The organism is Caballeronia sp. NCF2, from assembly GCF_023631205.1.
Lineage (GTDB): Bacteria > Pseudomonadota > Gammaproteobacteria > Burkholderiales > Burkholderiaceae > Caballeronia > Caballeronia zhejiangensis.
The window spans coordinates 1-57,671 of record NZ_JALQDN010000070.1 but is presented as its reverse complement, the minus strand read 5'-3'; the positions used below and the strand labels follow the sequence as shown (position 1 = coordinate 57,671).

Genomic DNA, 57,671 nt, shown 5'->3' with positions numbered 1-57,671 from the left:
CGCCCGTATGGAAGGTCCACGCGACACGCAGATCCTTCACGTTATCGCGCGTGATCTGATCGAGCGCCACGAAGCGGCTGCCGCCGGCCGTGTTGCCGTAGTTGCTCCAGTCCTTCTGCGCGTGCTCCTTCGCGACGGGCACGAGCGGCGTTTCATTGCCATCGGATGCGACGGTCGGATGCGGCTCGAACATCTGCACGAAGGTAACGAGCATGCAAAGCGCGATGACGCCAGCGAACGCATACGCGCGCTTCGACGCGGGCTTGCCCGTCTCATGCGTGCGCAACGATGGCCATGTAAGCAGCGCGAGCATCATGAAGCCGGCCGGCAGCATCAGCCGCGACACGAGCGGCCAGAAATCGAAACCGCCGTCGATGGGCGCCCACACGAGCGTGCCGATAAATACCGCGCCGAAGGCGAGCACAGCCGACGACTTCGCCCGCATGAACTGCACCGCGGATACGGCGATAACCGCTCCCGCGATCACGAAATACGCGCTGCCGTGCAGAAGCGCGAGCTTTGCGCCGCCGACGACGAAAATCAGACCAGTGGCCAGCAGCGCGAGGCCCAGCACAACACACCCTGCTCTCAGCGCGGCTGAAAGACGGGCTTTACTCGTAGACATCGAAATCTTCTCCAGGAGTCTGCCATGCGATCCGCTTCGGCGACGACAGGAATGCCGCGGCCGTATCGCACCGCGGAATGAAAGCGTTCCGTGAAGTCGATACCGCGACACGCGAGAAGCGGCGACGCATGCACGCGTGCGCCGATGTGCGCGGCTGGATCGCATGTCCCGCGCGATCAGTCAGACCGGCCGGGGCATTAGCGTAAACCCGTGCATTCTAACCAGATAGTTAAATTTCTGCATAGTTCGCACGAATGCAGCACGGCGCAGGCTCACACGTCGTGCTCGGTCGCGAACGCTTGTCCTTCTTGTTCGAGCCACGCGCGAAACAGCACGATCAGATCGTGCCCCGCTTTCTCATCGGCGACATACGTGCAATAGCTTCGCGACGGCAAACGCGGCCCGTCGAATGGCGCGACGAGACGGCCTGACGCGAGATCGTCGGCGACGAGCGCGGTCGGGCCCATTGCGATGCCCATGCCATCGACAGCGGCCTGCAAGGTCAGATAGAAGTGATCGAAGGTGAGCACCGCCGCTGGCGTGAGCGCTGCGATGCCCGCCTGCGCGAGCCAATCCGGCCAGACGCGCGGCAAGCTCGACGTGTGCAGCAGCGTGTGCCGCCGCAAGTCTTCAGGCGTCTGCAAAGGAAGACGCTTGGACAGCGTGGGGCTGCACACCGGCAGACGTTCCTCTTCGAGAAAGCGCCGCATCACGTAACCGTAAAACGTGTCGGGGCCGCCGCGAATCACGATGTCGTATGTGTCCTTCAGGCTTTCTACCGGTTCGTTCGATGTCTCTATCCTGACTTCCACATCGGGATGACGCGCGCGAAATTGTTCGAGCCTCGGCACGAGCCAGCGCAACGTGAAGGTAGCGGGCGCATTCACGGTGAGCGTGCGCGACACGGCCTCGGACAAGCCATAGCGCGCCGTGGCCTGCGAGAGCCGATCGAAGAGCGGACCGATTTGCGCGAGATAAACGCGCGCCGCCGGGGTCAACACCACACGCCGGTTATGACGCTCGAACAGGGGTGCGCCGAGCCACGCTTCGAGCAAACGCACTTGCTGGCTGATCGCCCCGTGCGTGACATGCAGCTCGGCTGCGGCTTCCTTGAAGCTACCGAGTCGCCCAGCGGCTTCGAAAGCGCGCAACGCATTGAGTGAAGGCAATGCCGGTCTCATTCGCAAGAGCTTTTCTAAAGCGACGATGCAATTTATATGGTTTGTGGGCGGCTCACAAGATAGTTATTCTAGTAACTATCCGTCATATAACCGACATAAGAAAGCATGTTCACCTACACCGGCGGTGTCGTTCTCTTGGCAGCCGTGCTCCATGCAAGCTGGAACGCGATGCTCCATGGCAACCGCGACCGGTTCCTCTCGATGACGTGGATGAGCATCGCGATCGGCGCCGTGTCCGCGATCGTCGTCTTCTATCTGCCGATGCCCGCGAAAGCCGCGTGGCCCTACATCGTCGCGTCGGGGCTCGTGCATATCGTCTACAACGTGAGCCTCGTGCGCTCGTATCGGCGCGGCGATCTCGCGCAGGCTTATCCGATCGCGCGCGGATCGTCGCCGATGCTCGTCACGCTCGGCGCGGCCATCTTCGCGCACGAGGCGATCGGCCCGCTGCATGCGCTCGGGATCGTGCTGATCTCGGGCGGCATCATCGCGCTTGCATTGCAGGGCGGCCGCGTATCGCGCGCGGGCGTGCTCGCCGCGTTGACGACGGGCGTGACCATCGCGATCTACACGGTGATCGACGGCATCGGCGTGCGTCTGTCCGATGGCGAAGCGCTCACCTACACCGCGTGGATGTTCATGTTCTATTGGTTCATGCCGATGATTTTCGTCGCGAAACGCGGGCCCGCGGCGCTATGGACGCCCGTGAAGCGAGCGCCGATGGCCGTGGGTTCGTCGCTCGCGGGCGGCCTCGTGTCGATCGCGGCTTACGGCATCGTGATCTGGGCGATGCAATCCGGCGCGATGGGCACGGTCTCCGCGTTGCGCGAAACGAGCGTCGTGTTCGCGGCGCTCATCGGGCGCGTGTTCCTTCAGGAAGCCGTCAGCGCGAGGCGCTGGCTCGCCTGCGTGGTGGTCGCGGTCGGGGCGGTTTGCCTGGGGCTCTGACCGCTCTGCGTCATTTCGTCCGTAAGGCACATCTCGCGAACTGAGGGAAAAGCCGGCCTTTGATCGGCGAATCGGGATTGCGGAAGGTTCGATAAATTGCTCATCGTGGCATTGGGCCCGATGGCGAATACCGAATCGAGAAGAACCTTGCAACCCGTACACGAATGGCACACGGCGCCTCTGCCCGCCGACGAAGCGAAGCGGCTCCAGTTGCTGCACAGTCTCGACCTGCTCGACACGCCACAGGAAGAAGTGTTCGACCGCGTAACGCGCGTCGTCGCCGAGCTGTTGCAGGTGCCGATCGCGCTGGTATCGCTCGTCGATGAACATCGGCAATGGTTCAAGTCGCGTGTCGGACTCGATGTATGCGAAACCGCGCGCGACGTGTCGTTCTGCGCGCACGCGCTTCACTCCGAACGTCTGCTGCTCGTCGAGGACGCTCACGCGGATGCGCGCTTCGCCGGCAATCCGCTCGTCAGGGGCGCGCCACACATCCGCTTCTATGCGGGCGTGCCGTTGCGCTCGTCCAGAGGTCTCGTGCTCGGCACGCTTTGCGCGATCGACACGAAGCCGCGCAAACTCACGGCAAGCACGCAGGCCGCGCTGTGCGATCTCGCGGCGACCGTCGAGCGCGAGATCGTGCAGCGCGAAGCCGCGCGCGAAACGCGTGAGATTCAGGAAGCCGACCGCCGCAAGCTGCGCCTGTCCGAGACGCGCTTTCATACGATCTTCGAACAGACGCCGACGGGCAAGGCTATCGTCGATCTGGAGGGCCGCTTCGTCGAAGTGAATCCGAAGCTGTGCGAAATCACCGGTTATAGCGCCGATGAACTCGTCACGATGACCTTTCAGCAGATCACCGACGAAGCGGATCTGTCGGCCGATCTGCAACTCGTCGCGGAACTGCTCGACGGCACGAGCAAGACGTATACGCTGGAAAAACGATATCGCCGCCGTAACGGCGAGCCGGTTTGGGTCGAGCTTTCCGTCGCGTTGATTCGCGACGAACGCGGCGAGCCGCTGCATTTCGTGAGCGTCGCGCACGACATCTCGAGCCGCAAATACAGCGAACAGGTGTTGCGCGATTATCGGCAGGAACTGGAACGCCGCGTGCTCGAACGCACGCGCGAGCTCACCAGCAATCGCGCCGCGCTGCAGACGATCACGGACAATCTGCCCGTTCTCATCGCACACGTCGATGCTGACCTGCGCTATCGCTTCAACAATCAGGTGTATCGCGAGGTGTTCGGCGTCGAGCCTTCGGCGTTGCGTGGCAAGACTGTGCGCGACACGATCGGCGCGTCGACCTTCGAGCGCTGTCTGCCTTACTTTCGCCGCGTGCTCGCCGGCGAACGCGTGACGCACGAGGACATCGTCTATGAAGGCGCGCCGAGCCGCGTCTGGAACGCGACGTATATTCCCGAGTTTCAGCGCGAGGAAATTGCCGGTTTCTACATCATGTCGCAGGACATCACCGAGACCAAGCGGCGCGAAAATCAGATGCGCTCCGAAGTCATGCTCGACGCGCTCACGGGCCTGCCGAACCGGCGCGCGCTCGCCGAGCAACTCGCGCTTTCCGTCGATGCCGCCCGCGATGACGCCGTGCCTTTCGCGCTCTTCTTCATGGACCTTGACGGCTTCAAGAGCATCAACGATCAGCACGGTCACGACGTCGGCGACGCGCTGTTGATACAGGTGGCCGCGCGCCTGAAAAAGACGACGCGCGCGGGCGATCTCGTCTGCCGCCTCGCCGGCGATGAATTCGTGCTGCTGGCGCGCGGGATTTCGTCATCGAGTGCATGCAGCCGCATCGCGCAGGACATTTGCCGCGCGATCGGACGGCCGTTCGAACTCGGCCGCGTCGAAGCGCATCTCGGCACGAGCGTCGGCATCGCGATGTGCGCGGGCGGCTTCGACACGTCCGCCGAAGCGATGCTCGGCGACGCGGATCGCGCGATGTACGAAGCGAAGCGCAAGGGACGCAACGGCTTTCGCTTCGCATCCGTCGCGGCGGACGTCGCGCCGACGATCAACAACTATCTCGATGCCGACCGCCGCAGCGCCGTGCATCACTGACTTCCACGATATGCAATGAAGGTCCGTTTCACGAAAACGCGCGCTGCATGGCAGCATGCCGCGAGTTGCATATCGGAGAATGGGCTTTCTCATCATGGGAACCCGTAACTAGAGCATTGATTTACTTCGATAAATATTTGCTTCGCGGCCTCACGCCTCGTCGCTGGCCGCGTCCCTTTCTTCGCTAACCTCTTATACAAGAGGCGCACGTTCGCCAATGCGAACCGCCCGGTGCTTTCCAATCAAGCTGGAGAAACGCGATGCAGAATGTCTATGTCGAACCGATGCCGAAGGGCCAGTGGGGACCGATCGACGGTTACGCGCTCGAATTCCCTGACGGTACGAGAATGACGCAGCAGAGTTATCGTTCGGAGCGGCTCGCCGTCGATGAGATCAAGCTGCGCGGCTATGCGCCGATGGTCGCGAAGGTACGCGTAACCGATAAGACCGTCGACGAACACTGGGAAGCCGTCGAATAAGATCGTCAGCGCGCTTCGCGTCCCGCGCGAAGCGCTTCCCTTTCCTTTCCGATCCGCGCGGGTTTTCAGTTCTTCTTCTTGCTCGGACGCCAGCTATCGTCGGCGGTCATCGCGGGCTTCACCGCCGGAGCGATGGCCGCGACCTTCTGAAATTCCTTCGTGTCGGTTTTCGCTCGTGCGGCGGGCGCAGCAGGCGGCGCCGCGCGCGTCTGACGCTGCTTCGGCTCGGTCCTGGATACGCGGCCTTTCGCTGCTTCAGCGCACGCGCGCTCGGACTTGCGCGAACATGCAGAAGCCGACTTCGATACGGGTTTCGCTTTCGATGTCTTGACCGATTGCTTCGCGCCGTGCGTCGACGGTTTTTTTGCGATCGAGCGTTCGGGAATCACGCTCTGCCGCGTGCTGTCCTTGCTCGATGCCGTGACAGGAATCAGTGGCGACGCAGCTTCCGCTGACGGACGCGCGGCGGAGCGCAGCGGGCCGTCCACGATTCTGTCCGCCGAATCGATATTGATGGCGGCGATCGGCGCGGCCTTCGTCTCGATCGGACGGACCGTGCCTGCGACGGCCACAGGCAGCGTTCCCGCGCGCGGTGTCGATCCGTGCTGCTCGAAGTAAGCACGCGCGAGAAAACACGCACCGAGCACGACGGCGGCCATGACGACCGTTGCGAGTATCGAATGCGATGGACGCCCCGTCGCAAGCACGGCAGCGCCATTGGCGATGGAGGCAGGCGCAGGCGCGGGTAAACGCGCTTCGTATGTTCTCGAACGCGCCGGCCATCGCACGCGGGCCACTTCGCCCTGTGGCGCAAACTGGCGCGTCACGCCTCGCGCCGCCTCGACTGCCCGCAGAGCTGTCTCCGCGCCCCTCGTCAGCACGGCCCCGTGGCGGTCGGCGCCGCAAAACGGGCACACGCTTTCTTCTACTGATGAAAGGGTTTCACATCGGGGGCAGATGACGAAATAAAGCGAGCCATCGCCTCGCTGTTCCATTGTCACACTCCATCCGAATCAGTTCGGAAGGCCGATCGACAATCAGCGATCGTCCGGTCGCAAGTAATACATACGAATTACCGTAGCACACCGGGCATTGTTTCGGAAGCACAAACAACCCCTTTTGAACAGGGTCATTTGTCAGTCGAATAGCGGCTTTCGCTCCGCTACGTCTAATCAATGACTAATCAGCACTCGGAACTTTACTAATGATTAATCATGCGCGTGGCAAATGCGGCGCCGTCTGTGCGATCTGGTCGAGTTCATCGCGCACCGCATCGACGACACACGCATCACGCAGAGAAACATCTGCCGCATGAATCGCTTCGAGACGCCGCCGCACGGCGCCGTACTGCGCACCCGCACGGCGATGCAATTCCGCACGCTCGCTATAGCGCAAAAACGTCTGCAACGAGGCGAGCACGGCGGCGCTCAGACTCGTCATCCCGATCAGGACGTGCACATCCGGCGACACCGCCGTCGCTACGAGCGATAAAAACGCGGACGTGCCCGTCGCCGCCGTGATGCCGATGACCGCAAGCCCGAGCCGTCTGCCGCAGCGCGTCAGCCGGTCGGCCATCGTGTAATGACGAATCTGCGACTCGCGCGCGCGCCGGATCCACGCCAGCACGAGCGTCGACATGTCTCGGGGCGGTTGATATGAGGTTTCGGTCATGTTCTAAGCACTCTACGAACAGACTTCATCCTCCCGGCTAATCAGGACATTTACCGTCCCGATGGCGCTTGAATCATCTTCCAGCCATTGCCCGCGGGATCGCGAAAACCGGCATCGACGCTGCCGTAGCGATCGACCGGTTCCTGCGTGAACTCCACGCCGCTCGCCTTCAGCCGCTCGTAAGTCGCGCGGCAGTCCGCGACGGACAGCACGAGCGGCGGCATCGCGCCCTTTGCGACCATCGCGCGCAGCGTTTGCGCGGTCGCATCGTCGTGGATCGGCGCGCCCGGCGCGAACAGGCCGAGCTGAAACGACGGCTGATCCGAATGCTGCACCGTGAGCCATCGATACGTGCCGTTGCGCACGTCGGTATGAACCCGAAAACCGAGCTTGTCGACGTAAAACGCAAGCGCTTCGTCCTGATCGTCGACATAGATGCCCACCACGCCGATGCCCTGATTCATGTGACCTCCTTCGTTGAAGATGGCCGCACTGTACCTTTCGCACCGCGCCGCCGCTTCTCCAAAACTGCGATCGTGAGATCGGGTCGTTGCGCGGCCTTCAGCACGCACGCGGGCACGCGATCGAGCGCGTCGACGCCGGCGCGCGCTTGCACGCGCATCGCGCTCGGACTGTGGCCAGTGATATCGCGAAAGATGCGGCCGAACGTTCCGAGACTTTCCCAGCCGGTGACGAAGGCAATATCCGTGATGGCGAGCTCGGTGTCGCGCAACAGCGTGACGGCCTGCTCGATGCGCCGCGTCAGCAGATAGCGATGCGGCGGAACGCCGAACGCGCGCTTGAACGATCGCGCGAAATGCGCTTCGGAGACCCCGCTGACTTCGGCCAGACGGCTGACCGGCCAGTCCTCGTGCGAACACGCGTCCATGCGATCTTTGACGCGCAACAGACGCCGCAACAATGCCGGATCTTGCAACGCATCGGCGGTGGCGGGTTTGCGAGTCGGCATGGCGTTCGGGGTGCGGAAAACGAGCGGCTAGTGTAGCCCGGCGCGCACAAAGAAAAACGTCGTGCAGAGGCTATCCGCACGACGCAAAAGTCGCTCATTCCCTGAGAAGAAAGAGCTAGAGGAGATGGAAAGTATCTTAGCCCGCGTCCCCGATGCGCGATGTGCCGGAAAGCGGCCGTTTTGCGGCCCAATTCGCGCAATCGGTCTTGCATCACAACAACGGCAGCGTGAGACGGATGTGTTCCGCGAACGCCGATGTCAACATCGAAGGACGCTCGCGCGCGAACTTCAGCGATATGCCGACGCCCGGCAAGGCCGGCAGCCCGGCATCCGCGTTCAGCACGCACAGATCGGCGGGCACGGCGGTCTGCGTGATGACCGCGAACGCCTGCCCCGAGCGCACCAGCGCCGTGAGCCCCGCGAGACTGCTGCTCGCGTACGCGATGCGATACGCCCTGCCCGCGCGCTGCAAGGCTTCGCATGCGGCGATGTGATCGAGCGTGTCCGGATCGGAGAGCGCGAGCGGCAACGGATCGTAATGCGCGGAATCCATCCCCGGACAGCCGATCCAGACCAGTTGCTGGCGCCGGATGACCTCGCCGCCGGGTTTGTCTTCGGGAAGCGAGAGCATCGCGAGATCGAGTGCGCGCTTTTTCAGTTGCTCGGCGAGCCGGGGCGTCGGCCCGCACACGACTTCCACCAGCGCGTGCGGATGCTGACTCGAAAATTGCCGCAGCAGGCTCGGCAAGAACACGGCGGCGTAATCGTCCGGACAGCCGAAGCGGATGCTGCCCGACAAGCCTTTTCCGCACAGATCGGCCATCGCCTCGTCGTGCAGACGCAGGATGCGCTGTGCGTGAACCAGCAGGCGCTCGCCGGGATTCGTCAGCACGACGCCGCGTCCGGTGCGCTGAAAAAGCGGCTGATCGACGATATCCTCGAGCCGCTTCATCTGCTGGCTCAGCGCCGATTGCGTCCGTCCGATGCGCTCGGCCGCGCGACTCAGCGCGCGCACTTCCGCGATGACGGCAAACGAGCGCAACAACTCGATTTCCAGTGACAGGCTCAAGGTATTAGCGCCTCTTCTATCTCGCATTAGAACGATTTGATTCTATAAAACCTGAGCGTTGTCTACACTGCAGATTGTTTCCTATCCCGCCAGGAGAAGCACGGTGTCCCTGAACAACGACGCAACTTTCTGGCGCAACGCCAGACAGCACCTCATCCGCTACGGCGGCACGTTCGAGCCGATGATCATCGAGCGCGCGCAAGGCAGCTTCGTCTACGATGCCGATGGCCGCGCCATCCTCGATTTCACCTCCGGACAAATGAGCGCCGTGCTTGGCCACAGCCATCCCGAGATCGTGTCGGTGATCGGCGAATATGCGGGCAAGCTGGATCATCTCTTTAGCGGGATGCTGTCGCGTCCCGTCGTCGATCTCGCGACGCGTCTCGCCGATATCACGCCCGCCGGTCTCGATCGCGCGCTCTTGCTGAGCACCGGCGCCGAATCGAACGAGGCCGCGATCCGCATGGCGAAGCTCGTCACCGGAAAATACGAAGTCGTCGGCTTTGCGCAGTCGTGGCACGGCATGACGGGTCACGCGGCGTCCGCAACGTACAGCGCGGGGCGCAAGGGCGTCGGTCCCGCGGCGGTCGGGTCATTCGCGATTCCCGCGCCGTTCCCATATCGCGCGCGCTTCGAGCACAACGGCCGATACGACTGGCTCGCGGAACTCGACTACGCATTCGATCTCATCGACCGGCAGTCGAGCGGCAATCTCGCCGCGTTCATCGCGGAACCGATTCTGAGCTCTGGCGGCATCATCGAACTGCCGGAAGGCTACATGGCGGCGCTAAAGCGCAAGTGCGAAGAGCGCGGCATGCTGCTGATTCTCGACGAAGCGCAAACCGGCATCGGCCGGACGGGCACCATGTTCGCGTGCCAGCGCGACGGCGTCACGCCCGACATCCTCACGCTATCGAAGACGCTCGGCGCGGGCTTGCCGCTCGCGGCCGTCGTCACATCGGCGGAAATCGAAGAGAAGGCGCATGCGCTCGGCTATCTGTTCTACACGACGCACGTATCCGATCCGCTGCCCGCCGCCGTCGGCCTGCGCGTGCTGGATGTGGTCGAACGCGATGGCCTCGTCGCGCGCGCGAACGTGATGAGCGCGCGCCTGCAACGCGGCCTGCTCGATTTGATGGAGCGCTTCGACTGCATCGGCGACGTGCGCGGCCGCGGCTTGCTGCTCGGCGTGGAGATCGTCAAGGATCGCCGCACGAAGGAACCCGCCGATGGTCTCGGCGCGAAGATCACGCGCGAATGCATGAATCTCGGCCTGAGCATGAACATCGTGCAATTGCCGGGCATGGGGGGCGTGTTCCGCATCGCGCCGCCGCTGACCGTGAGCGAGGAAGAGATCGACCTCGGGCTCAATCTGCTCGGCAAGGCTATCGAGCGTTCGTTGTAGGCATCGTCAGCGCAGGCCGGCGCGCAGATCGCGCACGCCGCGTCCCAAGCGCTGACGTAAAAGCGTTCGCAAAGTCGCGCCGTCTTCGTAGCCGACTTCGGCGGCGATCGCTCCGAGATCGAGTCCGCTGCCGTGCAGAAGCGATTGCGCGCGTTCGACGCGCAAGTCCTGAAAGTACGCCAGCGGCGATTTGCCGAGCACTTCCTGGCATCGGCGCTGAAGCGAGCGCGTGCTCGTCGCCAGCGCGTTCGCCGCGTGCTGCAGCGAAAATCCTTCCTTCAGATGGTCGCGCGCCCAGCGCTCGAAACGCTGGATCAGCGGATCTGCCTGCGCGAGTTGGTTCGGGATGATGTACGGCGCCTGCGACGTGCGGATATCGGCGAGCAGAAAGCGCGACACGAGCGCGGCCAGCTCGGGGCTCGACTTGCGCACGAGCCACAGCGCGAGATCGAGATGCCCCATCGCGGCGCCGGCCGTCACGCCGATATCGGTCGGCACGAGCACCCGCGATTCGTCGAGCAGAACATGCGGATAGCGTTGCCTGAAAAGCGGCGCGAGCGACCACGTCGATGTCGCCTGCCGATGATCGAGCAATCCTGCTTCCGCGAGCAGAAACGTCCCGATGCAGGACGCCCCGATCGATACGCCTTGCGCGCGCCACTTCTGCAATTGCCGCACGGCGTCCTTGACGTCGGCGCGTTCCAGTGCGGGCAGCAGCAGTTCCGGCGTCGTCGCGGCGAGCGCCGGAACGATAACCCAGTCCGGCGTCAAATCGGGCGTGACGGGTTCCACCGGAATCGCGAAGCCGTGACCCGAACGCACGCGCTTGCGCACGCCAACAGTGGATACATCGAAGCGCGGGGATCCGCCCATCGTGCGCGCGGCCAACCCGTTCGCGGCTCTGAGCGTGTCGAGCGTCACGGCGAGGCCGGTATCGAAGAGACCATCGAGAGCGAGTATCGCGATGTGCATGGCGCAAATGACCCAGAAGTTGTCATTTGCGACGATACCGATCTTTCGTCCAGGCGGCTACGTTAAACGAGGAACAAAAAAAATGCGTCGTGCCGACCAGCCTCGGCACGACGCCTTTTGCTTGAGAGCCGTCAACGTCGCATGAGGCCCATTACCAGCGTCACGAGGAAAATCACGAGGAATATGAAGAACAGGATCTTCGCGATGCCCGCCGCGCCCGCCGCGATACCGCCGAATCCGAGCGCGGCAGCGATGATCGCGATGATGAAAAAGACCAACGCGTAATACAACATGATGTTATCTCCCTCTCGTCCGAGTACGCCGCGCGCCCCATGTGCGCGGAGTTCTCTAGCGTAAGCAAGCAGTATTCCTTACCGGATGGAGCATCGTTTTCTGCCGTGCTATCCTTGGCCTCGTCCTGCATACGCCATCAAACCCGCATCGCGCTGCGAGCGCGGATCACGCGTTTTTTACATTGCCGTCAAGAAGACCCGTTACCTGCCGTTAATCAAAAAAAAGGGGACGTGTATTTGAAACGGCGTGTCGAACGCTCGTTCGCGCGCTGCTTCGCGTTATCGAATGGTCATGCATTACGGGCACCATTCCAGCGAAGCAATCCCTGCAAACAGGGCCATGCTCGCATGGTTGACGATCTGCGGTTCAAGGTCGATCGCTTCGCCATCTTGAGCATCAAGACATGCGCGCGGGCATCCCACCACCGAAGCACGATAAGAGACACACGTTCGGATGCCATTCCTCCGACGATTGCTTTAGGGCGCCGCGCGTGCGGGCCCATTGGACAGAATTGATGAAACCGGCAAGGAATTCGCTGCGGTCACGCGTTGGCCGATATATCGCTTATGGTGTGATCGCGGCCGCGCTCGTGACGGGCGCGGGCTTTCTGCATTGGCGCCATGAAGTGCGGGCCGCGCAATCGCAGACGGCGGCGCTGACGGGCGTCGCCAGTCAGATGCGCCATGACGCATCGCCGTGGACGCATCGCGAGAAAGACGCATCGGAAATGCTGACCGATATTCGCGCGAAGAATGTCGCGACGATCGGCGTGAGTCCCGACGCGATTCTCGTCTCCACGACGAAGGGCGAGAAGTATTACGTGGCCGATCATAACGGCGCGTTCTCCAACGCATTGCTGCTCGGCGATATGAAGCCCGACGCGGCCTCGCCGTATCAACTCGTATGGCTGCCCGACGCCAACGTGCGCACGGGCATTGCGCGCTGGAGCGAGATGTTCGACCGTTCGCGCGACGCGCTGAGTCTCTTGCTGCCGCTCCTGATGATCGGCGGCCTTCTCTGGTTCATGCGCCGCGAAATGCGCGGCGGCGCGCAATTGCTCGGCGAATCGCCGACGCTGCGTTTCGATGACGTCATCGGCGCGGGCGAAGCGAAAGCCGCGCTCAACGACGTGCGCGCGTGGCTCACCGAGCCCGCGCAATTCACCGGCATGGGCGTGCGCGCGCCGTGCGGCATCCTGATGACGGGCGGACCGGGCGTCGGCAAGACGCGGCTCGCGCAGGCGCTCGCGGGCGAATGCGGCGCGAACTTCATCGCGATCACGGGCAGTTATTTCAGCGCGAAGTACTACGGCGTCGGCATTCAGAAGGTGAAGCATCTGTTCGAGCTCGCGCGCAAGAATGCGCCGACCGTCATCTTCATCGACGAAGCCGATGGCCTCGGCAAGCGCACCGATACCGGCGGCGGCCCGGTCGAAGCGGAAAGCAATCGCATCATCAATCAACTGCTCGCGGAGATGGACGGCTTCGCATCGAACGAAGGCGTCATCATCGTCGCGGCGACGAATCATCCCGACAATCTCGATGAAGCGCTGCGTCGTCCCGGCCGTTTCGATCGCACGGTGCAAGTGCGTTTGCCGGGCGTCGAAGATCGCGCGGACATCCTGCGTTTCTACGCGGACAGCTTGAAGACGAAGCGCGACGACATCGACTTCGATCAGCTCGCACGTCTGACGACGGGCCTCTCGCCCGCCACGCTGTCGATGATCGTCAATCAGGCAGGACTCGTCGCGCGCAAGGCGGGCGAACGTGAAGTATCGGCGGCGCATTTCCTCGAAGCGATCAAGATCGCGCGCATCGGCGATGTGAACGGCGCGGAACGCGCGCTATCGGATGACGAACGCACGCGCATCGCGGTGCATGAAGCGGGTCACGGCCTCGTTGCGGCGCTGCTCGGCACCGGCGTGCTCGAAGAAGTGACGATCCTGCCGCGCGGCGGCGCTCTGGGCGTCGCGCTCATCACGAAGATGCAGGACAAGCATCTGTATCGCGAAACCGAATTGCGCAACGAGATTCAGGTGCTGCTCGGCGGGCGCAACGCGGAACTGCTCATGTTCAAGGAAGCATCGAGCGGCGCGGCATCGGATCTTCAGGAGGCGTCGCGCATCAGCCTCGATATGGTGTCGAAGTTCGGCTTCAACGAGGAAGGCAATCTGTTCAGCCTCGCGGCGTTGCCGCAGCAGTATGCGGGCTTGCAGCTCAAGAATTCGATCGGTCATGCGAACGCGTTGCTGCACGATCTGAGCGACGAATGCTTCGCCCTGCTGCAAGCCAACGAGCCGGTGTTGCGCGCGATCGCCGATGAATTGCTCGAATCGGAAACCGTGCCGGGCGAGACGGTTTATCGCCTGATCCGCGAGCATGCGGCGGCTGTCGCGAATGTCGAGGCGGCCAACGAAGTGCTGGCCGCCTGAGCGGTTACTTCTTCACGCGAGCCGTCGCAAATCGAACGGCGTCTCGCGCAGGCGCTTGCCGGTCAGCGTGAACACGGCATTGGCAACGGCCGGCGCAACCGACGGGCTCGACAACTCGCCTACGCCGCCAGGCTTCGCCGGATCGCCCTGCATGATGCGTATGTCGATGTCGGGCATGTCGCTCATACGCATCACGCGATACGCATCGAAATTGGTCTGCTGAACCTGGCCGTGCCGAATGTCGATGCGGTCGGCGAGTGCGTGTCCGAGTCCCCACATCAAGCCGCCGTATAGCTGCTCTTCCACACCGCCGGGCGACACCGCGAGCCCGCAGTCGGCCACGCACGTGAGCTTCTCGATCACGATACCGTCATCCTTGCGCGAGACGCGCGCGATCACCGCGACATAACTGCCGTACGCGCGATTCGTCGCAACGCCGAGCGCGGTGCCGCGCGGCAACGGCTTGCCCCAGCCGGCCCGCATCGCGGCCTCGCGCAATACCGCGACTTGGCGCGCGTCCTTCATATGCGCGATGCGAAAGTCCACCGCATCGCGATGTCCCTTATGCGCGGCTTCATCCATGAACGATTCGACCGCGAACACGTTCGGGATATAACTCACCGCGCGATACCAGCCCGTTGGCACGCCCGTTTCATGACGCACCCAGCCGATATCCACATTCGGCGCGCCATACGCGAACTCGAACTTGCTGATTGCTTCCGTGGTGCTGTAGTCCATGCGATCGGGACGATCGAAATAGCCCGGCTCCCATTGTTCCGGCGATGCCGGCATCACCGCGCGCAGTTGCAGCGCCGAAAGATTGCCGCGTGCATCGAGCGTGGCCTTTGCGCGATGATGACTCGCCGAGTGATAGAAGAGCGCGCGCATTTCGTCCTCGCGGCTGTTCATCAGCTTGACGGGCTTGCCGGTTTGCAACGCGAGCCATGTGACTTCGAAGAGCCAGTACTTCGATTCGCGCGCACCGAAGCTGCCGCCCGAAACCAGTTCATGCAGCACGACACGATCGGCCGGAATGCCGCCGATGACTTGCGCCGCCTCCTGCGCCGTCGACGGAACTTGCAAGCCGCCCCAATACGCAATGCCGCCGTCCTTCGACCACGCCGTCACGTTGATGGGTTCGAGCGGATTCGCGGCCTTGTACGGCATCGAATAAGACGCCTGAATCACGCGCGCGCCATGCTTGAGGATGGCATCGGCGTCGCCGTTCGTGATGGTCGGCACGACGCGCGCAGCGGGATCGTCGAGCCATGCAGCCTGGCGCGCAGGCATATCGCGGCTATCGAAGTTTTCGAACGGACTATCTTCCCATTCGACGCGCAATGCGGCTTGTCCCTTGTGCGCAGACCAGTAGTCGTCGGCGAGAATGGCGACGCCCGCCTGATTGCCGCCGAGCACATCGGGACGTCCGGGTATCGGCAGCACTTGCCGCACGCCGGGCACGGCGAGCGCCTCTTTCGCATCGACGCTGCGCACGCGCGCGTCGATGACGGGCGCACGCGTCACGACCGCGACGAGCATGCCGGGCAAACGCACGTCGATGCCATACGCGAACGCGCCGCATACCTTCTGCGCCGCGTCGCGCTTCTTGCTCAGCTTGCCGATGTACCTGAATTGCGATGCGTCTTTCAACGGCACGTCTTTTGGCGCGGGCAAGCTCGCGGCGATGACGGCAAGCGATCCATAGCTGGCACGCGCGCCGCTCGCGTTGTCGATCACGAAGCCGTTATCGGTCGAGCACGTTGACGGCGATACCTTCCATTGTTTCGCGGCGGCTTCGATCAGCATGGCACGCGCAGTCGCGCCCGCGCGCCGCAAGCGATCGTATTCCAGCGAGACGCTCGTGCTTCCGCCCGTGGAAAACACCTTCCACAAGGGATGAATGTAATCGGCATAGAAAGGATTCTCGGGCGTGATGACGTCGATGCTAAACGGATCGACATCCAGCTCTTCGGCGACGAGCGCGGCGAGCGCGGTGCGCGTGCCCGTGCCCGAATCGTGCTTGTGGACGACGAGCTTGATCGTGTCGTCGGGCAGCACGCGCACCCATGCGTTCGGCTCGAATTCGCCGTCACGCGGAAGAGCATCGCCGTTCTTCGCCAACGCATCGGGCAATCGAAATCCAACGGATAGTCCCGCTGCCAGCAGCGCCGAACTCTGCTTGATGAAACGACGGCGCGCTGCGTGATGTTCGATACGCATTCAGACCTCCGCCGCCGCGCGCTTGATGGCCTTGCGGATGCGCGCATACGTTCCGCAGCGGCAGATGTTGCCGGACATCGCAGCGGCGATGGCGTCATCGCTCACGGACGGTTTGCCCTTCAGAAACGCCGCTGCCTGCATCAACTGTCCCGACTGACAATAGCCGCATTGCGGCACGTCTTCCGCAACCCACGCGCGCTGCAACGGATGCGTGCCGTCCCTGGAAACACCTTCGATGGTCGTGATGCGCCTGCCCGCCACGGCCGCTATCGGCAGCAGGCACGAACGCACGGCCTCGCCATCGAGATGCACCGTGCATGCGCCGCAAAAGCCCCCGCCACAGCCGAATTTCGTGCCCGTCAAACCGATGCGATCGCGCAGCACCCACAACAGCGGCATGTCTTCCGGTACATTGTCGAGCGAGTGCCGCGCGTCATTGACGACGATTTCGATCATGCGCTGTCTCCTGAATGTCGTTCGAGCTTGCGGCCATTATCGGAAGCCGTCATGCAAGAACGCCAGCGACGATTTCTTTGATCACCCGTAAGCCTGGCTAACACCCATGTTGAAGCGCTACCCTTCGATCCAGTCGATGCAGGCCTTCTTGCAGGCGGCGCGCGCCGGCAGCTTTTCGAGCGCGGCGCGTCAGTTGTCGCTCACGCATAGCGCGATCAGCCAGCAGATCCGCACGCTCGAAGAGTTCGTCGGCCAGCCGCTGTTCGTGCGCGAAGGCGCGCGCGTCGTGCTCACCGATGCCGGCGCGCTCTTCGCGAATCAGCTAGGCGATGGCTTCGAGCAGATCGATCGCGCGTTGTCGTCGGTGAAGGAGCGCGCGGTGAAGCAGTCGATTACGCTCGACGTCGATCCGGAGCTTGCGCAAAGCTGGCTCGTCGCGCGCCTGCCCGCGTTGCTCGGCGCATTGACGGGCGCGTCGCTGACGATGCTTTCCGCGCCACGTCATGACCGCAGCGCGTTCGAACGCGTCGATCTCGCGCTGCGTTACGGCTATGGCGAATGGGACGGCTTCGAGAACGCGCTCATCTGCGGCGACCGTCTCACGGTCATGGGCTCGCCCGCATTGTTGAGCGCGCGCGGACTCAGCGTGCCGCTCGCGCCGGAACAAGTGCTCGCGCTGCCCTTGCTCGGCTACACCAAGCGCTCGTGGATTCCGTGGCTCGCCGCGGCGGGCCTGCCGGAAGCGGAGCCGCACGCAGTCGCCGTCTTTGACAACGCTGCGGGGCTGATCGCCGCCGCGAGCGCGGGCGTCGGCGTGGGACTTGCGCGCGGCCTGCTCGCCGCCGACGCGCAACGCGACGGCAAGCTCGTCGAACTCACACGCGTCGAGATTCCGACGCACTACAACCTCTACGCCGTGTGGCCGCGCGAGAAGTCGGCACGCGTTGCGCCGCTCGTCGATGCGATACGCGAGCTCGTCGCGCAAACGGTCAACGCGCGCGATCCGGACTGACGACTTCGCGCACGGTATCGAGAAACCGCGCCAGCACCGGCGACGGCGTGTCCGCGCGATAACGCGCATGAAGCGAGACTTCGGGCGCGGGCGCTGCGAGCGGCACGAATGCCACGCCGCCGCCCGACAGCTGTTGCGCCGATGCCGGCAGCAGCGCAATGCCGAGCCCTTCGCGCAACAGACATAGCAGCGTATGCAGTTCGACGACTTCCTGCTCGATGCGCGGCGTGAATCCCGCTTCGACGCAACAGTCGCGCAGAAACCGCGCGAGTTGCGATTGCAGCAGACCAAACGACAGAAAGCGCTCGGCTTCGAGATCACGCAGCGCGATATCCGCGCGTGAAGCGAGCGGATGCGCGAGCGGCAATGCGACCACGGCAGACTCGCGCAACACGACTTCGCTGACGATCTCCGGATCTTCGTGCGACACGCGAAAGAAGCACACGTCGAGCCGCCGCTCTTTCAGCGCCTGAATCTGCGCGGCGGGCGTCATCTCGTGAAGCGTCCATCTGACTTGCGGATGCTTGCGCGCGAACTCGCCGAGCGCGCGTGGAATCGGCTCGACCATCGCCGAGCTGATGACGCCGATCTCGAGACTTCCCACTTCGCCACGTCCCGCGCAACGCGTGAGATCGATCGCGCGCTCGAACTGCGCGAAGATCAGCGGCGCCTGTTCTTTCAGTGTTTTCCCTGCCTCGGTGAGTTCGACGCGATGTTGCGAGCGCAAGAAAAGCGCAGTGCCCATTTCCTCTTCAAGGATGCGGATCTGCTGACTCAGGGGCGGCTGCGAAATGTGCAGGCGCGCGGCTGCGCGGCCGAAATGGAGTTCATCGGCGAGCACCGCGAAGTACCGCAAAAGCCGCATGTCCATATCGCTAACGTATCAAGATCGTGGTCAAAAAATATTGTACAGAGCGCGCATAACTTGTGAGACTGCATCGCAAGCAGCAGTGCACGTCAGTGTGACACTCGATGCCGGCGAGGGGAAGGCGCATCAACGCGTCTTGCAAAAGGCCGCATGGGCAAGCTCGCAAGAGCTCTTGTTCCATCGACGCGCCTGCCCGCGATCCGGCGACTGGACACGCCAGTTCCCCTCAAGGAGATCGAGACCCATGATCATCGACACAAGCTGTTATCCGACCAATCTCGTCGACCTCGCCTGGCGCCATGACGGCGAACCCTTTTCGGGCGAGCGTCTGATCGAGGTGATGGACGGCCCGTACATCATCAACGGCAAGCCGCGTCGCATCGACAAGGCATTCATCCAACCGCCGCAAGGCAACACCATCTATACGTGGACCGATGGCGTGAGAAGCGGCCGCGAGTCGATCGACGACTACATGGCGTACACCGTCGAGATGACGCAGAAGTATCCCGACCGCCTGCTCGGCTGCTTCGTCTATAACCCGCGCTGCGGCCCCGAGAACGGCGCCGACGCAATCGAGTTCTACGCGAAGGAACACGGCTTCAGGATGGTGCAGTTGCAGGCCAACATGCACGCGTATCGGCCGGACCGCGCGCTCGACTGGCTGCGTCCCGCGTTGCGCAATTGCGCGGACCTCGGGCTCATCGTGAAGCTGCATACCGGCGACGGACCGTACAGCATTCCGAGCGAATGGTATCCGCTGATCCGCGAGTTTCCGTCGGTGCCGTTCATCATGGCGCACTTCGGCGTGCAGACCGGCGGCGTGTATTGCTTCGAGCCTTATCAGATGGCGCTCGATACGCCGAACGTCTATTGCGAATCGAGCTGGTGCCTGCAATCGCGCATCGTCGAATTCGCGAAGGTATTGCCGACGCACAAGATTCTCTATGGCTCCGACACGCCGCCCAACGAACCGGGCATGTGGCTGCGCCTGCTCGAAGTGCTGTGTCACGAACCGCCGCAAGGCCTCAATCTCGACGAAGACACGCTCGAGGATTATCTCGGCAACAACCTCGCGCGCATGCTCGGCATCGAACCGAGCGCGCCGCCCAAAAGCGTCGAAGAAGCGCAAGCCAATCTCGACCAATACAAAGAAGCTGACTACGCAGGAGCGCGCTGATGATCATCGATACCCATCTGCATCCGACCAATCTCGTCGACGAAGCCTGGCGGCACACGGGCGAGCCGTTCACCGGCGAACGCCTTCTCAAGATGATGGACGGTCCGTACATCATCAACGGCAAGCCGCGCCGCATCGACATGGGTTTCATCCAGCCGCCGCCGGGAAACACCGGCTATCGCGACGGCAACCGGCGCGGGCGCGAAGGCATTCGCGATTACATGTCGTATATCGCGGAGCTGACGCAGAAGTATCCCGATCGTTTCATCGGCAACTTCACGTATAACCCGCGCTGGGGTCCGGAAAACGGCGCGGCGGAACTCGAATTTCACGTCAAGGAATACGGCTTCAAGATGCTCAAGCTGCACGCGAACATGCATGGCTATCGGCCGGATCGCGCGCTCGACTGGCTGCGCCCTGCGATGAAGAAATGCGCCGAGTTGGGCGTCGTCGTGCTGATTCACACAGGCGATGGACCGTACACGATTCCCACGCAGTTCTATCCGATCATCCGCGAATTCCCGATGGTGAATTTCATCATCGGTCACTTCGGGATCCAGACGGGCGGCAATTACTCGTTCGAAGCCTTCTGGATGGCGATGGATACGCCCAACGTGTATTGCGAATCGGGCTGGTGCTATCAGTCGCGCATCGTGGAGTTCGCGCGCGAGTTGCCGCGCAACAAGATCGTGTTCGGCACCGATTCGCCGCCGAACGAGCCGGGCATGTGGCTGCGCGAACTGGAGATGCTGTGCGGTCCCGCGCCGCAAGGCATGGACCTCGATGAGGACGGTCTCGAAGACTACATGGGCAATAACATCGCGCGACTGGTGGGCATCGAGCCGACCAAACCGCCGAAGGACCTTGCCGAAGCGGAGAAACGGTTGAAGGCCACGTATGTAAAGAACGACGAAGTCGCGCAGACGGCCTGATGTCATGCGGGCGCGGTCGCTCACGCGCCCTTCTTTCTCTCGACGGAGCTCACGATGGCCGATAACCTCTTTCGCGCCACGCAGGACTTTCATTGCTTTGCGCACGCCTATCGCGAGCAATATCCCCACGATGTGCTGACGCTCACGCAACAGTTGTCCGCCGATCAGGACGTCAGCGCGATCGTCGCCGCGCTTGCCGCGCGCGGGCAGCATCCGATGCTCGTATGCGAGCACGTCGAAGGTATCGCAACGCCTTTGGCGACCAACTTCTTCGCATCGCGCGAGCGTATCGCCCGTCTGTTCGATGTCGATGCGCGCGGCCTCTTCGACGCCTATCAGCAACGCGCGAATGCACCGATCGCGCCGCTGCATGTCGCGCGCGGTCCCGTGCTCGATGAAGTCGTCGAAGCCGACGCGGTCGATCTCGCGCATGTGCCGATGATTCGCCACTTCGCCACCGATCGCGGCGCGTACATCACGAACGCGGTAATCGTCGCCGAAGATCCGGTGACCGGCATCGCGAACATGAGCTATCACCGTTCGATGCTTCATGCGAGGAACGCGCTCGCAACGAGCCTGCATTCGCGCGGTCATCTGTGGCGCATGTTGCAGACGGCGAAGGCGCGCGGCGACACGCTCAAGGTTGCGATGGTCATCGGCGCGCATCCGTTGTTCATGCTCGCGGCGGCATCGCGCGTGCCGTTCGGCACAGACGAGCGCGCCATCGCCGGCGGACTGTTCGGCGCACCGCTCGAACTGGTACGCACGCCGCGTTATGGCATTGGCGTGCCGGCGGCCGCGGAGTTCGTGCTCGAAGGCACGATCGATCCCGATGCGCGCGCCGATGAAGGTCCGTTCGGCGAGTTCACCGGCTATTCGTCGGACCGTTCGACCAACAACGTTATGCGCGTCGATACGATGATGCGCCGCCGCGATGCATGGCTCGTCGATGTCGTCGGTGGTCCGTATGCCGAGCATCTCACGCTCGCTCGTCTGCCGCGCGAAGCGGAAATGAGCGAGAAGCTGAAGGCGCGTTTCCCAGCGGTCACTGCGCTGCATTACCCGAACTCCGGCACGCATTTTCATTGCTATGTGGCGCTGAATCAGACGCGCGATGGCGAAGCGCGTCAGATCATGCTCGCGTTGCTGGGCTGGGATCCGTATCTCAAACATGTCGTCGCCGTCGATGGCGATATCGACATAACCGACGACTCGCAAGTGCTCTGGGCGATCGCGGCACATGCGCAACCGCATGACGATGTGTTCATCGTCGGCGGATTGCCGGGCAGCCCGCTCGATCCTTCTTCGTCCGTCGAAGGCACCACATCGCGCATGGGCATCGACGCGACGCGCGGCTCGCATTTCGACGGCATACGTGCGCGCATCGGCGAAGATGCGATGCAACGTGCAGCCGCCATTTTGAAAGGAGCCGCACGATGAGCACGCGGCGCATCGCGGTCGGTATCAGCGGCGCATCGGGCTTCACGTACGGCGTGCGCCTTCTGGAATTGCTGCGCGAACTCGACATCGAAACGCATGTGACGATCTCGCGCAGCGCGCTTCTGACGATGCAGCAAGAGACCGAACACAAGCTCGCCGATGTCAACGCGCTCGCGAGCTTCACCTATCGATGCGATGACATGGCCGCCGCCATTTCGAGCGGTTCGTTCAGCACGCTCGGCATGATCGTCGCGCCGTGCTCGATGAAGACGCTCGCCGAAATCGCCGGCGGACTTTCATCGAGCCTCATCTCGCGCGCCGCCGACGTCACGCTCAAGGAGCGACGCCCGCTCGTGCTGCTGGCACGCGAAACGCCGTACACGCTGGCCCATCTGCGCAACATGATCGCCGCCACCGAAATGGGCGGCATCGTCGCGCCGCCGGTGCCCGCATTCTACGCGCGCCCTGCTTCGCTCGACGAGATGATCGATCACACGCTCGGCCGCGTGCTGGATCTCTTCGGCCTCGACTGCAACGTGGTTCGACGCTGGAAAGAACATAAAGCTGACTGACTCAAAGGAGACAAGCAATGACTCACATCCATACGACTCATAACGCGTTCCAGAAGATTCCGGTCACGGTGCTGACCGGCTTTCTCGGCGCGGGCAAAACCACGCTGCTCAACTACATCCTCCGCGAAAAGCATGGACACAAGATCGCGGTGATCGAGAACGAGTTCGGCGAAGTCGGCATAGACGGCGGGCTCGTGCTCGAATCGACCGAAGAGATCTACGAGATGACGAACGGATGCGTATGCTGCGTCGGCGCAGTGCGCGAAGACCTCGTGCGCATCGTGAGGATGCTGGTGGAGCGGCCCGAGCGGCTCGATCACATCATCGTCGAGACGAGCGGGCTCGCCGATCCGTATCCTGTCGCGCAGACCTTCTTCATCGACGATCCGATTGCGCAACGCGTGACCCTCGATGCCGTCGTGACGATGGTCGATGCAAAGCATATCGCCGCGCATCTGGACGATCTCGTGCTCGACGGCCGCGACAACCAGGCGGTCGATCAGATCGTGTGTGCGGATCGTATCGTCGTCAACAAGGTGGACCTCGTGACGGCGCAGGACATCGCTTCATTGAAAGAGCGGCTGCGCGGGCTCAACGCAACGGCTGAAATCGTCGAATCGAGTTTTGCGCAGATCGATCTGCGCGCGATTCTCGGCGTGGGCGCGAACGAGTTCGCGCAGCAGCTCGTCGAAGCGGACGACGATCACGATGACCACCACGACGATCATCACCACGACGAAAGCGTGAGCTCGGTAGGCATCGAAGTCGATGCCGATATCGAACTCGACGCGCTGCAAGCGTGGCTCGCCGAACTGCGCGCATCGGATGCGACGAACCTCTTTCGCATGAAGGGCATCTTCGCCGTGAAAGGACAGCCGTATCGCTACGTGCTGCAAGGCGTGCACGACATCATCGAATTGCGCGCGGCGCAGGCGTGGGGCTATGAGCCGCGTTCGAGCCGAATCGTGTTCATCGGACGCGAACTCGACCGCGCCGCGCTGACCGAGCGCTTTCATGCCTGCCTTGCGGTGCCTGTCGCGGCCTGACGAACGCAGCCGCCGATAACGATAATCAGGAGACACGTTGATGAACACCGACCAACATCCCGTCGATCGCATCCTGCCCAAGCGGCAGATGATCACGCTCGGCCTGCAACATATGCTCGTCGCTTACATCGGCGCGATTGCCGTGCCGTTGATCGTCGCATCCGCATTGAAGATGTCGCCCGCTGACACCACCGTGCTCATCAGCACGGCGCTTTTCTGCTCGGGCATCTCGACGGTGCTGCAAACCGTCGGCGTATGGAAGTTCGGCGTGCGTCTGCCTATTCTGCAAGGCGTCGCGTTCAGCAGCGTGGGACCGGTCATCGCGATCGGCCTGAGCCCCGGCGTCGGCTTCGCGGGCGTGTGCGGCGCGGTGATCGGCGCGGGCGTGTTCACGATGTTCGCCGCGCCGCTCGTCGGACGTTTGCGGCGTTTCTTTCCGCCTGTCGTGACCGGCTGCATCGTCACCGTGATCGGACTGCAGCTCTTTCCGGTCGCGTATCAATGGGCGGGCGGCGGTGAGAACGCGCGGCACTTCGGCGCGTTGCCGTTCCTTTGCGTCGCGTTGTTCGTCGCGCTCGTGATTCTCGCCGTCAACCGCTTTGCCAATGCGTTCCTGCGCAATCTGTCGGTGCTGATCGGACTTGTCGCGGGCAGCGTGCTTGCCTGCTCGCTCGGCATGGGCGACTTCGCCAACGTCGCCAACGCGCCGTGGTTCACGATGCCGTTGCCGTTTCACTTCGGCATGCCCGTGTTCTCCGTGGTGCCCGTTCTGACGATGATCGTCGTAATGGTCGTGCAGATGATCGAATCGATGGGTCTCTTCGTCGCGATCGGCGATATCGTCGACAAGAACATCAGCGAGGAAGACGCGGTGCGCGGCATGCGCGCGAATGGTCTCGCGAGCGCGATAGCCGGAATGTTCGCCGCGTTCCCGTTCATCGCATTCATGGAGAACGTGGGACTCGTGATCCTGACAGGCGTGCGCAGCCGATGGGTCGTGGCGGTGAGCGGCGTGCTGATGTGCGTCGTCGCGCTGGTGCCCAAGATCGGCGCGGTCGTCGCATCGACGCCTGCCGCTGCGCTCGGCGGCGCGGGCATCGCGATGTTCGGCGTCGTGGTCGCGGCGGGGGTGCAGACGCTCTCCAAAGTGGACTTCGAGCGCAACCGCTACAACGTGCTGATCGTCGGCTTCACGATCGCGACCGCGCTCATCCCGGTGATGGCGCCGCAAGTGTTCAAGCAGATGCCCGACTGGACGCGGCCCTTCGTGCACAGCGGCGTCGTGCTCGCGTGTCTCGTGTCGGTCGTGCTGAACGCCGTGCTCAACGGCGCACATGAGGAAGACGTCGTACCTGCGCCCAGCATGGTGCGCGAGTAAAACGTGTTGAAAGGACAAGCGTTCATGAACATCTCAAACGAAGCATTACTAATCAAACATCCCGTCGCGGTGATGAGCGGATTGTGTGGCGACGCCGCACGGCTCGGCAACGTCGATATTCGCATCCGCGATGGCGTCATCCGCGCCATCGCGCCGAATCTCGACGCACGCGACGACGAACGCGTCATCGATGCGCGCTCGTGCGTCGCCTATCCAGGCTGGGTGAACACGCATCATCACCTGTTCCAGAACCTGCTGAAAGCGGTGCCTTCAGGCATCAACGCCGATCTGCAGGAATGGCTCGCCGCGGTGCCGTATCCGCGGCTCGCTCGCTTCACGCCGGACCTCGCGCGTGTCGCTGCACGCCTCGGCATGGCCGAACTGCTTTTGTCGGGCGTGACGACGTGCGCGGATCATCACTATCTCTATCACGCGGAAGGCACCACGGAAACAGGCGATCTGCTCTTCGACGAAGCGGCGTCGTTCGGCCTGCGCTTCGTGTTGTGCCGTGGCGGCGCGTTGCAGGCGGCAGGCGATCATCCGGGCTTCTCGAAGGTCGCGTTAAAGCCCGAGACGCTCGATCAGATGCTTGCCGATATCGAACGCCTGAAGGCGCGCTATCACGATGCCCGCGCGACATCGATGCGCCGCGTCGTCGTTGCGCCGACGACGCCGACCTTCTCTCTGCCGCCCGATCTTCTGCCTGAGATCGCACGCGCGGCACGCGGCATGGGCTTGCGCATGCACACGCATCTTTCGGAGACGCAACGTTATGTCGATTTCTGCCGCGAGCGCTTCGACAAGTTGCCGGTCGAATTCGTCGCCGATCACGAATGGCTCGGACCCGATGTGTGGTTCGCGCATCTCGTGCATCTCGAAGCGAGCGAGATCGCGATGCTCGCGGAGACCGGCAGCGGCTGCTCGCATTGCCCGATGAGCAACGCGCGGCTTGGCAGCGGCATCGCCCCCGCACCGCAAATGTCCGCGGCGGGCGTGCCGATGTCGCTCGGGGTCGATGGCGTCGCGTCGAACGAATCGGGCAGCATGATCAACGAGGCGCATTTCGCGTGGCTCGTGCATCGCGCGGCGCAGGGCGCATCGGCGACGACGATCGAGGAGACGATTCACTGGGGCAGCGCGGGCGGCGCAAGCGTGCTCGGTCTCGATGCAGTAGGCACGCTCGAAGTCGGCAAGGCGGCGGACCTCGTTCTCTATGACATCGACGATCCGCGCTTCTATGGCTATCACGATCTCGCCGTGGCGCCCGTGGCATCGGGCGAGCCGGCGCGCGTTCGCTACAACATCGTGAACGGCCGCGTGGTCGTCGATGACGGCGTGATCCCGGGCCTCGATCTCGACGCCCTGCGACACGAAGCCGCCGAGGGCGTGAAAGTGCTGTTGGCAGATTAGAGGGACATTGCCATGGTTAGGATGCGCTTTCCGCCCGACGTGGATATGCCTGCGCTATCGAGTTGGAGGAAGTTATTCCGGCTGCGCCTGTGAAGCGCGAAACGTGCAATCACACTGCGTCACCGCTCTTCTTTCGAGACCGGTATTCCGTTGGCGACATCAGAAATTGCTTTCTGAATACCTTCGAAAATCTTTCGCCATTGGTCAAACCGGTCCTGCGCGCAATCTTGTCGATCGGCAAGTCGCTCTTAATAAGCAATTCGCAACTCAAATCGAGACGCGCACGCAAAAGATATTGCGAAGGCGTCAGACCGATCTCACGCTTGAACAGCCGCAGAAAGTTGCGCTCGCTCATCGCAACGGTGCGAGCCGCGTCGCCGACGGAGATGGGACGGCCGCAATTGCGCTCCAGCCAGCGCGCGGATTCCTGCGCTTTCTCGGCGAGCGTCGTCGTGCCGATGGTGCTCAGCATGATTGGCAGATGCTGATCGTTGGACGAGGCCAGCCGGTCTGCCAAAGCCGTTGCGATGTCATAGCCGAGATCGCGCTTCACCAGCGCCAGCGAGTTGACGAGCGCATCGCCGCGTTCGGTCGACGTCGTGCTTTTCAATGTTCCGCCAGCCCATACGCCGCGTCCCATCGAAGCCCAGTCGCGCCGGGCGACGCCCGCGGCGGCGAGCAGCGCGTCGCCATTGCCGAGCGAACCGACCGCGCCGCTTTGCGAACACGCGATTCTCAATGACTCGAGGAGACTTTCATCCGCAGCTGCGCGCGTCACGCCAGCGCCGCCTGCAATGTATAGCGCGTCGAAGCCCTGAAAGCGCTGGCCACCTAAGCGCTCGGTCCACACACAGACCGACGATGAACAAGCTATCGCGCCACCGCGGGCGGAGACGAGACGAACGCTATAGGTCACGCCATTGCTCAGGATAGCGGATTGCAACTCGTTGGCGATATGAAGCGCCTCGGCAAGCGTTCCAGCGCCCAGAAGAGAAAATCCGTCATACAACATGATTCCTATGAGCTTTGTGCTTCTCTCTTCCGCTGCATGATAGAGACCGCTCGACTCTGCATCGCCGAAGGCTGTAACGTTCGACATGGCGTTATCTTCCTATGTTTCGGTTGCAGGTCTGCGGATCGCAAGCCGTACCAATGCCGTCGATTCCGTACTATTTCGGGAGCGTAGTTTCCTATTGCATCCGTTCTTTCCGCCATGGCGGCGAAAAGCATGGTTTTGGCCGAGATCGGCGCGTTCGGCCGCGATAACAACACGACTGTTCGATCTCTTCGGCTGTTTGAAAATAAGTGCATGAAAGTTATGGAAAGGCGCTTAATACGGAGTTCGAACTATGTCGTTTCGCGCCGCCTAAACAAAAGACTGTGTTGCGGAATGACCTATTCGGATCACCTTCATCCTCCGGGATCGAAGACTCGATGATCTCCGAAACATAACTTCTATTTCCGTCATCGCCTTGTCAAAACCGGCCTCGCGGCCTGCACAGGCGGCCCGGCCAACATCTTGCCGAATTCCGTCACGCATGAAGTCGCGATTCGTGCGAAGGCTACGCTCTGTCTTGAACCGGAACGTCAAGTGAGACTTGTTATCGAGCGGCGCTTCGGTCACCTGGACGAATGCGCCATTGCGCGGACATGCGTTGGGCACCAACTCTAATTCGGAGTGGCTCACATGAGTTTCAGCACGCGATACTCGCAATACTATGATCTTTTCTATCACGAGAAGAACTACAAGGCGGAGGCCGCGTTCGTCACCGACCTGCTCGGTCGATATGGAATAGTCAGCGGCCATCTTATGGATCTCGGTTGCGGGACAGGACGCCACGCGGCAGAGCTTGCGGCCACCGGCTTTTCGGTTTCCGGCATCGACATGAGTTTCGACATGCTGGCACGCGCCGATGCGAGACGGACTTCACTTCCGGGCACGGTGGCGAAGAGACTGAAGTTTCAGCAGGGCGATGCGCGAAGCGTCCGCACCGAAGAGCTATATGACGCGGTCGTCTCGCTGTTTCATGTCGCAAGCTATCAGACGACGAACGCCGATTTCATGGCGATGTGCCACACCGCAGCGACTCATCTGCCGCGCTCAGGACTCTTTCTGTTCGATTGCTGGTACGGTCCCGCCGTGCTGGCCGACCCGCCCAAGGTTCGCATCAAGCGCGCCACGAGCGATGAAACCGCGGTAATCCGCATCGCCGAACCGCTGATGCGTCCTCATGAGAATACCGTCACCGTCAACTACACCATCATGATGACGGACGGAAAGACGCAATGCGTCGAAACCGTTCTCGAGACGCACGTCATGCGTTATATGTTCAAGCCTGAAGTCGAGTTGATGCTGGATCTCAGCGGCTTCGAAGTGCTCGACAGCGTGAGATGGATGGGCGGCGAACTTAGCGCCGCCGATCTGTCGGCGACCTTCGTCGCGAGAAAGAGATGATGCCTGCATCGCGCACGCCGGGCGCGATGCTTACGCTTCAGTAAGCGTTGGCCCCGCGCAGACCCTTGAACACCGTCGCGGCAATGATCCGCATATCGAGTGCGAAAGTCCAATTTCCCAAATAGTACAAATCATGGGCCACGCGCGCCTCCATCTTTTCGATCCGGTCCGTTTCCCCACGAAAGCCATTGACCTGCGCCCATCCGGTGATGCCCGGTTTGATGCGGTAACGATGGATATATCCTTGAACGACTTTCTGGTAGAGATCGTCATGTTCGAGCGCATGTGGACGCGGTCCCACGACCGACATGTCGCCGAGCAGGACGTTGAAGAATTGCGGCAGCTCGTCGAGACTCGTGCGCCGGAGAAACGCACCGACACGCGTCACGCGCGGATCATTGCGCGTAGCCTGTTTCAGCATGCCGGACTGTTCGATATGCAGGCGCATCGACCTGAACTTGTAGATGGTGAATTCGCGTCCGTCCGCGCCCTTGCGCCGCTGTCTGAAGAATACGGGCCCGGGCGAACTAAGCTTGACCGCGATTGCGATAACGATCAGAAGCGGCGCGACCGCGATGAGCGCCGCGAGCGCGAACAGCCGGTCGAAAACATCCTTCTGCAATAGCGCTCTTTGCGAAAGCGGCGAAGCGACGAGATTGATCGCCGCCACCCCGAGCAAATCGCTCACGCCGCTTTCGAAGAGGGCCAGGCTGCGCACGTCGGGAATGAATCGCACGTTGACGAGATCGTCGCGAAACTCATTCACGAACCGCAGAATGGCTTTCTCCTGCGATAGCGGCAATGCAAGCCAGACTTCATGCACATGCTGCTCGCGAGCGTGGCGCACGAAGGTGTCAAAATCTTCGAAGACCGGCACTGTTGAAGTTATCGGCAATTCGGGCGATGCGTTGAATACCGCGACCGTACGAAAACCCGAATGGCTCGCGCGCTCGATTCTTTTCATGATCGACTCGCAATGCCGCCCGCAACCGACGACCGCCACGTCATGAAAGTTCATCCCGGCGTGACGCATGCGCGCGAGCACCGCATGCGTGACGAGACGGCCCACGATCATCAGCGCGCCCGACATCGCAGTCCAGTACGCGAACCAGAGGCGCGAGACATCATCGAGCCGATGCAGCGAGAACATCAGCACGAGGACGCACGCCTGCACCACGAGCCATGAGAGCGACACGCGGCTCGTCAGCACGAGCTTGCTGCGCCCGCGCCACGACTCGTATACGCCGAAGCCCGGGAACAATACGAGCGAAAACGCCGCAGCAAAGGCCACGAACGGCACGTAATAGCCCGGTTCGGCGATGTTGTCGAACCTGATCCGCGATGCAACGGTGGCCCCTCCGACGACCATCGCGACATCGAAGAGCCTTGCCAGCAATCCTTGAATATCGCGCATGTCATGCCCCGCCTTCGTGAGCTTTGTCGATAACATCAGATACGGCCATAGCAGTCATCCAGCCGCACGATATCGTCTTCGCCGAGATACGAACCCGATTGAACTTCGATGATCTCGAGTTGCACCTTGCCCGGATTTTCCAGCCTATGCCGGACGCCGAGCGGAATGTAGGTCGATTCATTTTCCGACAACAGAAACTGATCGTCCCCGCGCGTGACGAGCGCGGTGCCGCGCACGACGACCCAATGCTCCGCACGATGATGGTGCATTTGGAGCGAAAGTCGTGCGCCAGGCGCCACGACGATGCGCTTGACCTGGAAACGCTCGCCATGTTCGATCGAATCGTAAAAGCCCCATGGACGACGAACCTTGCGATGCGTTTCGGCCTCGGGCGCATGCTGTTCGCGGATGCGCGCGACAAGGCGCTTGATGTCCTGCGCGTGCGAGCGATCGGCGACCAGCACGGCATCGTCGGTATCGACGACAACGACGTTCGACGTGCCGACGCACGCGACGAGCCGTCCGCCATCGGAGCGCGCGTAGCTCGACCTCGCGCCTTCGAAGACCACGCGGCCGCTTCCGACATTGCCCAAGCCGTCCTTTTCCATGGCCTCCCATACTGCGTCCCACGATCCCAGGTCTGACCATCCCGCCGACAGCGGCACGACTACGCCGTTGCAAGGCGAGCCAGCGTCGCCGATATGCTCCATCACCGCGTAATCGATCGAATCGGAAGGCACACGGCCGAACTGATTCGGACACGGACGAAAGAAATGGCCATCGGCTTTGCCGTCTTTCAGTGCCGCCGTGCATGTCGCATGCATATCGGCATTGAGATGCGCCAGGGCATCGAGCCACACGCTCGCGCGAACGACGAAGATGCCGCTGTTCCACCAGTATGTTTGTGCAGCGAGGTATTGCGCGGCGAGTTCGGCGGCAGGCTTTTCTACGAAGCGGTCGATAAGATGAGCACCCTTCTCCAGCGCTTCGCCGAGACGAATATAGCCGAAGCCGGTATCGGGACGCGTCGGCGGAACCCCTAACGTCACGATCATTCCGCTATCGGCGTAGTCCGCCGCGATCGATATCGCTTCATGCAGCGCGCCAAGATCGGCGATCGAATGATCGGAAGGCATCGCGACGAGAATCGCGTCTTCGTTGCCTTCGACGGCCGCAAGCGCCGCGAGCGTCAGCGCGGGCGCAGTATCACGACGCGCGGGCTCGACAATGATCCGCGCATCGACGCCGCATAACCGCACTTGTTCCTCGGTCGTGAAACGATGCTCTTCGCCACACACGATGATCGGATGCATATCGACGTCGAAGTCGCCGGAGAATCCGTCCATTCGTAACACCGTAGCCTGAAGCAGCGAGTCACGTCCGACCACGCCAATCAGTTGCTTCGGAAACTGCTCGCGCGACATCGGCCAGAGGCGCGTGCCCGATCCTCCCGCGAGTATGACCGGCACAATGCGACGGCAAGACTGCATAAGCGGCGCTAGCGCGTTGGCCATCGACATCGAGTCGGTCGAACGCATTGCATTCTCCATGGCTGCACTCCGTGGTGTTACGACCCATCATCGATGCGACTGATGACGGTCATATGAAGCAGGCAATGTCCGCGAGCATGGCTTGCGGAGCTTCTAGACATACTCGGCCATCATGTTCCGGACCGCGGCCACCGCTTGATCCTGCTGCGCTTCGGTTAGTGCAAGTCCGCTCGGCAAATAGAAACCGCGCCGGCTCATGCGCTCGGCGACCGGATAACTTTCGCCCTCGAATAGCCCTTGCTTGCGAAATACAGGCTGCTCGTGCATGGGCCAGAAGAATGGCCGCGCGCTAACGCCCGCATCGGCGAGTATTGCGCGTGCTTCGTCCGCGCCGATGGGCAGGCGATCATCCAGCACCACGCCGAACACCCAATAGATGTTCTCGGCATAGGAACACGCAACAGGAGCAAGTTCCAGGCCCCTTACATCATGCAAAAGCGCTTCGTAACGCCGCCCCAGTGTGCGCTTTCTCGCTATGCGTTCATCGAGCTTCTCGAACTGCGCAAGCCCGACCGCAGCCTGAAGACTGCTCATACGATAATTCCAGCCTAGCTCCTCATGCACGAACCGCCTCTCGGGCTTGAAGCAAAGATTTCGCAAACTCCTTGCGCGCGCCGCCAGTGCATCGTCGTCGCAGAGAATCATGCCGCCTTCGCCCGTCGTGATGTGCTTGTTCGCGTAGAAGCTGAAGCAGGAGATATCGCCGAAGCTGCCGCATTGCTTTCCTTCATAGGTGAGCCCGATAGCCTGCGCCGCGTCTTCGATCACAGCCAGGCCGTACTTCTTCGCGAGGTCCAGCACCGGCTTCATGTCGACCGGCAAGCCGAAGGTATGTACGGCCATGATCGCGCGCGTGCGGCTCGTGATGGCCGCTTCGATTTTCGCTACGTCCATGTTCCATGTATCCGCATTCGAATCGACGAGCCGCAGTCGCGCGCCGGTTCGAACGATCGCCGATGCACAGGAGATGATCGTGTGCGTCGGGATGATGACTTCATCGTCCGGCTCGAAACTCAGTGCAGCGGCGGCGACGTCGAGCGCCGCGCTTCCGTTTGCGACGGCGATCGCATGCTTGCGGCCTACATATGCAGCCATTGCGCGTTCGAAGCGCTCGACGAATACGCCGTCCGACGAGATCCAGCCGCTTTCGATGCATTCGTTCAGGTATGTCCTCTCGTTTCCCTCGAGCAGGGGTTCGTTTACTGGAATCATCAGGTCCCTCTCCTGGTGTCAAGATCGATGCTCGATGGCTCGTCTGAGCCGGTCCGTTCAAGGACGAATCGATCCCGTAACGGCCTGCATGCGTTCACGCAGCATAGGATTGGGGAAAGCCGCGCCAGGCGGGGTGGCCGAATCTGCCATGACGTTGGCTGAGGCGGGTCTCGCGGGTAATGAGCCGTCCATGGCGCATAGATGGCGGCCGCGTCATCGATGACGAGAAAGCCCGGTCGCGACAATACCTTGCCAACGTCCGCCACAAGCTGATGATTGACCGAATGCCTCGCTAATCTGGCAATCGCACATCGGGCCTCACGTTCCGATCAACGCACATCAATGGACGATTGAGCACCAACATGAATAAAGGCTCTCGGATATTTATTGCCGGGCATAAGGGCATGGTCGGCTCGGCCCTTCTCCGGCATCTCGCCAGTCGCGGCTATCACCATTTGGTTACCCGTTCCAGACAGGAACTCGACTTGCTCGATCAGCGCGCTGTGGCCGATTTCTTTGCGCACGAGCGCATCGATGTCGTGCTGCTCGCCGCTGCGAAGGTCGGCGGCATACACGCCAACTCCACTCAACCGGCCTCGTTTCTCTATGAGAATCTCGTCATCGAAACGAATGTGATCCACGCGGCCTTCAAAAAGCGCACGCCCGAGCTGGTCTTCTTCGGTTCGTCGTGCATCTACCCGAAGTATTGCCCTCAACCCATCAAGGAAGAATATCTGCTGACGAGCGCCTTCGAGCAGACCAACGAGGCATATGCAATCGCCAAGATTGCGGGGCTCAAGCTGTGTGAGGCATATAACCGCCAGCATGGGATGCGGTATATCTCGGTGATGCCTACGAACTTGTACGGTCCGAACGATAACTATGATCTGCAGAACGGGCACGTTCTGGCCGCGCTGATCCGAAAGGCACACGAAGCGAAGCTGAACGGACTCCAATCGATCTCCGTCTGGGGATCGGGCTCGCCGAAACGGGAATTCCTGCACGTCGACGATCTGGCGTCGGCGGTATTCGCGTTGCTCGACAGCCATAACGCCGAGGGCATGTTCAATATCGGATGTGGACGCGACATAGCAATCGCGGACCTCGCCCGCCTCGTCTGCGACGTCGTAGGCTTTCAGGGCTCACTGGAATTCGATAGCTCGAAACCGGATGGCACGCCGAGGAAATTGCTGGATGTATCCAGGCTATCCGCTTTGGGCTGGACGCCCACGATCTCGCTCAGAGAAGGCATCGCGGCCACTTATGCCGACTTCACGAAGAACGCACGGCGCACCGGGTACGTCGACGCGTGACGCTGGTATTCACGCGAACATAATCAACAGGAATCGAACATGTTTCGCATGGTGGTGGATCAATTGAGGAAACTCCGTCGTAGTGAAACATTCAAGTACTCGCTTGCCGCGCCCAGCCGCGCGATGTTGTTTGCACGGCAGCGGCAGAATCACGGTGTGTTTTCGATCGAGATCAGGGAAAACTGCGGCTTCTTCGCGATCATGCAAATGGTTCTCTTCATCCTTATGCACTGTGAAGAGAACCGCCTGACTCCGCGAATTTCGGCGCGAGGCGGCCTGTACGGCGATGTGAAAGGAACGATCGACTGGTTTTCGGCGCTCTTCGAAAGCGTCCGGCCGGAGAACGGGCACGCCACGTCGCATAAGGTTCGGACATCCACCGTGCGCGATCCGGTTCAACTGGGTTTCCGGCAACGGTATGACGCAGCGCTTCGTCTGCGAAGCGCGAGCGATCTGTTCCGCTCGTATTACCGGCCCGCGGCGCACATCCGCGAAGAAGTCGAATCGACCTGCGCAAGACTCGGGATCAGCGCCTCCACGTTGGGCGTGCACTTCAGAGGCACTGACAAGAAGTTTGAAGCGGTGACGCTTCCGTGGGTCGATTTCTGCCGGCTTGTCGATAAGACGCTCATGCTCAACCCGCAATTGACCAACATATTTGTTTCCAGCGACGAGCCGGCTTTCATCGAATTCTTCAGCGCGTGGCCGTTCGAGCGTCCGATCAATGTCGCGCCCGCGAAACTGTTATCCAACGGCGATAAGCCAGTGCACTTCAGCGGTCATCCCGGGCTGGAGATCGGACGAGAAGCGCTGGTATCGAGTCTGCTGCTTTCGAACTGCGGCCATCTTGTGAAGATGCCGTCCTATCTGTCGGCCTGGTCAAAAATATTCAATCCTGACTTGCCAGTGACATTGGCTGCGCCGCCAAAATCCAGAGAGTTCTGGTTTCCCGACAGTCAGATCTGGATTGGGCAAGAGCAGAACATGAGCGGCGTCCCCGCCTGAAGCACTCACCGTTCTCTAAACCGGCGAGAGGTTACTTTCGACGTGCCATACCGCTATAGAGCGGCCTCGCCGTGCGCGGCTCGGCGCGTCTGTTCTCTCGCGATGTGAGGAGCACGGACACGAGTTGAAACGTGACGAGAACGGGCACCACGTAAGCGACCGCGACCATCAATGACCCGCGCAGGACGAACACGACGTAGAACGACAGATAGCATCCCAGCGCTCGCCGAAGCGGTATCGGCGATTCGACCAACGCGTCGGCGCGGCGCGAGAAATAACCCAGCAAGAAACCATAAGCTACGACGCCCGCCCACGAAAAATCGAAATAGCCTTCGGCAGGCAACGGCGCGGAAAGGTTTAGAAACCACATGCTGTAATTTCGCTGCAGATATTCGCCCACCAGAATCGCGGTCGCCAGAGGCTTGTCGGGCCAGACAGTGTGTGGAACGAAAAACAACAGGGAGCCCGCGAGCTGCCTGCCCGCATTGATTCCTTCCCGACTCACCATTTCCACAATGGCTTCCGTATTGGCCCACGCGTCATAGGTCGTGGATGCGAAGTGCTCCTCGAAGAAGCTCTCTATCGTGGCCCCAGAAAGCGGCCACTTATCGATTCTGCTGTTCGTGAACAACTCGGAAAAAGGAAAAAACAGTCCGCTCAAAACGAAGATTGCCCAGAACACTCGGGATGGACTCTTGAGGTGCCGCTGAAACGCCAATGCGAGCAGCGTGAGATAGATGGGACCGAGTGCGTTTCGCTTTTCCGTCAGCGGATTCTGGCAAATGAGTAGCAAGACGAACGCGAAAAGCGCGAGCGCAATCCACACCAGCCCGATTCGACGAGGACGATGCAACACGATAAGAATGAACACGGGCACGATCAGAAAGAAAAGCACCTTCGCGCGAATCATGTCCAAAGGGGTGACGTCGATTCCGTCCAGATCGCCGGCCTGCAGTTGGCTGGCAAAATTGAATGCGCTCATCGCAGCCACGACGCAGATCGCCAGAGCCGGAATAAGCGCCGCATAACGGATCGCCAATGGTTCCGAAGCGCGGGCCGTCGACGCTTGAATCGTGCGCGGAAGAAGATGTCGCGCGCCAAGGTAAGTGACAATGAAAACGATAAATATGAGATTCGCATGCAGCGCCGAAGTGTCGTCGAAGGGCATCGTATTCACGAGCACTTGCGCGTCATGCGCCAACTGAAGAGCCGGTGCGAGTATCAGGAAAGTTATCTCGAACACCACGACAGATGCGTCCGCAAACGACGGCTTGCTGTCGAACAAGTGCATGCCGAGGTGAAAGAGGACCACGCCAAGCAAGAGAACGTGAGACACGAGCATCAGCGGGCTATGCCCGGGACTCATCCCCAGGGTATAGAACTCGGCCGCGAACAAGAAGATACCCAATGCAAGATATGAAACCACGTTCGCCGGACTTTTCATGTGGCCGCCATGTCGTTTGTTGAGCGCGCTACTGGCTGCATACCAGACTTACGGGCGAGCGCGCCGATCCTCCGCCGATGTATAACGGGTCCTGCGCCGCGCCTACCGAGACGATCGATGTGGTCGACGTTACCTGTGCGACTGTGGCTCCATTGCGGATAATGGCGAAGCTCGGTACGCCGGAAACCGCCGGAACACGGAATACGTTCAAGCCCGCCACGCCATTCGACGTGTGGTCCGTTCCGCCGGAGGTTATCCGCAAGACAGCGGGCGCGGTCAGGAAGGCGACCATTTCGATGTCGTTGACGACTGAGCCCACGCCTTCTTCGACCATCGCGGTCTCCGGCGTCGAAGACTGGCCCGGCGTAAAGATCTGCCTGCGATGAAAGTAGAGAATGCTATCCCGAACGATCGGCGGCGGATTTCCGGTCTTGGCCCATTCGATGTAGTAAGCCGCGAGATCATAGAAGGCATACTGCGTACCCACAGAGGGCGAGACGTGAGTCGATTCCGAGTAGTCGTTCCAGGTGACGAGCTGCACGTAGGCTGGATCTCGCGACGTCACCTGAGACCACTGCGCCCGAAAGAGTGCGGAATTCTGCGCTTCCCAGAACACCGAGTCTTTTGGCCGTGAATCCTGAGGCGCGACGGGCGTCATGATATCTGCACCGAACGATTCGAGATTTGTAAGCGCCTGATCTTCCCAACCGCCTTTATCGGTCGATTCCGGCACCGTTCGAACGCCCCAGAACGAAAAGGAATTCGTGATTGTGCGAAAGTCGGCGGATTTGGCGGGATCGAGAAGAATGGGAATCAACGTGACGTTCACGCCTGCAGCCGCAGCTCCGCGAATCACATCCGACCAGAAATTCTGGCTGACGTTCTCCGCGTAGAACGGCGCAATTGCAAGGCTTCCGTCGGCCATTCGATACGCGTTCTTCTGTCCTGCAATGACACGTATGGCCGCGACCATATCCGACACACTGACACCATCGAGCGCCGCCATATCCGGTTCGGCCAGAATCTTGAAGTCGGGCGCGACATGCTGTGCAACGGAATAGACGCGCATCACGTCGTCCCATAGCGAGCCGCTGTTGATTTGCAGAAGGTCTACGCCGAAGCCGTCTATGTCAATCTTCCTCGCGCGCAGTATCTCCACGGCCAGGGCGCGCTGCTTATAGACGTTAGTGGTGTAACGGGCCAAAGGTAAGGGCCGGTCGCGCAGATAGCCGCCAACGCTCGCGTATTTGCTTCCTTCACCGGAGCGATTCAGATACTCCGTGCAATAGTAATCGGAACGTGCCGGAAGGTTATCGATAGAGAGAGGAAATGGAGTGAAGTAATGAGCAAATACAATAGGTCGACGCCCGGTTCCTATGAGCGCAGTGCTTATCGTGAAAGGCAATGCCGATGCCGGTGATTCCGTATCGACGATCGACTGTGCGTTTTTCTGCAAGGCGGTCCATTGGGCGCTGGTAAGATCGGCGGCGCGCGTCGAAGTCGACGCCACGGAGACCACCGAGGCCAGCGCAAAGACCGCTACAGCGCGACGGGATCCGTCATGACACCCGCGGGCTGCGGCGGCCCGGCCGACGCTACACATTTGCAGATCGTTCATGTCTCGTGAAGTCCCGATGGACGAGGCGCGATGCCGTCGCGAATCGCCTCGCGTTGCGTGGTCAGTGAAGCGCCGCCGAAGGCGCTCGGCGAAGCGCGCGAGTTGCCGGCCGTCGAAGACGACTCGGCGTCGACGACGGGGGCGGCTGTCAGCGCGTTATGTTTTCTGCGGCCCAGGGTATTAAGCACGGCCCCGGTTACCCGAACGCCGATCGATTCGAACGCGTCGACGCAAGCTGTCAGATCGGCGATTCTCGATAAATTCGCTCGCGCGACAATGAACACACAACCCGCCTGCCGCGCCATGACGAGCGTCTCGGCCGCGCTGAGCACCGGCGCAGCGTCAAGGATGACGAACTGGTAACGCTCGCCAACCGATGTCAGCGATTTTCGTAGTGTATCCCTCGAAAGGCTGGAAGGTACTCCGTCCGTTCGCACTCCGCTCGGCAATAAGTCGAAGTCACCTGCGGAGCCGATTCGAACGACCTCGTCGAACGTGCTGCGCCCGGAGATAACATCCGATAGCCCGGGCGCAGATCCGGCGTTTCGCCTCTTGGATAAGCGTCCCGCGCGCGCGTCGGCATCGATCAAGAGCACGCGCGCGCCGCTCTGAGCAAGTTGAGCCGCGACTTGCTCCGCTACGAATGATGTTCCCGTCCACGCATTGACCCCGCTAAAAACCGCAATGCGAGAACCGGACTCGAGCATCTTATGCTCGAAGATGGCAGAAAATCGACGCAGGCTCTCGATCGACGGCGCTCTGGATGTGGTACTCGCGCCTGCGCGAGCAACGTCGATGCCTTGGCGATACGATGCGGCCCCTGCTATGTTTCCGAACGCGCCACTCACAAACACAGGCAAACCCGTGCGCCGCTCGATATCATCGGGACCGTCGATTTTGCCCGACCATGCTTTTCTCGCGAGCGCGAGCAGAATTCCCAGAAAAGCGCCGCCAACGATTCCGAGCACAACAATGAGCAATCGCCGTGGCTTTATCGGATCTTCAGGAAGCGTGGCGTCGTCGATCAGTCGTACTTCATTCACCCGGCCGGCCTTGATGAAGCGTAACTGCTGCATGTTCGCCAGCAAGCCTGCGTAGAGTTGATTGTTGACGCTGATATCGCGTGAAAGCCGAAGCGCCTGTTGCTCGAGTTCCGGCAACATTCGCGCTTCGGCTTCCAATTGCGTGGCACGCGCGCTCAGTGTAGTGATTTGCCGATCCACCGCAAGCACCGTGCTGTCGTCTTTCGTGAACCTTCGCAGAAGTTCCTGCCGTTGCACTTGGAGATCCGTCATCTTGGCCTGCACGTCGGCCAGCTGTCTGATGACGACGTTCGCTTGCTCGCTAAGATTGACTGAGCCCGTCTCGTTCTTGAACCGGCTGAACCGGTCCTCCGATTTCTCTATCTGACCCTTCAGTATCGGCAGTTCTGTGCTCAACGCCTCCATCGATTTCTGTGCGTCGGCGCTTCTTCTCGCCTCTTCACTCGCGACATAGGTCGTGCCGATTGCATGAAGTAAGTTTCGAATGAAAACCGGATCGGTGCCTTCCAGGGATGCGCTAACGATATTCGATTCTTTCCCTCGCTCCGTGACGCTCAGTCTTTCCTGAAGCTTTTCGACCACTGCCGATCGCGATAGCCGCCGAAGATCGAAAACCTGACCGGCACCTCCAGGAAGCGCATCGATCTTCAACGCGATCGCACCGCGCTTCGTCTCGAAGTTTTCCAATGTCGATACGTTGCCCTTAAAAGTCTCCCCGTCGGGGGTTAAAAGACGATAGTGTCCGTTGCCTTCCGACACTACTTCCAGTGCCTTCTTGCGCAGGCTTTCGGGCACTTCTGCAATCGAAGCCAAACCCGGTTGAACGCCGCCTACCTCGGCCTCGCCGGTGATTCTGCGCCACGCGGCGCCTAACTTCGATTGCGCGCGAGTCCAGATATCGCGACGCGGAGTGAGCGAGATGTCCAAATGCATCGGTGCGATAGCTGATTCCAGCACGCTGCGCGACGTGATCTTCTGGACTTCGGCTGCAGCGCGAGGCTTCACCGCGAACAGTGACGACACATCTTCGAGCGAGCTTCTGCCCGACGATTCGGGAGGCTCCTGAACCTGCAGCAATATGCTTGTTTGATAGATCGGCGTTGCGAGGATCGCGTACTCGCACGCGACGCTGCCAACGATTACGGTCGTCCCGACGATAACCTTATAGTTGCGCTTCAGAAACCGTATATACGATTCCGTGACCGTTTCCGCGCTATCGCCACGTGGCAAGGCAACGTCGTCTGCGAAGTCATTAGTCATCTGTAGCGCTCCGGCAATCGTCAGAAAGGAATGCTCGTATAGCCGATCCAATACTCCACCCGCTCCGACAGCCTTGAATGTAGCCAGCCCGCCGCTGCGCCGGCTTGCTTGACCGAATGTGGCAAGACATTGGCGCGAACGGCATCGTGGTTGAAGACGTTACTGCGCTTTCCTGCCGGTCGTTCGCTTATGCGGAAGTCGCACCTTTGTCGTCGAACACGCTCAGATGCGCGAATATGCGCTTTCTGAACAGGAACAGGTACACGCAGTAGTCAGACACCAGGCTTGCGATCACCGTCGACCACACCACCCAGGCGACTTCATGGAATGTGGACACGAGCCAGAATTTGAGCGACAAGGCGAGCGCACAACTCACACACACCGCGACCAGTTGTGATTTCAGCTCGCCGACGCCGTTTAGAAAGATGCCGAACGCATTGCCGAACGCATCGACTACCGACATGACCGCAACCGCGCAGAGCAGCGCGACGGGAATACTAAGGTGGTTGCCGACCCACTTGCTCAGAAGCCACGAGGAGGCGGCGAATATCGATCCGCTGGTCACGATGGCGATCGCACCGGTGCCGAGCATCGACAGCTTTAACGTCATCGACAGGAAATTCGTGTCGCCCCTCGCCTTCGCATCGGCATAGAGGCCCCACAGCGGCACCGTCAGCATCGAGATCCCGACAGTAAGGAACTGGAACAGACGCTGTGCGACGGCGAGCTTCGCGACTTCCGTCACGCCCAATAACTTTGCGACGATGAGCGCGTCGAAGCCGCTTGCGCACATGACGCCGACCTGCAGTCCGAAAAACAACGATCCCATGCTGAGGATCTTCTTCGAATCAGTCCACATCGTCGAGTGCGCCCCACCCGAAATCAAGCCGAGCAATCCTTGTCGATTCAATCGCACAACGAGACACGACGACATGCAGATCTGAATGCCATAGGTGACGAACAAGAGCCACGGAATTGATGCTTGACGCAGACAACACCAATACAAGAGCGGCAGCGATATCAGATAACCGATCGAGCTGACGATATGCTGTTCCCAGCCTCTTTGAAGGCCATGACATACACGCTTCACTCCACCGAGAGGAATGTTCAGGCAGGTTAGAACGAGAAAGAGCGTCGCAGCCACCAGCGTTTCATCAGCGGCGTCAGCGCTATGGCCGAAGACGAGGCGCAAGTCGAATATGTGGAGCGCAGCGTACAAACAGATTCCGCAAATCGCGCCGACAGTGCCGAGCAGCCATACCCCATGTGTGATCAGCTCACGAATGCGCCGAGCATCTTCATTCGCTCGCGCCCCTGCAACGAGATTGAGAAGCGCATTGCCTATGCCGAAGTCGAGCATGGCGAGCGTTGCGGCGAGACTCGAGAACGTCATCCATACGCCGAAACGTTGTTGGCCCAGATACGGCAGCGTCCACGAGACGGATGCAATCAGGACAATGAACGCCAGGCCGGAACTGCAGACGTTGCACGCGATCGTAAGCGCAGCTCGCCGATATCGATCCCTGTCGCGTCCTTCCGATCTGCCGACGCCGAATGGCAACATTTCGAACAGACGCGAGGACATCGCGAAGAGGGCACGGCGCGAGGCGGCCAAAGGTGGTGGCATCGCTCAGGCTCTGTCGAGCATCGCAAGCACGCATTCGATCTTCGTCACGTCCATGCCTCTCCCCGGTGGTTTCACGCCCGACGCGATCCTGCGGAAATTGGCTGCTCGCGGCACATGTCGACCCGTGAACCACCTTCGCACGTGCACGAAGCATAGGAGCGCACGTCTGGCCGATGACGGAGTTGACGGAATATGCCATGAGGTTGGCCGAATCGGGTCGATGTGTCGGGAGAGCGCTCACACCTCGCCCTGTCTCGGCCAATTCCTTGCCGACATCCGCCTTGCATCGGTCAATGAGCTGTGCGCGACTAGTATGGCCTGTTGACGATCCACCGCGTGCCGTGTCGGCTTGACACGCGACTTACGACCGGAGAATCAAATGGCAAGCTTGCCTTTCGACGCCGCAGAACCAGGTCTCAATGAAGAGGCGATCGAGCACTCGTCGCCTGACATTTCCGTTCGAGCTGGCTTATCGTGGAGCCAGACGGAGAAGGCGCTCTTCACTCGCGAATTCCTTTCTGTCAATCCCGAACAGGTAGTCGCAGAGCTGAATCAAAAAGGATACTTTGCGTTTCCTTCCGCCCTTGCACCAGCGGCCATCGAACGCATAGAACACGATTCGACTGCAACGAAGCTGGGCCTGAACGTCAACAAGGTCGCCGGTGTATTCTGGGAGAAGCAATACTATCTGACGAACCTGCTCGCCGTGTCGAAGACCTTCTACGACTTCGCGACCTCATCATTTGTTTTCAGGGTCTGCGAAGGATATCTGGGCGACAAGTTCAGACTCAAGGCGCTGAGATACTACGAAACGTACGGCGGGCACCACATGCAGTGGCATACCGACAACAAGACCGACAAAGCCTTCGCTCATATTCCCGGAATCATCTTTATCTTCTATGTCTCCGATGTCGACGACGGCGAGTTCCAGTACATCGAGGGCTCGCATCTCTGGTCCGGAGAAAAGGCGTATAGCGACTACACGGACGAGTTCATCGCTGATAACCTCGCGTCGGACGTCAAGAGCTTCAAGATGCCGCGCGGATCGCTCGTCATTTACAACACCTACGGCATTCATCGAGCGAGACCCGTAACCGACAAGAACTTCGTCAGGAAAAGCGTGTTCTTCCAGGTCGACAGTGAAATACAGAAGTCCGAGCCGATCATCGTGAACACGGAATTCATTTCCGAAGTCAACGAACGAACGTCGATGTTCCTCGGATTCGGACAGCCCTCGGAGTATGACGTCTTTCCAAAGACCTCGATGAACACAGCGCCGCTCAATCGAACGATGATGTCCGTGCTGGGCGAATATCTTTTCTTCCGCTTGACACGCGCCGGATTCGCGAAGCTGCCTCGGGGTCTGCAACCGCTGATCCGCAGGTTAGCCGGAAAATGAACCGACTCTTCGATCAAAGGTCCGCTGGCCGCGAAGCCAGCGGGCCCGGTCGACACTCGCACGTGCGCGCTTATTCGTGATGTTCCAGCGCACGGTATCCGGCTAGGGTTATCAGAGCATCGCGCTTCGCTATCTGATAATCGGACTGCACCATTTCCTTGACGAGCGCTGGAAAAGTCACCGTTGGCGCCCAACCGAGTTTCGCGTGAGCATTCGACGGATCGCCCAGCAGGGTCTCTACTTCCGTCGGCCTGAAGTAGCGAGGATCGACACGCACAATCACGGTCCCTGGCGCGACACGGCATTCCTTGCTGGTGATCCGCTCCACGATCGCGACCTCGTCGACACCGCTGCCCTCGAAGCGCAGAACGATACCGAGCTCCGCGGCAGCAAGTTGCACGAATTCCCTCACACTGTATTGCACGCCGGACGCGATCACGAAGTCCTCCGGCTCGGGCTGTTGCAGCATGAGCCACTGCATCTGAACATAATCGCGTGCATGTCCCCAGTCGCGCATTGCGCCCAGATTGCCGAGATACAGGCAGTCCTGCGATCCGATTGCGATGCGAGCAATCGCGCGCGTGATCTTACGCGTGACGAACGTCTCTCCACGAACCGGCGATTCGTGGTTGAACAGAATGCCGTTGCACGCATAGATGCCATAAGCCTCGCGATAGTTCACCGTTATCCAGTACGCGTACAGCTTCGCAACGGCATACGGGCTTCGCGGATAAAAAGGCGTGGTTTCCCGCTGGGGTATTTCCCGGACCAGCCCATATAACTCGGATGTCGATGCCTGATAAAAGCGAGCGCTTTTCTCGAGACCCAATATGCGCATCGCTTCCAGTATTCGCAGAGCGCCCAGACCGTCCGCGTTGGCCGTGTATTCGGGTTCCTCGAACGAGACCGCTACGTGACTTTGCGCGGCGAGATTGTAGATCTCGTCCGGTTGAACGCGCTGGATGATACGCAGGATGCTCGAAGAATCGGTGAGATCGCCGTGATGCAAATGAAACCTTCGCTGCGCTACGTGATCATCTTCGTAAAGATGGTCGATACGGTCGGTGTTGAAGAGCGATGAACGGCGTTTGACGCCATGCACCTCATATCCTTTATCGAGCAGGAATTGAGCGAGATAGGAACCATCCTGACCGGTTATTCCGGTAACAAGCGCGACCTTATTCGGCATCGTTTCTTCTCCTCTTATGCCAAGTCACATGCGAACAACAATCTCAGGGTCTTGATGCCGCTTTCTTCAACGCCGTAACTCACGACCGCGGTTCGAATCGAACCTTGTCGTGATCGCCCATGTAAGGCCCTTGTTTCACCTCGATGAAGGCCGCGTCCTCGAGCATTTCGAAGCCGTGACCGCCCGCGGACAGCAATATGACGTCTCCGGGCCCAAGTGTCCGGCTCGTCACATAGTGCAGGTTCGCACCATAAAGATCGACGCGAACGCGTCCTCTTTTGATCAGCAGAACTTCTTGCGTCAGCTTTACTTCACGCGCCATGATGTTATGCACATGCGCGCATATCTTCGTTCCGGCGGCATGCTCCATATGCGCGAGTTGCTGCGAGTATTCGCGCGGCGTGAAAAAATTCACGCCTTCTCTCGAGAAGGAAGCACGGATGATAAGAGCAAGTGTGACGCCGTCGTGAGCGATGATATCGACGCTTTCTTCAACCCCAATGTCCTGCTCGGCCGAATATACCCTCATGATGTGTCCCGACTGGAGAATGTCCGAGATGGACGCGCTTTGAAACGCGTAGCAGAGGCCAGAACGCGCATCGTCCGTAACTGAAGCTTAGCGCCCGTTGTGATTCGTCTCTCGTCAAGTGACGGAATCTGGCAAGGTGTTGACCGATTCGCGTCGCGGCTCCACCCTTTCTCGTCATATAAGTCGCGCATGCGAAGATCGCGCGCACGAACGCACGTATCTTGCCTCGATCATTAGGCGCGGCCGTCACTCATCAGCGAAATATATTTCCTGGCCGCGCGAGATACATGAAAGCGGTCGTCGAAGCACTGCCTCGCAGCTGATCTCATCGCATCCTTTTCATGCTCCGGCAAGCTCGTCCATTGCATGAGCAACCGAGTGATGCCGGGCAGCGTATCCACATCGACGAGGCCCGCTCGGTCCGCCACGACTTCCTGCCAGATTCCGACCTTGTCGGTCAGTAGCACCGGCACGCCGCATGCGAGCGCCTCGGCCACCACGACGCCGAAGTTCTCCTGATGCGAAGGTAAGACCATGACGTCCGCCGCCCGCAACAAGGACCACTTGTCCGCGCCCGTCACCATATCGATCCAGGTGATTTTCCTGGCAAGCCCGAGTTGTTCGGCTTCACGACGCAGCTTCGCCGCGACGCCGTTGTTGTCAGGCCCCGCGATAACTAGTTGATAATCGTTCGCGGCGTCTCGCAGATCGTGAAAGGCGCGAATCAACAGGTCGCAGCCTTTCTTTTCATGGAGCCGCCCTAGAAACAACATCAACTTCTTGTCATTCGAATGCCCCGACGCGCGCCGCTTTATAACCTCTGCCTTTTCGATCAAAGGTGGCGGCACGGTGCCGATCGTCATGGTGTTTTCCTTGGCGCGATATAGCGGGAATGCTTTGCGCGCCAGGGTTCGCTCGCTATCCGTAGTGAAAAGAACGCCTTTCGCGTTGCTCAGGACGTGTCGTTCAACGAATAACCAATAGACAAGCTTCTTCGCGAACTTCAGTGGATGGCCTATGTTGAACCATGGATCCAGCATTCCGTGCGGCATGACGAAGTATGGAATCTTCCGCGGACGCAGCGAAAACACGGCCGCCGCGCTATGAAACTGCCAAATGCCATCCACGACAATCGCGTCATATTGGCTGCCGTGCTCGATCAGCCAGCGAACGAGGCGGAAGTTGAACGAGTATTTCCCTGCATGGTGTCCAAGGCGGACCACTCGATCGAACACAGCGTCATCTGACGTGTCGGCATGGGCCGAAGGATCGAGACAGACGATATCGACCGTGTGTCCAAACAGCCGCAGTTCTGCAGCGAGCTTCTTGATTGCCTCCGCCGGACCGCCACTCCTTGCCTCGATAGACGGAATGATGTGGAGCGTTTTCAAAGACGTTCTCCAGTGAGCCAGGACGCATGCGGGAGCGGCAATGTTCGTCGACACCTTTCGACAGCCTCGTGCAACGCCCCGGAAAGGCATCGTAGCGCCGCGGATGCCCGGCAAGGTCCGTTGGCGGAAATCATCAAGCTTTTGGCCGGGCATCCGCGTGCTGAGTCCGCGGCGATGGCGGGCGCGGTCTCACTCATCGGTCAGCCAACGTCTTGCCGTCATCCGTCATAACGGGTCGCGCGGATATACGGCAGGCTATCGTTAGACCAGCCCACGATAGACGATCCGATATTGATCGTGTCGCTGTGAACGCAACATGTCCTTTCTTCTGCGGGGAACTCAAGATATGTTGTTCAAGAGAGCCGCTTCGAGCACTACCTATCAAAGTGATCTGGCAGTTCCCCGATTCGCCCATCGCCGCGTTGAAACTCGTGAACATGCGAGCGGCGCGGATGTCACCGGCATCGGCTTTCATGTCCGGCCGATCCGGATGGTGGTCTTTATCGAACTGGACAATTCAGTAGGCGGAGGATTTCAGCAAGCGACGAATGCTGCGCTTCTGGCCAAGCGCCTGCCGCCCGAACTCTGTAACGTGACCTTCATCACGACGCGCAGGTCCGCGATCGAAGAACTGCATCGGAATGGAATCGATGCTCGCTATCTTCGCGTTCACCGCTGGCAAAAGCTGCTTGCGCGTTTCCATGTCATGTGGCGCCTGCTCAATCCGCCTCAACTATTCAGAAAGCACGTGTACTTCAATTGGCTCGACCGGTCTTTACGGGAAATGGGCGCGGACCTCGTCTACTTCACGGGTCCGTCCTATCTGGCTCTCGTGACTGCACAATTCAGCTATCTCTTTACGGTCTGGGATCTGGCGCACCGCGATGAAGTGGACTTTCCTGAAGTTCGCTGTGGCGGCGAGTTCGAGCGCCGCGAGCAGATCTATCAACTTGCGCTGAAGAAAGCGACCGGTGTCGTAGTCGATTCAGAAGCGGGACGCGATAACGTGATCCGACGATATGCCGTCGATGAGGAAAGAGTTCATGTGATTCCCTTTTCTCCCGCGATTGGAACGCAGTTGTCCGAGCATGAGCTTGATCATCCGGATCGCTTTATCGACATCAAGGCAAAGTATGGCCTGGATTGCGACTACGTCTACTATCCCGCCCAGTTCTGGCCGCATAAGAACCATGTCTATCTATTGCGGGGATTGCGCAGCCTGGAGGATCGCTTCGGGATCAGGGTCGGCGCCATATTCTCTGGGCGCGACTTCGGCAACCTGGCTCATGTACGCTCAGTGGCCGATGAGCTCAGGCTGGCGGACCGAATCCGCTTTGCAGGCTTCGTGTCCGATATCGAAGTGACCTGCCTCTATCGTCAGGCGGTCGCATTGGTGATGCCCACGTATTTCGGGCCCACGAACCTGCCGCCCTACGAGGCGTTTCAGCTTCGCGTCCCCGTGCTGTATTCCGACCTGAAGAACCTGCGAGACCAGATTGACGACGCGGGGCTTCTCATCGAACTTGTGAACCCGGACAGCATGGCCGATGCACTTCGTGAGCTCATCATCGACCCCGACCTGAGAATGCGGCTGATCCAGCGAGGCAAGCAGCGCATCGAATCCTTGACGGACGACCGCAGGCTGTCGGTGCTTCGTCATGCACTGGAGACGTTTCGAGTGCGCCGTATGTGCTGGCAGCCCTCTCCGAAGATGTCCCGGATTGGCGACAGTTAAGTCGATCTGTCCGCACCGCCAATACCTGAAACGTGCAACGACTGCTGGGAGAGCTTCCAAATGGCGTCAGAACTCCTCACCGACAATGCGGTGCCGAACGCGGAAACCCTTGTCCACGACGTCAAGGACGAGCACGCTGCCAATCGCATCATCGATCTGAGCCGAGCAGGAAAGGGCAACTATGAGAAGGCGCGATCGACGCTCATCGAAGCACTATGGTTTGTTGTCGAAGCCTGCGTCATCAATAACAAGCTCAACCCGTTTTCGAATGTGCGAGTTGCGTTACTCCGTCTCTTCGGCGCGAAGATAGGCGTCGGTTGCCGCTTCCTGCAACAGCTTCGCGTGAAAGCACCGTGGAATCTCGAAGTGGGCGATCACTCATGGTTCGGCGCCGATGTGTGGATCTATAACCAGGCGCCCATCCGCGTCGGATCGCATGTGTGCATTTCACAAGGCACGTTCCTCACAGCCGGCTCGCACGCAATGAGCACGACGATGAATCTGAGCGTTGCACCGATCGTCATTGAAGACGGCGTGTGGATCACGGCGAATTGTGTCGTGCAAATGGGCGTGACCATCGGCCGTTCGGCGGTCGTTACACCGCTTTCCGTCGTACATCGTTCGCTCGAGCCCGAAGGCGTTTATGGCGGCAACCCATGCCGCTTCATTCGCAAGCGCTTCGATTGAAAGTCAGCGCGTTCGGCACGCCGACTCTTCAGTTTCAACCACATTGGGTGGCTCGATGAAAGTGCTGATGATCTCGCTCAACTACGCCCCGGAAGTAACCGGGGTTGGAAAGTATTCTGCCGAGCTGGCGGAATGGCTCGCATTGCGCGGACATACGGTACGCGTAATCACCGCTTCTCCGTATTATCCGGAATGGCGCGTTCGCGCCGGCTATAACTCGCACACATACGTGACGGAACAGCTCAACAATGTTTCGGTGATACGCGTGCCCTTCTGGTGCCCGAAACGCCCTTCGGGCTTGAAGCGCATATTGCATCTGATGAGCTTCGCACTCTTCTCCATACCCGCCGCGGCAGTGCAAATCGCGTGGCGTCCGCAAGCCGTATGGCTCGTCGAGCCGCCCTTGTTCGCGTCGCCCATGGCGCTGTTGGCAGCGCGCATCGCGAGTGCATCGTTCTGGCTCCACGTACAGGACTACGAGGTCGATGCCGCTTTCCGGCTTGGAATCCTGAAGGGCCGTGCGGCGAAGAAGCTCGCATCGTCCGCTGAAAAATGGCTGATGTCTCGCGCCGACGTGGTCTCCACACCTTCAGCCGCGATGACACGACTGGCGGTGCAAAAAGGCGTCCTATGCGAGAACGCTTTTACATTTCCGAATTGGGTCGACATGCAGCATGCACAATCGGACAGCGCGGACAACTCGTATCGCGCGCAACTCGCTCTCGGTCGCGGCGTGCAGGTCGTACTCTATTCCGGCAATCTCGGGCTCAAGCAAGGTCTGGAAGTTATCGCGGATGCGGCAAAGCTTCTCGCGTGGCGCGAGGACATCATGTTCGTGATCTGCGGTGCCGGGCCCGCAAGATCGTTCCTGCTCGATAAGGCCCGCGACTTACCCAATGTCAAATTCCTCGATTTGCAGCCTAAAGAGCGCTTCCACGAACTGCTCGCGCTCGCGGACATGCATGTTCTGCCGCAACGCGCCGATGCCGCCGATCTCGTCATGCCATCGAAGCTCGGCGCCATGCTGTCGAGCAATCGGCCGGTTATCGCCACGGCGAATGAAGGCACCGAGCTATGGGACGTCGTGAATTCCGTCGGCCTCGCGGTCGAACCCGAGTCTCCAACTGCATTGACTAAAGCCATACTTCGTCTCGCCAATGACCGCTCGCTTCGTGAGCGTCTTGGTGCGCTCGGCCGACAATACGCGGCATCGAATCTCGCCAAGGAATCGATCCTTCTGCAATTCGAGGCGCGTCTGCGTAGTTCGGTCAAGGCCAAACGAGGTGTCGGCGATCAGGCGCCGACAACCTGAGCGCTTCGCTCTCAGCGCTTATTCCGGCTTCGTGCGCGAAATTCGGTTGGGGACATCGAGAATTCCTTGCGGAATAGCTTCGACAGTCTCTCTCCGTTGCTGAGGCCCGTTCGACGGGCGATCTTGTCGACCGGAAGATCGCTATTTTCGAGCAGCTTGCAAGTGAGATCGAGCCGCGCGCGAAGCAGATATTTCGAAGGCGTGACGCCGATCTCGCGCTTGAACAGACGCAGGAAGTTGCGCTCGCTCATCGAAGACATGCGCGCTGCATCGACGACGGATATCGCCTTTGCGCAGTTCAGCACGAGCCAACGCGCCGCCGCGCGCGCCTTCTCGGCCAGCGTCGTGTCATACATCTCTTCGAACGCCGCCTCGAGCGACAAGCCTCCGCCCGATTCGAGACGGTCCGCGACACGCATAGCCAGATCGGCGCCCAAGTCCTTCTTGACGAATGCAAGCGATGTCATCAATGCCTGATCGCGTTCATGCTCTGATAGGGTTTTGGTCGCCGAACTGGGCGGAATATCCTGCTTCATCGAAGGCCAGTCCCGCGGCGTAACGCCCGCGGCCGACAAGAGCATGTGCGCGTTTCCCATCGCGGTAATGGTGACGCTCTTCCCGCTCGCGCGTCTCAGGAGCTCCATAAGATTGTCGTCCGAGGACGCGCGTGCCACGCCGCTGCCTCCTGCGACGAAAAGGTTATCGAGACTATCGAATTTTCCTCCGGCGAGTTGGTCCGTCCACACAGACATGGAAGAAGAACACGAGACCGTACCCCCGTGAGCCGATACCAGATTCACGCGATATTTCAAAGAATGATTCGCTGCTTCGGATTGCAACTCGTTCGCCACATGCAGCGCTTCGGCGAGGGTGCCTGCGGCCAGCAAAGAGAAACCATCGTATAAAACAATGCCGATGTGCTTGATTACCGTCGAATCATGCATCGCATACGCGCAGTCGCCAGCGACGGACGTAGCTTCGAGGACGTCAGTTGAGGTTGACATCGCGGAGCCTCCAATTCGTTGCGTTAGTGTTATTCCTTCCGAACGAGCGTGTCGACTGTGGGCGTCGTTTAACTTTTGGGAGTCACCAGGCGTTCTCACAGACGCAGGTTACAGGTAAGAAAAAATTGCGTCGAGGCAACGATAAAAATAGACTTCCATATGAAAAAACTTCTTAATCGCTCGCGGCGTTGAACGGATACGCACGTTCGTATGGACAGACGGCATAGTCGTGGACGGTACATTTGCAAACGCCGGCATGATCGCACTCGCAATCGTTTGCTTTCGTAGCGTTTCGCGAAGTTAGGTGAAGAAGCGTATTCGCGCGGTGAGCAATACAAAAACGGGCGCGAATTCGCGCCCGCCTCTCGCTGGAAGTATCTTTACGGATGCAGCAGAATCAAAAGCTATCCCGCGTTGCGTTCAAATCATATGTTATGACGAGCGTGCGTCGATTGATTCGCCAAAGGCGAATGCGACGTTTCGCGAAAAGTTCTCCATGAGCAAAGAGCCAATTCGCATCACGCGCGGTCATGCATGCCGGCATTGGCGCGTTCGATTCTTTTCTGCGAATCGGCGGCAGATGGCATCGGCAATGAACTAAAGCGCTGGCGTATGACGGACTACTCTGGCGTGCCACGCGCCTCGCAGGAACTCGGGAACCGTGCGCTCTCCTGCCTGATCCGTTCGCAATGCCTTGACCAATGGACGAGGTTATCCATCGCGTGACTCATCACTTCGATAGTTCCGTGATGTTCTTCGAAGGAGATTGTTTGAGCGACGTGCGAGGCAGATAGCCGCTCGGCTTGCCCTGCAATCTGCGGCTCACCTTGAGCGCGAACAACACAGGCTTCGTGATGTGCGGACGAAGGATGGCATGCTTGCGCACATACTTAGGAACGTACCACTGAGATCGCGTGCCCGCGTAAAACAATGCGGCGTGTCCCGCGCGCAGCGTGCGCGGTTCCTGACCTTCGGCGGTAATGATGACTTCGCCTTCGATCACATAGATGGTCTCGTCTTGCTCGAAGTACCAGTTGAAGCGGCCGGCGGTGCAATCCCAGACCCACGAGGAGGTCGTCGTGTCGAGACTTTGCGACCATCTGCCACTGCGGGCGACAGGATTGCCTTCGAGTATCCATGCGGGGTCGATCGGATCTGGTTCGAGCAACACATCGTCTAGACGTACGGACTCGAAAACGGGAGTTGGCATGAAGTCTCCTTATGGTGCGGCTTGATCGGTCATCGAAAGAGCGGGAGAGAGTCTGCGCTCGCTCATTCAGCAATCTGGCTCCGTCAAGATTTCGGCGCCTTGCGCATTTACAGACAAAGAGGCAAGGAAAACGTTCATCATTAACATTACATTCTGTAATGTTTGGCAATCTTATACAGCACGCCGGGATTGCGCAAACGAAAAACCGGTGTTTTGTATGAGCCAACGCACATACATAATTCTTGAATCCTAGCCTCGGTCTAAGGCTGGTTTGATAGCTCGCGCGGGTGAGGTGATCGAACGCGAGAACGGCAGTCGCCGAAGTTATCGAGCGATTGCCGTTCTGCCTTTGATTGACGTGTAGATGCTTCTGATCGCCGCCGATCGATCGACGGAGGGCATCTCAATGATGATCGAAGCAGAACTTTGGCGGGCTTCATAGATACTCCGTTTGAATGTATGGAATCAGCAAACTGCAAGCACATCTTACGAAAGCAGAGTTAGCTGGGGAATTATCCAATTCAGCCGAAGTGTTGACGCACGCACAGCCGGAAGTTAGCGATGTCCATGCCGCTTGATGAACTCCATCAAGGCGGCAAAGGCAGGGGGTATGGAAGGATCGGCGGCGTGAAGGTGAAGCGTATCGTCGCCATCGACATGGATCCGATAGGTGCGGCCGTCCGGAACAGGTTTCGTTGCGCGTGGCCTCGATGCGCTTGCCTCGGCACGCGCCGCCACGACGAGATGCGCGAATGCAACGCCATCGTCGGGCGAAAGATCCTTCTCGTCGAGAACGATCGGCCGTGCAAGTCCGGGAAAGGCAGCTAACCCGCCATCGGTCGTCAGCTCCGCGTGCATTGAAGGCTCCCACGACGATTGATGTGAAGCGCAGCCCGCGCACACCAGCGCCGCGCCCGACAACAGGAGCGCGGCGAAGATGCGAGCGCGCGCACGATCACAATACACCGACTTCGTGCCATCCCTTCTTGACCGCCGATGCCTCCGCGCTGCTCGCGCCATATAGCCTGCTCGCCGTAGTTAGCGTCAGCTTCGCGAATGTCTTGAAGGTCGCGGTCGGCTTGAGGTGCGAGTCGGTCAGCGTCTCATACCAGATTCGCCCCGCCTTCTCCCAAGCATATCCGCCGATTTCAAGAGCGGTCATGCAGAACGCCTTGTTTGGAATGCCTGAGTTGATATGCACGCCGCCGTTGTCCTGCGTCGTGCGAACGTACTCGCTCATGTCGGCGGGCTGCGGATCCTTTCCGAGCCTCGGATCGTCGTAGGCCGTGCCGGGATTCTTCATCGAGCGAAGCGCGACGCCATTGACGCCCTTCGCGAGCAATCCCTCGCCGATAAGCCAGTCCGCCTTGTCCGCCGTCTGCTTGTGCGCGTATTGCTTGATAAGCGAGCCGAACACATCGGATATCGACTCGTTCAGCGCGCCCGCCTGCGTCATGTAATTCAGGCCGGCGGTATGTTCGGTCACGCCATGCGTCAATTCGTGACCGATGACATCCAGTGCAATGGTGAAGCGGTTGAAGAGCTCGCCGTCGCCATCGCCGAAAACCATCTGCTGCGAGTTCCAGAACGCGTTGTCATAGTCCTTGCCGAAATGGACGGTGCCGATGAGCGGCATGCCCGCATCGTCGATCGAATTGCGATGAAACACCTCCAGATAGAACTCGAAGGTCGCACCGAGACCGTCATAGGCTTCGTTGGCGGCATCGTCTTTTACGGGCTTTGCGCCTTCGGTACGAATGACCGTGCCGGGCAACGTTTCAGTTTCGTCGGCCGTGTAGATCGTGCGATGCGCGGAAGGCGCGGCGGCAGTGGGCATCGGCGCTGCGCGCCGGACTGCGAGCGTGGCCTCCACGGCACGGAAGGACCGCATCGTGTGATCCTTCGACAGCGTGTCGATGGCGATCTCGCGCTGCTTCGCGTCGCCATGCTTCGCGATGTGCTCCAGCATGTGCGGCGGCAGAATGCAATAGATGGAGTGAGGGCGTCCGGGTTTCAGGCGAGTGCACATGATCGTCTCCTTGGCGAATCGAATCGATGGATTGAGCGCGGCCACGACGAAAATCTAGACGATGCCTCCGAATAGTCAATAGATGCCCTTCTACCATTGCCAAGCGCTATGGCGATCCTCGCGAACCGCTTCATTCGGGCTTTCCATTCATGTAGATCTACTTAACTTCTTTCCGTGCCAAAAGACGCGAATGTGCGATAGCGAACATTGCATCGACGTCTAGACGTCCGGTCTCGTGCATGCATGGCGGTATACCCCATGCATGCGGCAAAACATCACTTTGTTGTCCAGCGCACCGAAGGCCAGAAACGAAAGGAGGTTAAATCTTGCAAAACGTGCAATGAGAACCTCAACAAATGCGCGACCTAAATAAAACATCGAGCGGCCCAGGGATTCAGTGCGTTGCCAATATCGCTTCTTACCGAAGCGAGCGCCTATGCGTCGGTAATTTTGGAAGTGGGGCCGACGCATGACGCCGATCGTCTTCGGAGGCCGCTTCGGGTGGCTTCACGTCGGCCATGGAAGCCACGGCGTCGTGCTATGCAACCCATTCGGGCATGAGGAAGCGTGGGGCCACAAGGCCATGCGCTATCTGGCCGAAGAGCTTTCCCGACGCGGTATTCCGGTCTTGCGCTTCGACTATCTGGCGACCGGCGATTCAGTCGGCATCGATCATGAGAGCGATCGGGTCGATCACTTCATCGCGGATATCGGCGCGGCTATCGAACGTTTGCGACAGGAAACGGGCGTAACGAAAGTCACGCTGTGCGGCTTGCGTCTGGGCGGCACACTGGCTGCGCTGGCATCGCATCATCCGCTGGTGGATTCGCTCGCGCTCCTCGCGCCCGTGGTCAACGGACGCCACTATCTGCGCGAACTCACCGCGCTGCGACAGACGTGGGTCGAAAATCTTCCCGTCGTCGTGAGAGCGGTGCAGGTCGATTCGCCATATCACGTGCTCGGTCAGGTTTATAGCGAAGCGTTTCGCAGCCGCCTGAGCGGGCTCGATCTCGGCAAGGCGATGAGCCATCAGTCCGCTCTGCCCAAGCGCGTGTTCGTGGCCGACTTGCGGCCGGGCGCGAGCCGGTCGCTATGCAACGTATTGCTCGATCGAGGCGTCGACGTGCAGACGGAAGCCTTCGACGACTACTTCGAATTCATGCAGGAGACTGCATCGTCGGTCCTGCCCGAGAAGACGCTCAAGCGCGCGGCGCAATGGATCGCGGAGGGCGTGGCCGAAGGCATGGCCCGCGATCTCAAGCCGGCCCGCACGAGAAAGGCAGCGCGGCCGAGCATGAGCGACGATGCGATCATCGAAACGCCGGAAGCGATCGAGCGCCCGGTGATCTTCGGCGCTGCAGGACTCTTCGGCATCTTGTGCGAGCCGCGCGACGGACTGCCGGGCGGCCCTGTGATCGTCATCACGAATACAGCGGGCAGCGTGCATCAAGGCGACAGCCGGCTGTCCGTCCGCATGGCGCGGGAGATGGCACAACGCGGCATCGCATCGTTGCGCTTCGATGCGCGTGGCATCGGCGACAGTCCCGCACGTTCGCCGGATGGCACGCACGACACCGTTGCGTCGATTCATGCGCAAACCACGATCGAGGATGTCGCGACCGCAGCTGCATGGCTCAAACGCAAGGGCTACGATAACGTCGTTGTGTTCGGCATCTGCTCGGGTGCATATAGCGCGTTGCGCGCTTCGCTGATCGAGCCGGCTATCGGCGCTGTCATCGCCGTGAATCTGCAGCGCTTCCATGTACCTGAGCATCTGACGCTGCAAGAGCTCAGAGCGCAGCGGCGCAACACGATGGCGCGTCTCGGACCCGCGATCCTGAAGCCGCAAAAATGGTGGCTCGTGCTGAGCGGCAAGCGCGGACTCAAGCCGATCCTGAAAGCTTTCGCATCGAATGCGGCGGCGCGGCTGCAATCGCAGATGCCCGGTGTGACGCGCAAGAAGGTCGTTCAGGCGGATCACGGTTCGCTCACGGATCCGCACAGCATCGTCCATGCGCTCGAACGCAAAGGCGTGCGCACGCTGCTCGTGTACGGCGCAGGCGACGAAGGTCTCGATCAACTGAACGCGCATTTCGGCAGGCACGGCAAGAAGCTGTCTCGAACGACGCGCGTCCGGGCCGCCGTGTGCGGCGACGTCGATCACGCGCTCTACGACACGCGCGCGCTCGCCACCGTGATCGCGATGTCCGACACCTTCATCAAGGATCTGAAGCCGGAAAGCGCGCCGGTCATGGAACCCATTGCGCCGCTCGGTGTCTCTCCGCAGCTCTAAGCTGATCTTCATCTCATCGACTCTGATACGGGACGTGGCTCGTCCGCGCACGCGCGTCCCGTATCGTTGACCACGCTGTTCGTCGGAATCCGACAAGTCCCCGCCCTCTGTTTCTCTGCGGCCCACACTTCGGCCTCGCCTATTGCGGATGGTTTCGGCGCGCAAATCGCGCTTCCACCCCGCAATCCCTTTCCTATCAGGCCGACGAGTTAACCGAACAGATCCTCTAGTAGCCGCTGGCATAGCCCTCGCATATGTAGCTGCGAGCGCAACGATTGGTGCTCATCCAACCAACCAAGTCAGGAGCTACATCATGTTGA

The 57,671-nt window shown here is 60.3% G+C and carries 48 protein-coding genes (1 of these 48 running past the window's edge); 21 read left to right on the top strand and 27 right to left on the bottom strand.

The genetic code is table 11. From position 1 onward, the window contains the following. Both NCS02_RS28530 and gcvA read right to left on the bottom strand, forming a co-directional pair. Positions 1–625, bottom strand: the beginning of a protein-coding gene (locus NCS02_RS28530; protein ID WP_250520255.1) for a glucose/quinate/shikimate family membrane-bound PQQ-dependent dehydrogenase. The gene continues 1,808 nt to the left of window position 1, outside the view; 625 of the gene's 2,433 nt are visible here — the first part of the coding sequence; the start codon lies at positions 623–625; the stop codon falls past the left edge of the window. A 272-nt stretch (positions 626–897) separates the two neighbouring features. After that, positions 898–1,806: a transcriptional regulator GcvA gene (gene gcvA, locus NCS02_RS28525; protein WP_250520254.1), complete on the bottom strand. Its 909-nt coding sequence runs from the start codon at positions 1,804–1,806 to the stop codon at positions 898–900. Between the two features lie 105 nt (positions 1,807–1,911). On the opposite strand from gcvA, the gene NCS02_RS28520 reads away from it, so the two are divergent. The 3 genes from NCS02_RS28520 to NCS02_RS28510 all read left to right on the top strand — a co-directional run bounded on the left by NCS02_RS28520 (position 1,912) and on the right by NCS02_RS28510 (position 5,309). Further along, positions 1,912–2,754, top strand: coding sequence for an EamA family transporter (locus NCS02_RS28520; RefSeq protein ID WP_008346337.1), 843 nt, complete (start codon positions 1,912–1,914; stop codon positions 2,752–2,754). A 147-nt stretch (positions 2,755–2,901) separates the two neighbouring features. After that, positions 2,902–4,830, top strand: a complete 1,929-nt coding sequence (locus tag NCS02_RS28515) for a bifunctional diguanylate cyclase/phosphodiesterase (RefSeq protein WP_250458783.1) — start codon at positions 2,902–2,904, stop codon at positions 4,828–4,830. A 260-nt stretch (positions 4,831–5,090) separates the two neighbouring features. After that, a complete protein-coding gene (locus tag NCS02_RS28510; protein WP_008346335.1) occupies positions 5,091–5,309 on the top strand; it encodes a hypothetical protein in 219 nt (72 codons plus the stop codon). 65 nt (positions 5,310–5,374) lie between these two features. On the opposite strand, the gene NCS02_RS28505 is transcribed toward NCS02_RS28510, so the two are convergent. From NCS02_RS28505 to NCS02_RS28485, 5 genes are all read right to left on the bottom strand, one after another. Beyond that, a complete protein-coding gene (locus NCS02_RS28505; protein WP_250520253.1) occupies positions 5,375–6,136 on the bottom strand; it encodes a hypothetical protein in 762 nt (253 codons plus the stop codon). Between the two features lie 385 nt (positions 6,137–6,521). Then, positions 6,522–6,980, bottom strand: coding sequence for an SLATT domain-containing protein (locus NCS02_RS28500; RefSeq protein ID WP_250441362.1), 459 nt, complete (start codon positions 6,978–6,980; stop codon positions 6,522–6,524). A gap of 50 nt (positions 6,981–7,030) precedes the next feature. After that, on the bottom strand, positions 7,031–7,444 hold the full coding sequence (locus NCS02_RS28495; protein ID WP_250520252.1) for a VOC family protein: 414 nt from the start codon (positions 7,442–7,444) through the stop codon (positions 7,031–7,033). Continuing rightward, entirely contained in the window at positions 7,441–7,950 is a 510-nt protein-coding gene (locus NCS02_RS28490) for a helix-turn-helix domain-containing protein (protein ID WP_250520251.1), read from the bottom strand. The genes NCS02_RS28495 and NCS02_RS28490 overlap by 4 nt, the downstream gene beginning before the upstream one ends. A gap of 211 nt (positions 7,951–8,161) precedes the next feature. After that, positions 8,162–9,046, bottom strand: coding sequence for a LysR family transcriptional regulator (locus tag NCS02_RS28485; RefSeq protein WP_250437588.1), 885 nt, complete (start codon positions 9,044–9,046; stop codon positions 8,162–8,164). 76 nt (positions 9,047–9,122) lie between these two features. Between NCS02_RS28485 and NCS02_RS28480 the strand changes: the two genes are divergently transcribed. Continuing rightward, positions 9,123–10,424 (top strand): aspartate aminotransferase family protein, encoded by a 1,302-nt coding sequence (locus tag NCS02_RS28480; protein WP_250520250.1) that lies wholly within the window; start codon positions 9,123–9,125, stop codon positions 10,422–10,424. A 6-nt stretch (positions 10,425–10,430) separates the two neighbouring features. Here NCS02_RS28480 and NCS02_RS28475 read toward each other — a convergent pair whose 3' ends face one another. Both NCS02_RS28475 and NCS02_RS28470 read right to left on the bottom strand, forming a co-directional pair. Next, positions 10,431–11,396 (bottom strand): GlxA family transcriptional regulator, encoded by a 966-nt coding sequence (locus tag NCS02_RS28475; RefSeq protein ID WP_250520249.1) that lies wholly within the window; start codon positions 11,394–11,396, stop codon positions 10,431–10,433. 131 nt (positions 11,397–11,527) lie between these two features. Then, positions 11,528–11,689 (bottom strand): DUF1328 family protein, encoded by a 162-nt coding sequence (locus NCS02_RS28470; RefSeq protein ID WP_008346326.1) that lies wholly within the window; start codon positions 11,687–11,689, stop codon positions 11,528–11,530. A 515-nt stretch (positions 11,690–12,204) separates the two neighbouring features. On the opposite strand from NCS02_RS28470, the gene NCS02_RS28465 reads away from it, so the two are divergent. Further along, positions 12,205–14,121, top strand: a complete 1,917-nt coding sequence (locus NCS02_RS28465; protein ID WP_250520248.1) for an AAA family ATPase — start codon at positions 12,205–12,207, stop codon at positions 14,119–14,121. A 12-nt stretch (positions 14,122–14,133) separates the two neighbouring features. On the opposite strand, the gene NCS02_RS28460 is transcribed toward NCS02_RS28465, so the two are convergent. Both NCS02_RS28460 and NCS02_RS28455 read right to left on the bottom strand, forming a co-directional pair. Continuing rightward, on the bottom strand, positions 14,134–16,341 hold the full coding sequence (locus NCS02_RS28460; RefSeq protein ID WP_250520247.1) for a xanthine dehydrogenase family protein molybdopterin-binding subunit: 2,208 nt from the start codon (positions 16,339–16,341) through the stop codon (positions 14,134–14,136). Beyond that, entirely contained in the window at positions 16,342–16,797 is a 456-nt protein-coding gene (locus tag NCS02_RS28455) for a (2Fe-2S)-binding protein (protein WP_250503846.1), read from the bottom strand. It abuts the gene before it with no gap. A gap of 106 nt (positions 16,798–16,903) precedes the next feature. Between NCS02_RS28455 and NCS02_RS28450 the strand changes: the two genes are divergently transcribed. After that, positions 16,904–17,809 carry a LysR substrate-binding domain-containing protein gene (locus NCS02_RS28450; RefSeq protein ID WP_250437585.1) on the top strand — a complete coding sequence of 302 codons (906 nt, stop codon included), beginning with the start codon at positions 16,904–16,906 and terminating at the stop codon, positions 17,807–17,809. Here the strand turns inward: NCS02_RS28450 and NCS02_RS28445 are convergent. Then, entirely contained in the window at positions 17,787–18,680 is an 894-nt protein-coding gene (locus tag NCS02_RS28445; RefSeq protein ID WP_175980242.1) for a LysR substrate-binding domain-containing protein, read from the bottom strand. The two genes, NCS02_RS28450 and NCS02_RS28445, sit on opposite strands and share 23 nt — an antisense overlap. Positions 18,681–18,921: 241 nt before the next feature. On the opposite strand from NCS02_RS28445, the gene NCS02_RS28440 reads away from it, so the two are divergent. From NCS02_RS28440 to NCS02_RS28410, 7 genes are read left to right on the top strand one after another with little or no spacing between them, the layout of a single operon-like run. Then, positions 18,922–19,854: an amidohydrolase family protein gene (locus NCS02_RS28440; protein ID WP_250520245.1), complete on the top strand. Its 933-nt coding sequence runs from the start codon at positions 18,922–18,924 to the stop codon at positions 19,852–19,854. Continuing rightward, positions 19,854–20,786 carry an amidohydrolase family protein gene (locus tag NCS02_RS28435; protein WP_175980244.1) on the top strand — a complete coding sequence of 311 codons (933 nt, stop codon included), beginning with the start codon at positions 19,854–19,856 and terminating at the stop codon, positions 20,784–20,786. The genes NCS02_RS28440 and NCS02_RS28435 overlap by 1 nt, the downstream gene beginning before the upstream one ends. A gap of 54 nt (positions 20,787–20,840) precedes the next feature. Then, a complete protein-coding gene (locus tag NCS02_RS28430; protein WP_250520244.1) occupies positions 20,841–22,226 on the top strand; it encodes a UbiD family decarboxylase in 1,386 nt (461 codons plus the stop codon). After that, positions 22,223–22,798, top strand: a complete 576-nt coding sequence (locus tag NCS02_RS28425; protein ID WP_250520243.1) for a UbiX family flavin prenyltransferase — start codon at positions 22,223–22,225, stop codon at positions 22,796–22,798. The genes NCS02_RS28430 and NCS02_RS28425 overlap by 4 nt, the downstream gene beginning before the upstream one ends. A gap of 17 nt (positions 22,799–22,815) precedes the next feature. After that, complete coding sequence (locus NCS02_RS28420) at positions 22,816–23,844, top strand: CobW family GTP-binding protein (protein WP_175980247.1); 1,029 nt, start codon at positions 22,816–22,818, stop codon at positions 23,842–23,844. Positions 23,845–23,884: 40 nt separating this feature from the next. Beyond that, positions 23,885–25,222, top strand: coding sequence for a nucleobase:cation symporter-2 family protein (locus NCS02_RS28415; protein ID WP_250520242.1), 1,338 nt, complete (start codon positions 23,885–23,887; stop codon positions 25,220–25,222). A 30-nt stretch (positions 25,223–25,252) separates the two neighbouring features. Next, on the top strand, positions 25,253–26,632 hold the full coding sequence (locus tag NCS02_RS28410; protein ID WP_502800908.1) for an isoxanthopterin deaminase: 1,380 nt from the start codon (positions 25,253–25,255) through the stop codon (positions 26,630–26,632). 109 nt (positions 26,633–26,741) lie between these two features. Here the strand turns inward: NCS02_RS28410 and NCS02_RS28405 are convergent, their stop codons facing one another. Beyond that, entirely contained in the window at positions 26,742–27,731 is a 990-nt protein-coding gene (locus NCS02_RS28405) for a GlxA family transcriptional regulator (protein WP_008346313.1), read from the bottom strand. 588 nt (positions 27,732–28,319) lie between these two features. Between NCS02_RS28405 and NCS02_RS28400 the strand changes: the two genes are divergently transcribed. Continuing rightward, positions 28,320–29,087 carry a class I SAM-dependent DNA methyltransferase gene (locus NCS02_RS28400; protein WP_175980251.1) on the top strand — a complete coding sequence of 256 codons (768 nt, stop codon included), beginning with the start codon at positions 28,320–28,322 and terminating at the stop codon, positions 29,085–29,087. A 37-nt stretch (positions 29,088–29,124) separates the two neighbouring features. Here NCS02_RS28400 and NCS02_RS28395 read toward each other — a convergent pair whose 3' ends face one another. The 3 genes from NCS02_RS28395 to NCS02_RS28385 all read right to left on the bottom strand — a co-directional run bounded on the left by NCS02_RS28395 (position 29,125) and on the right by NCS02_RS28385 (position 33,263). Beyond that, positions 29,125–30,501 carry an undecaprenyl-phosphate glucose phosphotransferase gene (locus NCS02_RS28395; protein WP_175980252.1) on the bottom strand — a complete coding sequence of 459 codons (1,377 nt, stop codon included), beginning with the start codon at positions 30,499–30,501 and terminating at the stop codon, positions 29,125–29,127. A gap of 35 nt (positions 30,502–30,536) precedes the next feature. After that, positions 30,537–32,039, bottom strand: a complete 1,503-nt coding sequence (locus NCS02_RS28390) for a mannose-1-phosphate guanylyltransferase/mannose-6-phosphate isomerase (RefSeq protein WP_502800907.1) — start codon at positions 32,037–32,039, stop codon at positions 30,537–30,539. A 105-nt stretch (positions 32,040–32,144) separates the two neighbouring features. After that, the gene (locus tag NCS02_RS28385) at positions 32,145–33,263 is read right to left on the bottom strand and encodes a DegT/DnrJ/EryC1/StrS family aminotransferase (RefSeq protein ID WP_008346305.1); all 1,119 of its coding nucleotides are present in this window, start codon (positions 33,261–33,263) and stop codon (positions 32,145–32,147) included. A 362-nt stretch (positions 33,264–33,625) separates the two neighbouring features. Here NCS02_RS28385 and NCS02_RS28380 point away from each other — a divergent pair, with 362 nt between their 5' ends. Both NCS02_RS28380 and NCS02_RS28375 read left to right on the top strand, forming a co-directional pair. After that, the gene (locus tag NCS02_RS28380; RefSeq protein ID WP_250520241.1) at positions 33,626–34,576 is read left to right on the top strand and encodes a GDP-L-fucose synthase family protein; all 951 of its coding nucleotides are present in this window, start codon (positions 33,626–33,628) and stop codon (positions 34,574–34,576) included. Between the two features lie 39 nt (positions 34,577–34,615). Then, positions 34,616–35,581, top strand: coding sequence for an O-fucosyltransferase family protein (locus NCS02_RS28375; RefSeq protein WP_250441348.1), 966 nt, complete (start codon positions 34,616–34,618; stop codon positions 35,579–35,581). A gap of 31 nt (positions 35,582–35,612) precedes the next feature. On the opposite strand, the gene NCS02_RS28370 is transcribed toward NCS02_RS28375, so the two are convergent. From NCS02_RS28370 to NCS02_RS28355, 4 genes are all read right to left on the bottom strand, one after another. Next, positions 35,613–37,025, bottom strand: a complete 1,413-nt coding sequence (locus NCS02_RS28370; RefSeq protein WP_250520240.1) for a hypothetical protein — start codon at positions 37,023–37,025, stop codon at positions 35,613–35,615. Positions 37,026–37,053: 28 nt separating this feature from the next. Then, positions 37,054–38,643, bottom strand: coding sequence for an endo-1,3-alpha-glucanase family glycosylhydrolase (locus NCS02_RS28365; RefSeq protein WP_250441346.1), 1,590 nt, complete (start codon positions 38,641–38,643; stop codon positions 37,054–37,056). After that, positions 38,640–40,946, bottom strand: coding sequence for a GNVR domain-containing protein (locus tag NCS02_RS28360; protein ID WP_250523385.1), 2,307 nt, complete (start codon positions 40,944–40,946; stop codon positions 38,640–38,642). The genes NCS02_RS28365 and NCS02_RS28360 overlap by 4 nt, the downstream gene beginning before the upstream one ends. Before the next feature lie 187 nt (positions 40,947–41,133). Continuing rightward, positions 41,134–42,561, bottom strand: coding sequence for a lipopolysaccharide biosynthesis protein (locus NCS02_RS28355; protein ID WP_008346295.1), 1,428 nt, complete (start codon positions 42,559–42,561; stop codon positions 41,134–41,136). 391 nt (positions 42,562–42,952) lie between these two features. Between NCS02_RS28355 and NCS02_RS28350 the strand changes: the two genes are divergently transcribed. Continuing rightward, positions 42,953–43,972, top strand: a complete 1,020-nt coding sequence (locus NCS02_RS28350) for a phytanoyl-CoA dioxygenase family protein (protein WP_250520238.1) — start codon at positions 42,953–42,955, stop codon at positions 43,970–43,972. 70 nt (positions 43,973–44,042) lie between these two features. Here the strand turns inward: NCS02_RS28350 and gmd are convergent, their stop codons facing one another. The 3 genes from gmd to NCS02_RS28335 form a co-directional block, all read right to left on the bottom strand. Continuing rightward, positions 44,043–45,161, bottom strand: a complete 1,119-nt coding sequence (gmd, locus tag NCS02_RS28345) for a GDP-mannose 4,6-dehydratase (protein WP_175980257.1) — start codon at positions 45,159–45,161, stop codon at positions 44,043–44,045. Positions 45,162–45,240: 79 nt separating this feature from the next. Then, positions 45,241–45,690 carry a cupin domain-containing protein gene (locus tag NCS02_RS28340; RefSeq protein ID WP_250458723.1) on the bottom strand — a complete coding sequence of 150 codons (450 nt, stop codon included), beginning with the start codon at positions 45,688–45,690 and terminating at the stop codon, positions 45,241–45,243. 233 nt (positions 45,691–45,923) lie between these two features. Next, positions 45,924–47,081, bottom strand: coding sequence for a glycosyltransferase (locus tag NCS02_RS28335; RefSeq protein ID WP_250523384.1), 1,158 nt, complete (start codon positions 47,079–47,081; stop codon positions 45,924–45,926). Between the two features lie 316 nt (positions 47,082–47,397). Between NCS02_RS28335 and NCS02_RS28330 the strand changes: the two genes are divergently transcribed. The 3 genes from NCS02_RS28330 to NCS02_RS28320 are packed head-to-tail and all read left to right on the top strand — an operon-like array spanning position 47,398 to position 50,815. Next, positions 47,398–48,816, top strand: a complete 1,419-nt coding sequence (locus tag NCS02_RS28330; RefSeq protein WP_250520237.1) for a glycosyltransferase family 4 protein — start codon at positions 47,398–47,400, stop codon at positions 48,814–48,816. 60 nt (positions 48,817–48,876) lie between these two features. Next, a complete protein-coding gene (locus NCS02_RS28325) occupies positions 48,877–49,503 on the top strand; it encodes a DapH/DapD/GlmU-related protein (RefSeq protein WP_250479461.1) in 627 nt (208 codons plus the stop codon). A 55-nt stretch (positions 49,504–49,558) separates the two neighbouring features. Beyond that, positions 49,559–50,815, top strand: a complete 1,257-nt coding sequence (locus NCS02_RS28320; protein ID WP_175980261.1) for a glycosyltransferase WbuB — start codon at positions 49,559–49,561, stop codon at positions 50,813–50,815. A gap of 11 nt (positions 50,816–50,826) precedes the next feature. Here NCS02_RS28320 and NCS02_RS28315 read toward each other — a convergent pair whose 3' ends face one another. From NCS02_RS28315 to NCS02_RS28300, 4 genes are all read right to left on the bottom strand, one after another. Further along, on the bottom strand, positions 50,827–51,918 hold the full coding sequence (locus NCS02_RS28315) for a GlxA family transcriptional regulator (protein ID WP_250523383.1): 1,092 nt from the start codon (positions 51,916–51,918) through the stop codon (positions 50,827–50,829). 631 nt (positions 51,919–52,549) lie between these two features. After that, entirely contained in the window at positions 52,550–53,029 is a 480-nt protein-coding gene (locus tag NCS02_RS28310; protein ID WP_250520236.1) for a cupin domain-containing protein, read from the bottom strand. Positions 53,030–53,584: 555 nt separating this feature from the next. After that, positions 53,585–53,950: a protealysin inhibitor emfourin gene (locus NCS02_RS28305; RefSeq protein ID WP_250523382.1), complete on the bottom strand. Its 366-nt coding sequence runs from the start codon at positions 53,948–53,950 to the stop codon at positions 53,585–53,587. 34 nt (positions 53,951–53,984) lie between these two features. Continuing rightward, on the bottom strand, positions 53,985–55,058 hold the full coding sequence (locus NCS02_RS28300) for a M4 family metallopeptidase (RefSeq protein WP_033536051.1): 1,074 nt from the start codon (positions 55,056–55,058) through the stop codon (positions 53,985–53,987). Between the two features lie 469 nt (positions 55,059–55,527). Here NCS02_RS28300 and NCS02_RS28295 point away from each other — a divergent pair, with 469 nt between their 5' ends. Next, complete coding sequence (locus NCS02_RS28295; protein ID WP_250458686.1) at positions 55,528–57,351, top strand: alpha/beta fold hydrolase; 1,824 nt, start codon at positions 55,528–55,530, stop codon at positions 57,349–57,351. Positions 57,352–57,671 lie beyond the last annotated feature (320 nt).

Bases quoted from the DNA above. Each gene is read 5' to 3' on its own strand.
- gcvA (WP_250520254.1), bottom strand. From the start codon at position 1,806: ATGAGACCGGCATTGCCTTCACTCAATGCGTTGCGCGCTTTCGAAGCC.
- NCS02_RS28520 (WP_008346337.1), top strand. From the start codon at position 1,912: ATGTTCACCTACACCGGCGGTGTCGTTCTCTTGGCAGCCGTGCTCCAT.
- NCS02_RS28510 (WP_008346335.1), top strand. From the start codon at position 5,091: ATGCAGAATGTCTATGTCGAACCGATGCCGAAGGGCCAGTGGGGACCG.
- NCS02_RS28500 (WP_250441362.1), bottom strand. From the start codon at position 6,980: ATGACCGAAACCTCATATCAACCGCCCCGAGACATGTCGACGCTCGTG.
- NCS02_RS28495 (WP_250520252.1), bottom strand. From the start codon at position 7,444: ATGAATCAGGGCATCGGCGTGGTGGGCATCTATGTCGACGATCAGGAC.
- NCS02_RS28490 (WP_250520251.1), bottom strand. From the start codon at position 7,950: ATGCCGACTCGCAAACCCGCCACCGCCGATGCGTTGCAAGATCCGGCA.
- NCS02_RS28485 (WP_250437588.1), bottom strand. From the start codon at position 9,046: ATGCGAGATAGAAGAGGCGCTAATACCTTGAGCCTGTCACTGGAAATC.
- NCS02_RS28475 (WP_250520249.1), bottom strand. From the start codon at position 11,396: ATGCACATCGCGATACTCGCTCTCGATGGTCTCTTCGATACCGGCCTC.
- NCS02_RS28470 (WP_008346326.1), bottom strand. From the start codon at position 11,689: ATGTTGTATTACGCGTTGGTCTTTTTCATCATCGCGATCATCGCTGCC.
- NCS02_RS28465 (WP_250520248.1), top strand. From the start codon at position 12,205: ATGAAACCGGCAAGGAATTCGCTGCGGTCACGCGTTGGCCGATATATC.
- NCS02_RS28460 (WP_250520247.1), bottom strand. From the start codon at position 16,341: ATGCGTATCGAACATCACGCAGCGCGCCGTCGTTTCATCAAGCAGAGT.
- NCS02_RS28455 (WP_250503846.1), bottom strand. From the start codon at position 16,797: ATGATCGAAATCGTCGTCAATGACGCGCGGCACTCGCTCGACAATGTA.
- NCS02_RS28450 (WP_250437585.1), top strand. From the start codon at position 16,904: ATGTTGAAGCGCTACCCTTCGATCCAGTCGATGCAGGCCTTCTTGCAG.
- NCS02_RS28445 (WP_175980242.1), bottom strand. From the start codon at position 18,680: ATGGACATGCGGCTTTTGCGGTACTTCGCGGTGCTCGCCGATGAACTC.
- NCS02_RS28440 (WP_250520245.1), top strand. From the start codon at position 18,922: ATGATCATCGACACAAGCTGTTATCCGACCAATCTCGTCGACCTCGCC.
- NCS02_RS28435 (WP_175980244.1), top strand. From the start codon at position 19,854: ATGATCATCGATACCCATCTGCATCCGACCAATCTCGTCGACGAAGCC.
- NCS02_RS28430 (WP_250520244.1), top strand. From the start codon at position 20,841: ATGGCCGATAACCTCTTTCGCGCCACGCAGGACTTTCATTGCTTTGCG.
- NCS02_RS28425 (WP_250520243.1), top strand. From the start codon at position 22,223: ATGAGCACGCGGCGCATCGCGGTCGGTATCAGCGGCGCATCGGGCTTC.
- NCS02_RS28420 (WP_175980247.1), top strand. From the start codon at position 22,816: ATGACTCACATCCATACGACTCATAACGCGTTCCAGAAGATTCCGGTC.
- NCS02_RS28415 (WP_250520242.1), top strand. From the start codon at position 23,885: ATGAACACCGACCAACATCCCGTCGATCGCATCCTGCCCAAGCGGCAG.
- NCS02_RS28405 (WP_008346313.1), bottom strand. From the start codon at position 27,731: ATGTCGAACGTTACAGCCTTCGGCGATGCAGAGTCGAGCGGTCTCTAT.
- NCS02_RS28400 (WP_175980251.1), top strand. From the start codon at position 28,320: ATGAGTTTCAGCACGCGATACTCGCAATACTATGATCTTTTCTATCAC.
- NCS02_RS28395 (WP_175980252.1), bottom strand. From the start codon at position 30,501: ATGCGCGATATTCAAGGATTGCTGGCAAGGCTCTTCGATGTCGCGATG.
- NCS02_RS28390 (WP_502800907.1), bottom strand. From the start codon at position 32,039: ATGCGTTCGACCGACTCGATGTCGATGGCCAACGCGCTAGCGCCGCTT.
- NCS02_RS28385 (WP_008346305.1), bottom strand. From the start codon at position 33,263: ATGATTCCAGTAAACGAACCCCTGCTCGAGGGAAACGAGAGGACATAC.
- NCS02_RS28380 (WP_250520241.1), top strand. From the start codon at position 33,626: ATGAATAAAGGCTCTCGGATATTTATTGCCGGGCATAAGGGCATGGTC.
- NCS02_RS28375 (WP_250441348.1), top strand. From the start codon at position 34,616: ATGTTTCGCATGGTGGTGGATCAATTGAGGAAACTCCGTCGTAGTGAA.
- NCS02_RS28370 (WP_250520240.1), bottom strand. From the start codon at position 37,025: ATGAAAAGTCCGGCGAACGTGGTTTCATATCTTGCATTGGGTATCTTC.
- NCS02_RS28365 (WP_250441346.1), bottom strand. From the start codon at position 38,643: ATGAACGATCTGCAAATGTGTAGCGTCGGCCGGGCCGCCGCAGCCCGC.
- NCS02_RS28360 (WP_250523385.1), bottom strand. From the start codon at position 40,946: ATGACTAATGACTTCGCAGACGACGTTGCCTTGCCACGTGGCGATAGC.
- NCS02_RS28350 (WP_250520238.1), top strand. From the start codon at position 42,953: ATGGCAAGCTTGCCTTTCGACGCCGCAGAACCAGGTCTCAATGAAGAG.
- gmd (WP_175980257.1), bottom strand. From the start codon at position 45,161: ATGCCGAATAAGGTCGCGCTTGTTACCGGAATAACCGGTCAGGATGGT.
- NCS02_RS28340 (WP_250458723.1), bottom strand. From the start codon at position 45,690: ATGAGGGTATATTCGGCCGAGCAGGACATTGGGGTTGAAGAAAGCGTC.
- NCS02_RS28330 (WP_250520237.1), top strand. From the start codon at position 47,398: ATGTCCTTTCTTCTGCGGGGAACTCAAGATATGTTGTTCAAGAGAGCC.
- NCS02_RS28325 (WP_250479461.1), top strand. From the start codon at position 48,877: ATGGCGTCAGAACTCCTCACCGACAATGCGGTGCCGAACGCGGAAACC.
- NCS02_RS28320 (WP_175980261.1), top strand. From the start codon at position 49,559: ATGAAAGTGCTGATGATCTCGCTCAACTACGCCCCGGAAGTAACCGGG.
- NCS02_RS28310 (WP_250520236.1), bottom strand. From the start codon at position 53,029: ATGCCAACTCCCGTTTTCGAGTCCGTACGTCTAGACGATGTGTTGCTC.
- NCS02_RS28300 (WP_033536051.1), bottom strand. From the start codon at position 55,058: ATGTGCACTCGCCTGAAACCCGGACGCCCTCACTCCATCTATTGCATT.
- NCS02_RS28295 (WP_250458686.1), top strand. From the start codon at position 55,528: ATGACGCCGATCGTCTTCGGAGGCCGCTTCGGGTGGCTTCACGTCGGC.